46 protein-coding genes are annotated in these 57,153 nt (G+C 71.5%); 30 read left to right on the plus strand and 16 right to left on the minus strand.

From position 1 onward, the window contains the following. From IF655_RS29845 to IF655_RS29860, 4 genes are all read left to right on the plus strand, one after another. On the plus strand, positions 1–435 hold a 435-nt coding region (locus tag IF655_RS29845; protein WP_199588286.1), incomplete at its 5' end, for a flavodoxin-dependent (E)-4-hydroxy-3-methylbut-2-enyl-diphosphate synthase. 362 nt (positions 436–797) lie between these two features. Further along, entirely contained in the window at positions 798–1,646 is an 849-nt protein-coding gene (locus IF655_RS29850) for a GNAT family N-acetyltransferase (RefSeq protein ID WP_199588287.1), read from the plus strand. Positions 1,647–1,726: 80 nt separating this feature from the next. Then, positions 1,727–2,257, plus strand: coding sequence for a GNAT family N-acetyltransferase (locus IF655_RS29855; protein WP_199588288.1), 531 nt, complete (start codon positions 1,727–1,729; stop codon positions 2,255–2,257). A 76-nt stretch (positions 2,258–2,333) separates the two neighbouring features. Continuing rightward, positions 2,334–4,037 carry a proline--tRNA ligase gene (locus IF655_RS29860; protein WP_199588289.1) on the plus strand — a complete coding sequence of 568 codons (1,704 nt, stop codon included), beginning with the start codon at positions 2,334–2,336 and terminating at the stop codon, positions 4,035–4,037. A gap of 74 nt (positions 4,038–4,111) precedes the next feature. Here the strand turns inward: IF655_RS29860 and IF655_RS29865 are convergent, their stop codons facing one another. From IF655_RS29865 to IF655_RS29875, 3 genes are all read right to left on the minus strand, one after another. Further along, positions 4,112–5,029 (minus strand): aminoglycoside phosphotransferase family protein, encoded by a 918-nt coding sequence (locus tag IF655_RS29865; protein WP_199588290.1) that lies wholly within the window; start codon positions 5,027–5,029, stop codon positions 4,112–4,114. Positions 5,030–5,094: 65 nt separating this feature from the next. Next, positions 5,095–5,601 carry a ferritin-like domain-containing protein gene (locus IF655_RS29870; RefSeq protein WP_199588291.1) on the minus strand — a complete coding sequence of 169 codons (507 nt, stop codon included), beginning with the start codon at positions 5,599–5,601 and terminating at the stop codon, positions 5,095–5,097. After that, positions 5,598–6,167, minus strand: coding sequence for a hypothetical protein (locus IF655_RS29875; protein WP_199588292.1), 570 nt, complete (start codon positions 6,165–6,167; stop codon positions 5,598–5,600). Before IF655_RS29875 ends, IF655_RS29870 begins: the two co-directional genes overlap by 4 nt. A gap of 251 nt (positions 6,168–6,418) precedes the next feature. Between IF655_RS29875 and rimP the strand changes: the two genes are divergently transcribed. The 9 genes from rimP to IF655_RS29920 all read left to right on the plus strand — a co-directional run bounded on the left by rimP (position 6,419) and on the right by IF655_RS29920 (position 18,391). After that, positions 6,419–6,928: a ribosome maturation factor RimP gene (rimP, locus tag IF655_RS29880; RefSeq protein ID WP_199588293.1), complete on the plus strand. Its 510-nt coding sequence runs from the start codon at positions 6,419–6,421 to the stop codon at positions 6,926–6,928. Between the two features lie 2 nt (positions 6,929–6,930). Continuing rightward, on the plus strand, positions 6,931–7,917 hold the full coding sequence (gene nusA, locus IF655_RS29885) for a transcription termination factor NusA (RefSeq protein WP_199588294.1): 987 nt from the start codon (positions 6,931–6,933) through the stop codon (positions 7,915–7,917). Positions 7,918–8,030: 113 nt separating this feature from the next. After that, positions 8,031–8,327, plus strand: coding sequence for a YlxR family protein (locus IF655_RS29890; protein ID WP_199588295.1), 297 nt, complete (start codon positions 8,031–8,033; stop codon positions 8,325–8,327). Positions 8,328–8,470: 143 nt separating this feature from the next. Continuing rightward, entirely contained in the window at positions 8,471–11,548 is a 3,078-nt protein-coding gene (gene infB / locus IF655_RS31710) for a translation initiation factor IF-2 (protein ID WP_199588296.1), read from the plus strand. 343 nt (positions 11,549–11,891) lie between these two features. Further along, positions 11,892–12,185, plus strand: coding sequence for a DUF503 domain-containing protein (locus tag IF655_RS29900; protein WP_026248395.1), 294 nt, complete (start codon positions 11,892–11,894; stop codon positions 12,183–12,185). 40 nt (positions 12,186–12,225) lie between these two features. Beyond that, a complete protein-coding gene (rbfA, locus tag IF655_RS29905) occupies positions 12,226–12,678 on the plus strand; it encodes a 30S ribosome-binding factor RbfA (protein ID WP_018544853.1) in 453 nt (150 codons plus the stop codon). Then, positions 12,675–13,580 (plus strand): tRNA pseudouridine(55) synthase TruB, encoded by a 906-nt coding sequence (gene truB / locus IF655_RS29910; RefSeq protein WP_199588297.1) that lies wholly within the window; start codon positions 12,675–12,677, stop codon positions 13,578–13,580. The genes rbfA and truB overlap by 4 nt, the downstream gene beginning before the upstream one ends. Before the next feature lie 268 nt (positions 13,581–13,848). Further along, positions 13,849–17,226 carry a trypsin-like peptidase domain-containing protein gene (locus IF655_RS29915; protein ID WP_199588298.1) on the plus strand — a complete coding sequence of 1,126 codons (3,378 nt, stop codon included), beginning with the start codon at positions 13,849–13,851 and terminating at the stop codon, positions 17,224–17,226. A gap of 217 nt (positions 17,227–17,443) precedes the next feature. Further along, the gene (locus IF655_RS29920; protein WP_199588299.1) at positions 17,444–18,391 is read left to right on the plus strand and encodes a bifunctional riboflavin kinase/FAD synthetase; all 948 of its coding nucleotides are present in this window, start codon (positions 17,444–17,446) and stop codon (positions 18,389–18,391) included. Between the two features lie 66 nt (positions 18,392–18,457). Here IF655_RS29920 and IF655_RS29925 read toward each other — a convergent pair whose 3' ends face one another. The 3 genes from IF655_RS29925 to eccE form a co-directional block, all read right to left on the minus strand. Further along, positions 18,458–21,406, minus strand: a complete 2,949-nt coding sequence (locus tag IF655_RS29925; RefSeq protein WP_199588300.1) for an SCO5717 family growth-regulating ATPase — start codon at positions 21,404–21,406, stop codon at positions 18,458–18,460. 354 nt (positions 21,407–21,760) lie between these two features. Further along, a complete protein-coding gene (locus IF655_RS29930) occupies positions 21,761–22,540 on the minus strand; it encodes a hypothetical protein (protein ID WP_199588301.1) in 780 nt (259 codons plus the stop codon). Then, positions 22,537–23,874 carry a type VII secretion protein EccE gene (eccE, locus tag IF655_RS29935; RefSeq protein ID WP_242488998.1) on the minus strand — a complete coding sequence of 446 codons (1,338 nt, stop codon included), beginning with the start codon at positions 23,872–23,874 and terminating at the stop codon, positions 22,537–22,539. Before eccE ends, IF655_RS29930 begins: the two co-directional genes overlap by 4 nt. A gap of 197 nt (positions 23,875–24,071) precedes the next feature. Between eccE and eccB the strand changes: the two genes are divergently transcribed. Then, positions 24,072–25,595, plus strand: coding sequence for a type VII secretion protein EccB (gene eccB / locus IF655_RS29940; protein WP_199588303.1), 1,524 nt, complete (start codon positions 24,072–24,074; stop codon positions 25,593–25,595). Between the two features lie 14 nt (positions 25,596–25,609). Beyond that, positions 25,610–26,845, plus strand: a complete 1,236-nt coding sequence (gene mycP / locus IF655_RS29945; protein ID WP_199588304.1) for a type VII secretion-associated serine protease mycosin — start codon at positions 25,610–25,612, stop codon at positions 26,843–26,845. Between the two features lie 15 nt (positions 26,846–26,860). On the opposite strand, the gene IF655_RS29950 is transcribed toward mycP, so the two are convergent. The 3 genes from IF655_RS29950 to IF655_RS29960 all read right to left on the minus strand — a co-directional run bounded on the left by IF655_RS29950 (position 26,861) and on the right by IF655_RS29960 (position 30,264). After that, positions 26,861–27,400: a hypothetical protein gene (locus tag IF655_RS29950; protein ID WP_199588305.1), complete on the minus strand. Its 540-nt coding sequence runs from the start codon at positions 27,398–27,400 to the stop codon at positions 26,861–26,863. A 67-nt stretch (positions 27,401–27,467) separates the two neighbouring features. Further along, positions 27,468–28,307, minus strand: coding sequence for a hypothetical protein (locus IF655_RS31375; RefSeq protein ID WP_242488999.1), 840 nt, complete (start codon positions 28,305–28,307; stop codon positions 27,468–27,470). A gap of 1,480 nt (positions 28,308–29,787) precedes the next feature. Beyond that, positions 29,788–30,264 (minus strand): hypothetical protein, encoded by a 477-nt coding sequence (locus tag IF655_RS29960; RefSeq protein WP_199588306.1) that lies wholly within the window; start codon positions 30,262–30,264, stop codon positions 29,788–29,790. Between the two features lie 438 nt (positions 30,265–30,702). Here IF655_RS29960 and IF655_RS29965 point away from each other — a divergent pair, with 438 nt between their 5' ends. The 5 genes from IF655_RS29965 (at position 30,703) to IF655_RS29985 (ending at position 34,989) form a co-directional block, all read left to right on the plus strand. Continuing rightward, positions 30,703–31,167 carry a hypothetical protein gene (locus IF655_RS29965; protein WP_199588307.1) on the plus strand — a complete coding sequence of 155 codons (465 nt, stop codon included), beginning with the start codon at positions 30,703–30,705 and terminating at the stop codon, positions 31,165–31,167. Continuing rightward, the gene (locus IF655_RS29970; RefSeq protein WP_199588308.1) at positions 31,164–32,921 is read left to right on the plus strand and encodes a WXG100 family type VII secretion target; all 1,758 of its coding nucleotides are present in this window, start codon (positions 31,164–31,166) and stop codon (positions 32,919–32,921) included. The genes IF655_RS29965 and IF655_RS29970 overlap by 4 nt, the downstream gene beginning before the upstream one ends. An 87-nt stretch (positions 32,922–33,008) precedes the next feature. Continuing rightward, complete coding sequence (locus IF655_RS29975) at positions 33,009–34,205, plus strand: S8 family serine peptidase (protein ID WP_199588326.1); 1,197 nt, start codon at positions 33,009–33,011, stop codon at positions 34,203–34,205. Between the two features lie 102 nt (positions 34,206–34,307). Further along, a complete protein-coding gene (locus tag IF655_RS29980; RefSeq protein WP_018544870.1) occupies positions 34,308–34,646 on the plus strand; it encodes a WXG100 family type VII secretion target in 339 nt (112 codons plus the stop codon). A gap of 40 nt (positions 34,647–34,686) precedes the next feature. After that, positions 34,687–34,989, plus strand: coding sequence for a WXG100 family type VII secretion target (locus IF655_RS29985; protein WP_199588309.1), 303 nt, complete (start codon positions 34,687–34,689; stop codon positions 34,987–34,989). Between the two features lie 69 nt (positions 34,990–35,058). Here the strand turns inward: IF655_RS29985 and IF655_RS29990 are convergent, their stop codons facing one another. From IF655_RS29990 to eccCa, 4 genes are all read right to left on the minus strand, one after another. Continuing rightward, a complete protein-coding gene (locus tag IF655_RS29990; RefSeq protein WP_199588310.1) occupies positions 35,059–35,604 on the minus strand; it encodes a hypothetical protein in 546 nt (181 codons plus the stop codon). A gap of 129 nt (positions 35,605–35,733) precedes the next feature. Continuing rightward, positions 35,734–38,016, minus strand: a complete 2,283-nt coding sequence (locus IF655_RS29995; RefSeq protein WP_199588311.1) for a DUF6571 family protein — start codon at positions 38,014–38,016, stop codon at positions 35,734–35,736. A gap of 5 nt (positions 38,017–38,021) precedes the next feature. After that, the gene (locus tag IF655_RS30000) at positions 38,022–38,468 is read right to left on the minus strand and encodes a hypothetical protein (protein WP_199588312.1); all 447 of its coding nucleotides are present in this window, start codon (positions 38,466–38,468) and stop codon (positions 38,022–38,024) included. A gap of 71 nt (positions 38,469–38,539) precedes the next feature. Then, positions 38,540–42,508 carry a type VII secretion protein EccCa gene (eccCa, locus tag IF655_RS30005; protein ID WP_199588313.1) on the minus strand — a complete coding sequence of 1,323 codons (3,969 nt, stop codon included), beginning with the start codon at positions 42,506–42,508 and terminating at the stop codon, positions 38,540–38,542. 338 nt (positions 42,509–42,846) lie between these two features. Between eccCa and eccD the strand changes: the two genes are divergently transcribed. Continuing rightward, complete coding sequence (gene eccD / locus IF655_RS30010; protein WP_206776641.1) at positions 42,847–44,349, plus strand: type VII secretion integral membrane protein EccD; 1,503 nt, start codon at positions 42,847–42,849, stop codon at positions 44,347–44,349. A 57-nt stretch (positions 44,350–44,406) separates the two neighbouring features. On the opposite strand, the gene IF655_RS30015 is transcribed toward eccD, so the two are convergent. Beyond that, positions 44,407–44,742 carry a DUF397 domain-containing protein gene (locus tag IF655_RS30015; RefSeq protein ID WP_199588315.1) on the minus strand — a complete coding sequence of 112 codons (336 nt, stop codon included), beginning with the start codon at positions 44,740–44,742 and terminating at the stop codon, positions 44,407–44,409. Between the two features lie 178 nt (positions 44,743–44,920). Between IF655_RS30015 and IF655_RS30020 the strand changes: the two genes are divergently transcribed. The 6 genes from IF655_RS30020 to IF655_RS30045 all read left to right on the plus strand — a co-directional run bounded on the left by IF655_RS30020 (position 44,921) and on the right by IF655_RS30045 (position 52,052). Continuing rightward, complete coding sequence (locus tag IF655_RS30020; RefSeq protein ID WP_199588316.1) at positions 44,921–46,381, plus strand: PQQ-binding-like beta-propeller repeat protein; 1,461 nt, start codon at positions 44,921–44,923, stop codon at positions 46,379–46,381. Positions 46,382–46,617: 236 nt separating this feature from the next. Next, entirely contained in the window at positions 46,618–46,908 is a 291-nt protein-coding gene (gene rpsO / locus IF655_RS30025; protein WP_199588317.1) for a 30S ribosomal protein S15, read from the plus strand. A gap of 296 nt (positions 46,909–47,204) precedes the next feature. Then, positions 47,205–49,424 carry a polyribonucleotide nucleotidyltransferase gene (locus IF655_RS30030; protein ID WP_199588318.1) on the plus strand — a complete coding sequence of 740 codons (2,220 nt, stop codon included), beginning with the start codon at positions 47,205–47,207 and terminating at the stop codon, positions 49,422–49,424. Next, positions 49,421–50,800 carry a pitrilysin family protein gene (locus tag IF655_RS30035; RefSeq protein ID WP_199588319.1) on the plus strand — a complete coding sequence of 460 codons (1,380 nt, stop codon included), beginning with the start codon at positions 49,421–49,423 and terminating at the stop codon, positions 50,798–50,800. Before IF655_RS30030 ends, IF655_RS30035 begins: the two co-directional genes overlap by 4 nt. Before the next feature lie 36 nt (positions 50,801–50,836). After that, positions 50,837–51,589, plus strand: coding sequence for a 4-hydroxy-tetrahydrodipicolinate reductase (dapB, locus tag IF655_RS30040; protein WP_199588320.1), 753 nt, complete (start codon positions 50,837–50,839; stop codon positions 51,587–51,589). Positions 51,590–51,599: 10 nt separating this feature from the next. Continuing rightward, positions 51,600–52,052: a tetratricopeptide repeat protein gene (locus tag IF655_RS30045; protein ID WP_199588321.1), complete on the plus strand. Its 453-nt coding sequence runs from the start codon at positions 51,600–51,602 to the stop codon at positions 52,050–52,052. An 89-nt stretch (positions 52,053–52,141) separates the two neighbouring features. On the opposite strand, the gene IF655_RS30050 is transcribed toward IF655_RS30045, so the two are convergent. Both IF655_RS30050 and IF655_RS30055 read right to left on the minus strand, forming a co-directional pair. Beyond that, entirely contained in the window at positions 52,142–52,696 is a 555-nt protein-coding gene (locus IF655_RS30050; protein WP_199588322.1) for a hypothetical protein, read from the minus strand. An 87-nt stretch (positions 52,697–52,783) separates the two neighbouring features. Next, complete coding sequence (locus IF655_RS30055; protein ID WP_199588323.1) at positions 52,784–53,020, minus strand: hypothetical protein; 237 nt, start codon at positions 53,018–53,020, stop codon at positions 52,784–52,786. A 197-nt stretch (positions 53,021–53,217) separates the two neighbouring features. Here IF655_RS30055 and thyX point away from each other — a divergent pair, with 197 nt between their 5' ends. From thyX to IF655_RS30070, 3 genes are all read left to right on the plus strand, one after another. Next, entirely contained in the window at positions 53,218–53,946 is a 729-nt protein-coding gene (thyX, locus tag IF655_RS30060) for an FAD-dependent thymidylate synthase (protein WP_161179917.1), read from the plus strand. Between the two features lie 225 nt (positions 53,947–54,171). After that, on the plus strand, positions 54,172–55,071 hold the full coding sequence (dapA, locus tag IF655_RS30065) for a 4-hydroxy-tetrahydrodipicolinate synthase (protein ID WP_199588324.1): 900 nt from the start codon (positions 54,172–54,174) through the stop codon (positions 55,069–55,071). Positions 55,072–55,182: 111 nt separating this feature from the next. After that, positions 55,183–56,868, plus strand: a complete 1,686-nt coding sequence (locus tag IF655_RS30070) for a ribonuclease J (RefSeq protein ID WP_199588325.1) — start codon at positions 55,183–55,185, stop codon at positions 56,866–56,868. The last annotated feature ends 285 nt before the right edge of the window (positions 56,869–57,153 follow it).

The following is a 57,153-nucleotide window of genomic DNA, read 5'->3' on the forward strand; positions in this document are numbered from 1 at the left end:
ATCGGCGACACGATCCGCGTCTCCCTGTCCGCGCCGCCCGCCGAGGAGGTCAAGGTCGGTCTCCAGATCCTGGAGTCGCTGAACCTCAAGCAGCGGGGTCTGGAGATCGTCTCCTGCCCGTCCTGCGGTCGCGCCCAGGTGGACGTGTACAAGCTGGCCGAGGAGGTCACCGCTGGCCTGACCGGCATGGAGGTCCCCCTCCGCGTCGCCGTCATGGGCTGCGTCGTGAACGGTCCCGGTGAGGCCCGCGAGGCCGACCTCGGTGTCGCCTCCGGCAACGGCAAGGGCCAGATCTTCGTCAAGGGCGAGGTCATCAAGACCGTCCCGGAATCCAAGATCGTAGAAACCCTCATCGAAGAAGCCATGAAGCTGGCCGAACAGATGGAAGCGGACGGCGTCGCCTCCGGCGAGCCGTCGGTGGCGGTAGCGGGCTGACAAGCCTCGCAAACTGATGGGGCCAGGGGGCAAGGCCGCAGGCCACCCCCTGCCCCAGGGGCGCGGGGAACGGCGCGACCAGCCCCCACGGACCCGCACCCGAATCGCGACGCCAGCCCACCCAAGGGGCACGGGGAACTGCGCGACAAGCCACAGACGACCCGCACCCGCGAACGCACCCGCCCCCGCAAGCTGGATGGCGCGACCAGCCCAGCGCACCATTCCGACGGGGCTCAGCCGCAAAAAAGGGGCGCGGGGAACGGCGCGACCAGCCCACCACCGACCCGCACCCACCACCGCCCAGCCCCGCAGGGAACCCCACGAACTGGACGGCGCCCACCCAACCCCTCAGGATGAGACCCGTGCTGACCCAGACCACCTCCCGGGTCCTCGACCCGAGCGACCTCGACGCCGCGCTCGCCGTTCTCGACCGCGAGCCGGTCGCGAACGCCTTCGTGACCGCCCGCGTCCAGATCGCCGGTCTCGACCCCTGGCGGCTGGGCGGCGAGATGTGGGGCTGGTACGAGGACGGCATCCTGACCTCGCTGTGCTACGCGGGCGCGAACCTCGTGCCCATCTGCGCCACCCCCCGAGCCGTCCGCGCCTTCGCGGACCGCGCCCGCCGGGCCGGCCGCCGCTGCTCCTCCATCGTCGGACCCGCCGGAGCCACCGCCGAACTGTGGCGCCTGCTGGAGCCCCACTGGGGTCCCGCCCGCGAGATCCGCGCCCACCAGCCGCTCATGGTCACCGACCACATGCCCGACGACATCGCGCCCGACCCGTACGTCCGCCGCATCCGCAAGGACGAGGTCGACACGATCATGCCCGCCTGCGTGGCCATGTTCACCGAGGAGGTCGGCGTCTCCCCGATGGCGGGCGACGGCGGACTGCTCTACCAGGCCCGGGTCGCCGAACTGGTCGGCTCCGGCCGCTCCTTCGCCCGCCTCGACGAGCGCGGCAACGTCGTCTTCAAGGCGGAGATCGGCGCCGCCACCCCCCGCGCCTGCCAGATCCAGGGCGTCTGGGTCGCCCCCGAGTACCGCGGGCGCGGTCTCGCCGCCCCCGGCATGGCCGCCGTCCTGCGGTACGCCCTCGCCGACGTCGCCCCCGTGGTCAGCCTGTACGTCAACGACTTCAACACCGCCGCCCGCCGCACGTACCGCCGCGTCGGCTTCCAGGAGGTCGGCGCCTTCATGAGCGTGCTGTTCTGAACCGGCGGTCCCGGGCGGGCGGCTTCCGGCGCCGCCCCCGCTCGCCGCACCCGCCGTACACGCCCCTGTACGCTCCCCGCATGGACCTCGTGATCGGCCCCCTGGACCTCGGCGCCCGTGTCGACGAGGCGCTGGCCGTCCAAGCCGTCGCCTTCGGGCTCGGCCCCGACGAGGTGGCCGTACGCCGCCAGATCGTCCAGCGCCACATGCAGTTCCCCGGCGCCCGCGCCCTCGGCGCGCTCGCGGGCGGGCGGCTGGTCGGGTTCGTGTACGGGATGCCCAACTCCCGTACGCACTGGTGGTCCACGGTCGTCGAGCCGTATCTGCGCGCGCAGGGCACCGACTTCTGGCTGGACGACGCCTTCGTCATCACCGAGCTGCACGTCCACCCCGAGCACCAGAACCGGGGCATCGGCCGCAGGCTGATCACCGCCATCACCGACAGCGCCGTCCAGCCCCGCTCGATCCTCTCCGCGATCGACACCGACAGCCCCGCCCGCGGTCTGTACCACTCCCTCGGCTACACCGACCTCGCCCGCCGCGTCCACTTCCCGAGCGCGCCCCGCCCCTACGCCGTGATGGGCGCCCCGCTGCCGCTGCTGCGCCCATAACGATTTCCACCGGCACCGGCCACCCGGCTAACCTCCTGTGCCATCACCTCATTTTTCCGGCAGGAGTACGAGAACCATGGCGAACGCACCGGTCCAGCGCATGTCCCAGTTGTTGGCGAAGACGCTGCGCGACGACCCGGCCGACGCCGAGGTGCTCAGCCACAAGCTCCTCGTCCGCGCGGGATACGTCCGCCGTACCGCCGCGGGCATCTGGTCCTGGCTGCCCCTCGGCAAGAAGGTCCTCGCCAACGTCGAGCGCATCGTCCGCGAGGAGATGGACGCCATCGGCGCCCAGGAGGTCCTGCTCCCGGCCCTGCTGCCCCGTGAGCCCTACGAGGCCACCGGCCGCTGGGACGAGTACGGCGCCGAGCTGTTCCGCCTCCAGGACCGCAAGGGCGGCGACTACCTCCTCGGCCCCACCCACGAGGAGATCTTCACCCTGCTGGTGAAGGACCAGGCGTCCTCCTACAAGGACCTGCCGGTCATCCTGTACCAGATCCAGAACAAGTACCGCGACGAGGCCCGCCCGCGCGCCGGCATCCTGCGCGGCCGCGAGTTCCTCATGAAGGACTCGTACTCCTTCGACACCGAGGACGAGGGTCTCGCCCAGTCCTACGCGCTGCACCGCGACGCCTACCGCCGGATCTTCGAGCGCCTCGGTCTCGACTACCGCATCTGCGCCGCCACCGCGGGCGCCATGGGCGGCTCCAAGTCCGAGGAGTTCCTGGCCCCCGCCGAGGCGGGCGAGGACACCTTCGCCGACTGCCCGAACTGCGACTTCGCCGCCAACACCGAGGCCGTGTACTACGGTCTGGCCGAGGTCGACGCCAGTGACGTGCCCGCGCTGGAGGAGATCCCCACCCCCGACACCCCGACCATCGAGACGCTGGCCGCCTCCCTCGGCGTGCCCGCCTCCGCCACCCTGAAGAACCTGCTGGTCAAGGTGGACGGCGAGATCGTCGCCGTCGGCGTCCCCGGCGACCGCGAGGTCGACATGGACAAGGTCGAGGCGCACTTCGCCCCGGCCGCCGTCGAGCTGGTCACCGAGGCCGACTTCGCCACCCGCCCCGACCTGGTGCGCGGCTACGTCGGCCCGCAGGGTCTGGGCGAGAAGGTCACCTACATCGCCGACCCGCGCGTGGCCCCCGGCACCTCCTGGATCACCGGCGCCAACAAGGAGCACACGCACGCGAAGAACGTCGTCGCGGGCCGTGACTTCGAGGTCGACGCGTACGTGGACGTGGTCGTGGTGCAGGAGGGCGACCCCTGCCCCAACTGCGGCACCGGTCTGAAGCTGGACCGCGCCATCGAGATCGGCCACATCTTCCAGTTGGGCCGCAAGTACGCCGACGCCCTCAAGCTCGACGTGCTCGGGCAGAACGGCAAGCCCGTCCGCGTCACCATGGGCTCCTACGGCATCGGCGTCTCCCGCGCCGTCGCCGCCCTCGCCGAGCAGACCGCCGACGAGCACGGCCTGGTCTGGCCCAAGGAGGTCGCCCCGGCCGACGTGCACGTCGTCGCCGCGGGCAAGGCACTGCAGACCGAGGTCGCCCTCGACGTCGCCGCGAAGCTGGGCGCCGCGGGCGTGCGCGTCCTGGTGGACGACCGCGCCGGGGTCTCCCCGGGCGTGAAGTTCACCGACGCCGAGCTGATCGGCGTGCCCCAGATCCTGGTCGCCGGGCGCCGCGCCGGTGAGGGCGTCCTGGAGCTGAAGGACCGCAAGACCGGCGAGCGCGAGGAGCTGACGGTCGAGGAGGCCATCGCCCGCCTCACCGCCTGAGCCCCCGTACACCCGGACCCGGTCGCCCTCGGGGGGCGGCCGGGTCCGGCGTCTGTCCATGTCCGCAGACGGCTCTACAGCCAGGTCGCGAACTCCAGCAGCAGCTCCGCGTCCTGCTCCCGGCCCACCCGGCGCGCCCGTACCCCGGACTCCACCGCGCGGAAGAGGGTCCAGCCGCGCAGCCGCTCCTGGTCCACCTCCAGCGACTCCGCGAGCTTCTTGATCCGGCGGCGGGTGACGGACGCGCCCGACGGGGTGGCGATCAGGTCCTCCACCCGGTCGCGGACCAGCCGGGCGAGGTCGAAGGCGCAGTCGCCGACCACCGGGTCCGGACCCACCGCGAGCCACGGCAGCCGGTCCGCGCCGAGCACCTTGCTCTGCCGGAACGTGCCGTGCAGCAGCCGGTCCTCGGGCGGCTCGGCCAGCAGCTCGTCCCGTACCGCGAGCGCCGCGTCCACCAGCGGCGCCGCCGCCGTGTCCGTGCGGGCGCTCGCCGCCATCGCCTCCGCCTGCCGTCCGGTGCGCTCGGCGACCGTCTCGAAGCGGTGCGCCCCCTCGCCGGTGGGCGGCGGCACCCACAGCCGTCGCAGCGTGCCCGCCGCCTCCAGGAGCGCCTTGGCCTCCGGCAGCGAGCGCACCGACATCTCCGGGTGCAGCCGCTCCAGGAGCAGCGCGCCCTCGGCGGTGTCCTCGGCGCTGCTCTCCAGAAGCTGTACGGCGCCCAGACCGCCCCAGTGCGCGAGCGCGGCCCGCTCGCTCTCCGGGCGGGCCCGGCCCGGCGCCAGCTTCAGCACCGCCGGGGTGCCGTCCGCGCGCCGGACCAGCAGCACCAGACTGCTGCGCCCGCCGGGCACCTGGACCCGCTCCACGGTCAGCCCCCGCCGGGCGACGGCCCGTTCGGCGGTCCGGGGCAGCTCCGCGAGCCAGTCGTCGCCGGGCGGCGCCGTCTCCCCGGTCGCCCGCACCAGGCGCCGCGGCGGTTCGAAAGCCATGCGCGAGTGGTTCCCTTCCTCCTGGGTCTGCTCTGCCGGCGCCGCCGTACGGGCCCGCGCGCGGGTCACGCCGACGGGGACGCCGAGCCCGTCGCAGCCGTGCGACCGGTCGTACCGGCCCGTCCGGCCGCGTCACCGGCCCGCTCCGCGAGCCCAGGGAAGGCTACGCTCTCCCCGCTCCAGCGCACCGCGCGGACCGCCGCCTCGCGCAGCGCACCGGCCGCCGAGGCACGCCGCTCGCCCGTCGCCGAGCGCACCAGGTCCGAGTAGACCCCGGCGACCCGCTGCTCCAGATCGGCGGCCAGCTTCACCGCCGAGGCGGAGTCCGCGACCGTGAACGGCAGCGCGTACGCGGCGCTCGCGGCCACCGGCTCGCCGCCCAGGTCCCGCACCGAGCGCGCGAGCGCGTCCCTACGCGCCCGGTGGGCGTCCCAGGCAGCCTTCGCCTCCGCGCGGCGGTCCGCGCCGACCCGGCCGCCGACGACGCCGTAGCCGTACACCGCCGCGTGCTCGGCCGCCAACGCGGCCTGGAGCGCGGTCAGTTCGGCTTTCCTGGTGGTGCTGTCGCTCACTTGTCCCCCTCGGTCAGCACGAACGCGTGGGCGGCACCGGCGGCCGCCACCGACGCCATCAGCCGGGCCAGCTCGCCGGGCACGTCCAGGAGCGCCCTGGTCCGCCGGTCGGCGAGCGTGCGCTCGGCGGCGGCGAGCCAGGCGCGCGCGTCCTTCTCGGTGGCGGGCACCGGGTCGGGGCTCACGCTCGGACCGGCGGAGGCTGCCTTCCCGCCGTGCTTGGCGTCGTCCTCGTCGCCCGTGGCGGAGGGGGAGGCGGAGGCGGACGCGCTGGGCACCGCCTTGCCGTCGAACGCCGCCACGTGCGCGGCCACCGCCGCCCGCAGCGGCGCGATCCGCTCGTCCAGGCCCGGGTGCGCGGCCAGTGCGGCGTCGTAGCGGGCCAGCAGGGCCGTGCTGTCGGCGGCTGCCCGCTTCCGCGCCCGCGCGGACGGCGACGAGGTGCCGCCGTCCGGACCGGTGCCGGAGGTGCAGCCCGCGAGCAGGACGGCGGCCCCGGCGGCGGAGGCGAGCAGGGTTCTTCTGCGCGGCCCCGAACGGGCGCGCGACGGTGGAGGGTAGGACATGGCGGACGTCCTCGGGGGAGCGGGTACGGGGGGAAGACCACAGGCGGGCGCGACGCCCGTGATCACCGTACCCGCGCACCCCGCGCGCCCCCCTCACCGGCACCGCGCTCGGGCTCCGTACGGCCCAGGGGCGGGTCCCCGGACGGCCGGGAGGGGCGAGGGTGGACGGCAACACCCGTCGCGACCGGATACCCTTTGACCAGACACGCGACCCATCCCACAACAGCACACGCGGCCGAGGAGTCACCCGGATGAGCACGACCCAGAGCGAGAGGCTGCGCGAGCTGCTCGAACCGCTCGTCACCTCCCAGGGGCTGGATCTCGAAGAGATCGCTGTGGACTCCGTCGGACGCAAGCGGGTGCTGCGCGTGGTCGTCGACTCGGACACCGGTGCCGACCTGGACCAGATCGCCGATGTGAGCCGTGCGCTCTCGGCGAAGCTCGACGAGACCGACGCGATGGGTGACGCGGCCTACGACCTGGAGGTCGGAACCCCCGGCGCCGAGCGCCTCCTCACCGAACGGCGCCACTACGCGCGCGCCGTGGACCGCCTGGTGAAGTTCCAGCTCACCGAGGGCGGCGAACTGGTCGCGCGCATCCTCGGCGTGGACGACGAGGGTCTGGACCTGGAGGTCCCCGGTGTGAAGGGCCGCAAGGCCACCACCCGGCGGCTCGGTTTCCCGGAGATCGACAAGGCGCGCGTCCAGGTCGAGTTCAACCGCAAGGACAAGAAGGACATGAAGGAAGAGGAGGAGGCGTAGCCGTGGACATCGACATGAGCGCCCTGCGGGGCTTGGTCAGGGAGAAGGAGATCTCCTTCGACCTGCTGGTCGAGGCGATCGAGTCGGCCCTCCTCATCGCGTACCACCGTACCGAGGGAAGTCGCCGCCACGCCCGCGTGGAGCTGAACCGGCAGACCGGTCACGTGACCGTGTGGGCGAAGGAGGACCCGGAGGACCTGGAGGAGGGTCAGGAGCGCCGCGAGTTCGACGACACCCCCTCGGGGTTCGGCCGGATCGCCGCCACCACCGCCAAGCAGGTCATCCTCCAGCGGCTGCGCGACGCCGAGGACGACGCCACGCTCGGGGAGTACGCCGGGCGCGAGGGCGACATCGTCACGGGCGTGGTCCAGCAGGGCCGCGACCCGAAGAACGTGCTCGTGGACATCGGCAAGCTGGAGGCCATCCTGCCGGTGCAGGAGCAGGTCCCCGGCGAGACCTACAACCACGGCATGCGCCTGCGGTCGTACGTCGTCCGGGTGGCCAAGGGTGTGCGCGGTCCCTCCGTGACGCTCTCGCGCACGCACCCCAACCTGGTGAAGAAGCTCTTCGCCCTGGAGGTGCCGGAGATCGCGGACGGCTCGGTGGAGATCGCGGCCATCGCCCGCGAGGCCGGCCACCGCACCAAGATCGCGGTCCGGTCCACCCGTTCGGGTCTGAACGCCAAGGGCGCCTGCATCGGCCCGATGGGCGGCCGGGTGCGCAACGTGATGGGCGAGCTGAACGGCGAGAAGATCGACATCGTCGACTGGTCGGACGACCCGGCCGAGATGGTGGCGAACGCCCTGTCACCCGCCCGGGTGAGCAAGGTCGAGGTCGTGGACCTCGCCGCGCGCTCCGCCCGGGTGACCGTGCCGGACTACCAGCTCTCGCTGGCGATCGGCAAGGAAGGGCAGAACGCCCGCCTCGCGGCGCGGCTCACCGGCTGGCGGATCGACATCCGGCCCGACACCGAGCAGCCTGCCGAGTAGGACCGACAGCAGATCCGGGCGGAGATTCGCCCGGATCGCTCATTTTCGCGCGCGGAAACTGTTCGATCCTTGCCCCAAAGGGGTGAGGTCGGTACGGGGAGGTAGACTTAATCGTGTCTGGCCGGACGCATGCCCGAGCATGCCCTGAACGCACCTGTGTGGGGTGCCGGGAGCGGGCGGCCAAGAACGATCTACTGCGGATCGTGATGATCGAGGACGCCTGCGTCCCCGATCCTCGCGGTACGCTGCCCGGCCGGGGTGCATATGTACACCCGGCCCCGGTCTGTCTCGACCAGGCGGTACGCCGCCGGGCGTTCACGCGGGCACTGCGCGCCCCGGGACCGCTCGACACAAACGCGTTGCGTCGATACGTCGAGCAGACGACAGTTGCCGAGCAGGCAACACCGTAAGTGTGCCGCGTGGAACCCCGCGCGGACTGGTACCTCGCGAGTCGAAAGCAGGTCGAGATTGCGATGAGCACTCGATGAGTACGCGATGAGTACGCCCATGAACTAGCGACGGTCCGGCTTCACCCGGACCTCAAAGGAGCGAAGTGGCTAAGGTCCGGGTATACGAACTCGCCAAGGAGTTCGGTGTAGAGAGCAAGGTCGTCATGGCCAAGCTCCAAGAACTCGGTGAATTCGTCCGTTCGGCGTCTTCGACGATCGAAGCGCCTGTGGTACGCAAGCTGACCGACGCCTTCCAAGGCGGTGGCAACGGCAAGTCCGCCGGTAAGCCCGCCCCGCGCAAGGCATCCCCCAAGCCCGCCGCGCCCTCTCCGGCGCAGGCGGCACGTCCGGCTGCTCCGAAGCCGGGCGCCCCCAAGCCGGCCGCGGCCCAGCCCGCCGCACCGGCAGCCCCCTCGGCCCCGGCGGCGTCCGCGCCCGCTCCGGGCCCGCGTCCGGTTCCGGGCCCCAAGCCCGCGCCGCGTCCGGCCCCGGCCGCCCCGGAGTTCACCGCTCCGGCCGCCCAGGCTCCGCAGGCTCCGGCCGCCCAGACCCCGCAGGCTCCGGCCGAGCGCGGTCCGCGTCCCGGTGGTGCCCGTCCCGGCGCGCCCAAGCCCGGTGGCCGTCCGGCCCCCGGTCAGGGTGGTCAGGGTCAGGCGTCCCGTCCCGGCCAGGGTGCCCCGCGCCCCGGTGGCCAGGCTCCGCGTCCCGGCGCCCGTCCGGCCGGTCCCCGTCCGGGCAACAACCCCTTCACCTCCGGTGGCTCCACCGGCATGGCCCGTCCGCAGGCTCCGCGCCCGCAGGGCGGTCCGCGTCCCGGCGGCGCTCCCGGCGCCGGTCCCCGTCCGCAGGGCCCCGGTGCCCAGGGCGGCGGTCCGCGTCCGCAGGCTCCGGGCGGTTCCCGTCCGTCGCCCGCCGGTATGCCCCGTCCGCAGGGCGGTCCGCGTCCCGGCGGCGCTCCCGGCGCCGGCCCGCGTCCGAACCCCGGCATGATGCCGCAGCGTCCCGCTGCCGGTCCGCGTCCCGGCCCCGGCGGCCGCGGTCCGGCCGGTGCCGGTCGTCCCGGCGGCGGCGGTCGTCCGGGTGGCGGCGGCGGCTTCGCCGGTCGTCCCGGCGGTCCGGGCGGCGGCGGTGCCGGTCGTCCCGGCGGTGGCGGCGGCGGTTTCGCCGGTCGTCCCGGTGGTGGCGGCGGCTTCGGCGGCGGCGGTGGCCGTCCCGGCTTCGGTGGCCGTCCCGGCGGTCCCGGCGGCCGTGGTGGCACGCAGGGCGCCTTCGGTCGTCCCGGTGGTCCCGCGCGTCGCGGTCGCAAGTCGAAGCGGCAGAGGCGCCAGGAGTACGAGGCCATGCAGGCCCCGAGCGTCGGCGGCGTGATGCTGCCGCGCGGCAACGGTCAGGCCATCCGCCTGTCCCGCGGCGCGTCGCTCACCGACTTCGCCGAGAAGATCAACGCCAACCCGGCGTCGCTCGTCGCGGTCATGATGAACCTCGGCGAGATGGTCACGGCCACGCAGTCCGTCTCCGACGAGACGCTGCAGCTCCTCGCCGACGAGATGAACTACACGATTCAGATCGTCAGCCCCGAGGAGGAGGACCGCGAGCTGCTCGAGTCCTTCGACCTGGAGTTCGGCGAGGACGAGGGCACCGAGGAAGACCTGGTCGTCCGTCCGCCGGTCGTGACCGTCATGGGTCACGTCGACCACGGTAAGACCCGCCTGCTCGACGCCATCCGCAAGACGAACGTCATCGCGGGCGAGGCCGGTGGCATCACCCAGCACATCGGTGCCTACCAGGTCGCGACCGAGGTCAACGACGAAGAGCGCAAGATCACCTTCATCGACACCCCGGGTCACGAGGCGTTCACCGCCATGCGTGCCCGTGGTGCGAAGTCGACCGACATCGCGATCCTCGTGGTGGCGGCCAACGACGGTGTCATGCCGCAGACGGTCGAGGCCCTGAACCACGCCAAGGCGGCCGGTGTGCCGATCGTGGTCGCGGTCAACAAGATCGACGTCGAGGGCGCCGACCCGACCAAGGTGCGCGGCCAGCTCACCGAGTACGGTCTGGTGGCCGAGGAGTACGGCGGCGACACCATGTTCGTCGACATCTCCGCCAAGCAGGGTCTGCACATCGACAGCCTGCTGGAAGCGGTCATCCTGACCGCCGACGCCTCGCTCGACCTGCGTGCCAACCCGCACCAGGACGCGCAGGGCATCTCGATCGAGTCCCGCCTCGACCGCGGTCGCGGTGCCGTGGCGACGGTCCTCGTCCAGCGAGGCACGCTGCGGGTCGGCGACACGATGGTCGTGGGCGACGCCTACGGTCGTGTGCGCGCCATGCTCGACGACAACGGCAACAACGTGGCCGAGGCCGGCCCGTCGACGCCGGTCCAGGTCCTGGGCCTGACCAACGTCCCGGGTGCCGGTGACAACTTCATCGTGGTGGACGAGGACCGTACGGCCCGTCAGATCGCGGAGAAGCGTGCCGCCCGCGAGCGCAACGCGGCCTTCGCCAAGCGCACGCGCCGTGTCTCGCTCGAGGACCTGGACAAGGTGCTCAAGGCCGGCGAGGTCCAGCAGCTCAACCTGATCATCAAGGGTGACGCTTCTGGTTCCGTCGAGGCTCTCGAGTCCTCCCTGCTCCAGCTCGACGTCGGCGAAGAGGTCGACATCCGCGTCCTGCACCGCGGTGTCGGTGCGGTCACGGAGTCGGACATCGACCTGGCCATGGGCTCCGACGCCATCGTCATCGGCTTCAACGTCCGCGCGGCCGGCCGCGCGGCGCAGATGGCCGAGCGCGAGGGTGTGGACGTCCGGTACTACTCGGTCATCTACCAGGCGATCGAGGAGATCGAGGCGGCCCTCAAGGGCATGCTCAAGCCGGAGTACGAAGAGGTCGAGCTGGGTACGGCGGAGATCCGCGAGGTCTTCCGCTCGTCCAAGCTGGGCAACATCGCCGGTGTCCTCATCCGCTCGGGCGAGGTCAAGCGCAACACCAAGGCGCGCCTCATCCGCGACGGCAAGGTCATCGCGGAGAACCTCAACATCGAGGGCCTGCGTCGCTTCAAGGACGACGTCACCGAGATCCGCGAGGGTTACGAGGGTGGTATCAACCTCGGCAACTTCAACGACATCAAGGTCGACGACGTCATCGCGACGTACGAGATGCGCGAGAAGCCGCGGGTGTAATCGCGGTTAGGCTGCCGCTGGCCGACGGACTTACGAGTTCCGTCGGCCAGCGCGCCGTTCCTGGGGCTCCGCCCCCAGACCCCCGCTTGCCCACCCGAACCCGCCCGTCTCGGTAGGTTGAAAAGTTGGACTCTCAACCAACCGAGTCGGGCGGGTGGGTGGGCAAACGGGGTCCAGGGGCAGAGCCCCTGGCGGGGTTCGGGGCGGAGCCCCGGACAGGGCCGCAGCTCACGGTGGTGTAAACCCTGTCGAGCCACCGGCTGGTACGCGGTACGGTTCTTGAAGCCCCCGTCCACACGGACCCGGGCCACCGATCCCGTACCGGCGGGTGAACCGGCTGCACATGTACGTGGGGACTCTGTCCTTCGACCTGCTCCTCGGCGACGTCCACTCGCTGAAGGAGAAGCGCTCCGTCGTCCGCCCGATCGTCGCCGAACTCCAGCGGAAATACGCCGTGAGCGCGGCAGAGGTGGACCACACGGATCTCCACCGCCGGGCCCTCATCGGCCTCGCGGCGGTGTCCGGCGACGCGGCGCACCTCACCGACGTACTGGACCGGTGCGAGCGCCTGGTCGCCGCCCGCCCCGAAGTGGAGCTGCTGTCCGTACGACGCAAGTTCCACGGCGACGACGACTGACCACAGAACGTTAGAAGAAGAAAGAACGGGAGACGGACCAGTGGCCGACAACGCTCGGGCGAAAAGGCTGGCGGACCTCATCCGGGAGGTGGTGGCGCAGAAGCTGCAGCGCGGGATCAAGGACCCCCGCCTCGGCTCGCACGTCACCATCACGGACACCCGGGTCACGGGTGACCTGCGGGAGGCGACCGTCTTCTACACGGTCTACGGCGACGACGAGGAGCGTGCGGCAGCGGCCGCCGGTCTGGAGAGCGCCAAGGGCGTCCTGCGCTCCGAGGTCGGCCGCGCGGCCGGCATCAAGTTCACGCCGACCCTGACCTTCGTCGCGGACGCCCTGCCGGACACCGCCCGCAACATCGAGGACCTCCTCGACCGGGCCCGGCAGTCCGACGCCCAGGTGCGCGAGGCGTCCGCGGGCGCCGCGTACGCCGGTGGCGCGGACCCCTACCGCAAGCCGGAGTCCGACGACGAGACGGACGACACCGCCGAATGAGCAGCAAGCCCACCCCGCCCGACGGTCTTGTCATCGTGGACAAGCCGTCGGGCTTCACCTCGCACGACGTGGTCGCCAAGATGCGCGGGATCGCCCGGACCCGCCGCGTCGGCCACGCCGGCACGCTCGACCCCATGGCCACCGGCGTCCTCGTCCTCGGCGTGGAGCGCGCGACCAAGCTCCTCGGGCATCTCGCCCTCACCGAGAAGGAGTACCTGGGCACCATCCGCCTGGGCCAGAACACCGTCACCGACGACGCCGAGGGGGAGATCACCTCTTCCACCGACGCCTCGAAGGTGACCCGGGACGCCGTCGACGCGGGCATCGCCAAGCTGACCGGCGAGATCATGCAGGTCCCGTCCAAGGTCAGCGCCATCAAGATCGACGGCGTACGGTCCTACAAGCGGGCCCGTGAGGGCGAGGAGTTCGAGATCCCGGCGCGCCCGGTGACCGTCTCCTCCTTCGCGGTCCACGACGTGCGCGAAGCGGTCGCCGAGGACGGCACCCCGGTGCTCGACCTGGTCGTCTCCGTGGTCTGCTCCTCCGGCACCTACATCCGCGCCCTCGCCCGCGACCTGGGCGCCGACCTGGGCGTCGGCGGTCACCTCACCGCGCTGCGCCGTACGCGCGTCGGACCGTACAAGCTCGACTCCGCCAAGACGCTCGACCAGCTCCAGAGCGAGCTGTCCGTGATGCCGGTCGCCGATGCCGCCACGGCCGCCTTCCCGAGCTGGAAGGTGGACGCCAAGCGCGCCCGGCTCCTGCTCAACGGCGTGCGCCTGGAGATGCCCGACGAGTACGCGGGCGCCGGTCCCGTCGCCGTGTTCGACCCCGAGGGCACCTTCCTCGCCCTGGTCGAGGCGCACAAGGGCAAGGCGAAGAGCCTCGCCGTCTTCGGCTGACCGAGGACCGCTGGAGAACTCCCGGGTGTGTGCCCGTGGAGCGGCGGCCACGGGGTACGTGCCACACCCGCCGCTCCACGGTCCCCCCTGGGTTCCCCCACCCCTAGGGTCTGTCCAGTCGGACCCCTTCATTCACCCGTCCGGGCAGGCGCTCGGAGTGAATCGGGGGAGCTTAAGGGGGCGCTTTCGCCCTGCGGCCTTCTCCAGTGATCATCGCGCCCCTACCGTCGAGGGAAAGGGCGCGGGCACACGGGCGGGAGGCACGGCGATGGACCACCTCGTCCGGATCGACGACCCCGACGGACGCCCCCGTGGCGTCGGTTTCCTCGCCGACCACCACGGCACCCTCCTCACCAGTCACGAAGCCGTCGACGGCCTCACCCGGCTCGTCCTGAGCGCCCCCGACGGCCGCACCGCCACCGCCGGTGCCGACGCCGTCGTCCCGCTGCCCGCGCTGGGTCTCGCGCTCGTGCGCACCGAGGGTCTGGACGGCGTACGTCCGCTGCCGCTGACCGTGCGGGAACGGACCGACGCGGGCACCTACGTCCGGATCGCCGCGGGCTGCTGGCGCGAGGCACGGGTGCTCACCACCACCCCGGTCACCTACGCCGCCCGCGACGGCCGACGCCGCCTCACCGACGCCCTGGAACTGGCGATCGGCACGGCGGGTCGCGACGCCCTGCGCCCCGGCGGCGGCGCGACCGGCGGTCCCGTCCTCGACGCCCGCACCGGCGCGGTCCTCGGCGTCCTCGGCACCGCCCTGCGCTCCGAGCGCGCCGACCGGGGCTTCGCCCTGCCGGTGCGCTCTGCCGCCGCCGACCGCGCCCTCGCCGCCCTCCTCGCCCGCAACGCGGTCACCGTCCCCGCCTACGGCGCCGACCTCAACCCCGCCGCCGTCCTCGAACTCACCGGCGCCGTCCTGACCGTCGACGGCCCGCCGCTCGCCGAGGACGTGGCACCGGTCGAACGGGTAGCCGTGACAAGGGAGTTGGCGGACTTCACCGAAGGTCCCCACCCGGTGCTCGCGCTCACCGGCGCCCCCGGCAGCGGTCGTACGACCCAGCTCGCCGCCCTCGCCGTACGCCGTCACCGGGGCGAAGCGCCCGCGCCCGCCCTGTGGGTGCGCGGCGCCGATCTGCGCGGCGGTGACGACTCCCTGGCCGACGCGGCGCACCGGGCGCTCCGGCGCGCGGGCGTGGCCGTCTGTGCGGGGGAGCCCGGCGACCTCGATCCCGGCCGGGTGGCCCGTATCGCCGCCGGAGCCGGACGTGCGCTGCTGCTCCTGCTGGACGACCCCGAGGAGATGCCTGCCGCACTGGTCCGGCGGCTGCCCGAGTGGACCCGGAACACGCTGTCCTGGCTGCGCGAGAGCGGGGCGCGGCTGGTGATCGGCTGCCGGGAGGAGTTCTGGGAGGAGTACGCGGAGCACTGGGAGCGGGGCGTCCCGGAGCGCGCGGTGCCTTCGCGGGTGCGGCTCGCCGGGTTCACCCCCGGAGAGGCGCGTCTCGCGCGTGCCCGGCACGGTGTCCCGGAGGGTGCTCTCGACGGGCGCGACGCCCGGCATCCGCTCGCCCTGCGTCTGCTCGCCGAGGTGCGTGCCGCGCTGCCCGGCGCCCCTGCCCACGGACCCGTGGACCGGCACGAGGTGTTCGCCGCCCACCTCGACCTGATGTGCCTGCGCGTCGCCGTCCGCCTCACCGCCGGGGACGGACCCGGCGGCACGGCCGTACGGCGGCTCGCGACCCGGGTCGCCGGGCAGGTGCACGAAGCCGCGCGGCGCGCGCTGGGGAGCGGGACGGGCGCGCTGGACCGGAGGACGTTCGAGGCGCTGTTCCCGCCCGGGTCCGCGCCCGCCCGGCTCGGCGGCGGCTCCGGCTGGTCCTCCGCCGTCCTGGTCGAAGGGCTCCTGGTGCCCACCGGCACCGGCTACCGCTTCGCGCACGGCGAGCTGTCCGACTGGCTCCAGGGCAGCCACCTCGACCTGGAGGCGGCGCTCGACGTGCTGGTGCACCGCCCGCGCGAGTCCGCCCCCGTCGCCGTACCGCACCACCGCGCCGGACCCGTCGTCCAGGCGCTGCTGCTGCTCGGGCGCAGGCGCGGGACCCGGCTGCTCGCCTTCCGGCTGCGGGAGCTGGCCGACGCCCTGGACGCGGACCCGACCTCCTGGTGGGCGGCGCGGCTGCTCTCGCGGACCCTGCTCGACGTGCCCGACGCGGCGCCGTACCGCGAGGTGCTGCGGCATCTCGCCGGGCGGGTCGTCGCCTGGCGGCACGGGCGGCGCCCGGTGCCCGCCGATCTCGCGCCCGCCTTCTGGACCGCGCTGCCGCTGCCCGCCGCCGAGCGGTTCGCGCTGCTGCGGGAGCTGGTCCTCGCGGACGGGGACACGGAGGAGGCGGGCGAGCGGTATCTCGACGGGGTGGCACGACTGCTCGCCGCCGACCCGGTCGCCGTACAGCCCCATCTCACCCCGTGGTTCGAGGACGAACGCCCGCTGCCCGCCACCCCGCACGCCACCGTGGCCACCGCCGCACAGGCGCTGCTGCACACGCACCGCCGCGGCGCCCTGGACGAGCTGACCGAGGCGCTGGCCGACAGCGGTCACCGGCGGGCCGACGAACTCCTCGCCGTCCTCGCCGAGGACGAACCCGCCGCCGCCTGCCGCGCCGCGGACCGCTGGGCGTCCGACGAACGCCCCGCCCGGCGCGCCGCCGCTACCGCCCTCGCCCTGCGCGCCGCCCCGCACGCCCGCACCCCGGACGACCGCACCCTGCTGCGCCGTACCGCCCGCGCGCTGCTCGCCCGTCCCGCCGACCGCGATCTGCACGGCGGCGCCCTCGCCCTCCTGGTCCGCGACCCGCACACCCGCGAGGAGCACCTCACCGAGACGCTGCGCCGCTTCGCCGACGGCGACCTCGGCATCCCCGCCGCCGCGCTGCTGCCCGCCCTGGCCGGCCACCCCGACCCGGTGCTCGCCGCCTTCCGCGCCCGGCTGCGCGGGGGCGGCCCGGACACCGCGCGGACGTTGCGCGCGCTCGCGGACGTCACCGATCCCGCGCTGGTCCACCGGGTCGCCGCCCTGGTCCGGGAGACCGTCGCGCCCGGTCCCGACAGCGCGGATTCCGTGGCGGCGTACGTCGCCCGCCGCCTCAGTCAGGGTCCGACAGCCCGGTCCGAACTGCTGCCCCTGGTGAGCGGACTGCTCGCCACGGGTCCCTTGCCGGTCCGCACCGCCCTCGCGACCGTCCTCGCCACGCCCGGCGGGACGGCAGCCCGGCCACTGCGCCGCGAGCTGCTCGACCTGCTGCTCGCCCACGAGCGGGAACCGGCCGTGCTGCTCGCGGCGGCCCGCGCGGCCGTCCGGCACACGGGCGACGGCGGCGACGGCGGCGGCGATGGCGGTGACGGCGGCGATGCCGAGACCGAGGCGCGCGGGCTGCTGCACCGCACCGGGCTGCTGTGCGGTCGTACCCCCGAGGGCGCCGCCCGCTTCGACGGCTGCCTGGCGGACCTCGCCGAAGAGGTCCCCGGCCTCGCCGCCCGGCTCGCCCGCTGGCTCACCGAGGCGCCGGGCGACTGGGCGGGAATTCCGGGTCCCGGCGCGCGCCGGGCGATCGAGAGCGTGGCGGGGACGCGCGTACCGGTGTGAACGCCGCGCCGTGTCGTGTGCGGGCACCGATCCTCGCGGTCCCGGGCACCGCTACCTCGTGGTCTCGTACGTGCGTCCGCTCACAGCCCCCGGCCGATGCGGGGCGCGGGCGGGCGGCATGGCACCCTTAGACCTGCACAAGAGGTCAATGATGGAGACCGGGATCCGCGCGAGCGGTCCACGGTCGACACGGACACGGGTTCGAGGAGCGGTCACAGTGCAGCGCTGGCGTGGCTTGGAGGACATCCCCCAGGACTGGGGGCGCAGCGTCGTCACCATCGGGTCCTACGACGGCGTCCACCGCGGCCACCAGTTGATCATCGAGCACGCCGTGGACCGGGCCCGGAAGCTGGGCGTCCCGGCCGTCGTGGTCACCTTCGACCCGCACCCCAGCGAGGTCGTCCGCCCGGGCAGCCACCCGCCGCTGCTCGCCCCGCACCACCGCCGGGCCGAGCTGATGGCGGAGCTGGGCGTGGACGCGGTCCTGGTGCTGCCGTTCACCCCCGAGTTCTCGCAGCTCTCCCCGGCCGACTTCGTGGTCAAGGTCCTGGTGGACAAGCTGCACGCCAAGGCGGTCGTGGAGGGACCGAACTTCCGCTTCGGGCACCGCGCGGCCGGCACCGTGGACTTCCTCGCCGAGCAGGGCAAGGTCTACGACTACGACGTGGAGGTCGTCGACCTGCACCTCACCGGCGAGGCGGGCGGCGGCGCGCCGTTCTCCTCCACGCTGACCCGGCGCCTGATCGCCGAGGGCGACCTCGCCGGTGCCCGCGAGATCCTGGGGCGCCCGCACCGGGTGGAGGGCGTGGTCGTGCGCGGCGCGCAGCGCGGGCGCGAGCTGGGCTTCCCCACCGCCAACGTCGAGACCCTGCCGCACACCGCCATCCCGGCCGACGGCGTCTACGCCGGGTATCTGCACTGCCAGGGCGAGGCGATGCCGGCCGCGATCTCGGTCGGCACCAACCCGCAGTTCGACGGCACCGAGCGCACGGTGGAGGCGTACGCCATCGACCGCGTCGGCCTCGACCTGTACGGGCTGCACGTCGCCGTGGACTTCCTGGCGTACGTGCGCGGCCAGGCCAAGTTCGACTCCCTGGAAGCCCTGCTGGAGCAGATGGGGCGGGACGTGGAGCGGTGCCGGGAGATCGTGGCGGCGGACGCGTAACCCTCCGGGACACACGGAACACGAAAGGGCGGCCGGTACTCCGGCCGCCCTTTTCCGTGCCCGTGCCTACTGCTGCGGGGGCTGCTGCTGTCCCGGCTGCGGGTAGCCGTACAGCGGTTGCTGCGGCTGCTGCTGCGGTGGCTGCTGGCCCGGTGCCGCCTGCGGCGGGTACGGCGGCTGGCCCTGCGGCGGGATGTACGGCTGCCCCGGGTGGGGCTGCCCCGGCTGCGGGGGATAGGGCTGCTGACCCGGCTGCTGCGGGTACGGCGGCTGCCCCTGCTGCGGCGGATAGGGCTGGCCCGGATACGGCTGACCCGGATAGGGCTGACCGGTCGGCTGGCCCGGGATGTGCGGGTACTGGCCCGGCAGCGGCGGGGCGGCCACCGGCGGCGGGTTGCCGTCCCGCGTCCACAGCCCGTGCGCCTGCTGGTGCCGTACGAAGTCCTCGGCGACCATCGCCGCGAGGTTGAAGTACGCCTCGCGCACCTTCGGCCGCATCATGTCCAGGTCCACCTCGGCACCGGCCGACAGATGCTCGTCGAAGGGCACCACGACCACGCCCCGGCACCGGGTCTCGAAGTGGGACACGATGTCGTCGACCTTGATCATCTTGCCGGTCTCGCGGACCCCGGAGATCACCGTGATCGAGCGGGCGACGAGGTCGGCGTACCCGTGCGCGGACAGCCAGTCCAGCGTGGTGCTCGCGCTGCTCGCGCCGTCCACGGACGGGGTCGAGATGATGATGAGCTGGTCGGCGAGGTCGAGGACCCCGCGCATCGCGCTGTAGAGCAGACCGGTGCCCGAGTCGGTGAGGATGACCGGGTACTGCTTGCCGAGCACGTCTATCGCGCGGCGGTAGTCCTCGTCGTTGAACGTGGTCGACACGGCCGGGTCCACGTCGTTGGCGATGATCTCCAGACCGGAGGCGGCCTGGGAGGTGAACCGCCGGATGTCCATGTACGAGTTGAGGTGCGGGATCGCCTGCACCAGGTCGCGGATGGTCGCCCCGGTCTCGCGGCGCACCCGGCGGCCGAGCGTGCCCGCGTCCGGGTTGGCGTCGATCGCGAGGATCTTGTCCTGGCGCTCGGAGGCGAGCGTGGAGCCGAGCGCGGTGGTGGTCGTCGTCTTGCCGACACCGCCCTTGAGGCTGATCACCGCGATCCGGTAGCAGGACAGCACCGGGGTGCGGATCAGCTCCAGCTTGCGCTGCCGCTCCGCCTCCTCCTTCTTGCCGCCCAGCTTGAACCGGGACGCGGCGGCGGCGGGGCGCCCACTGCGCGCCTTCTGCCGCTTGTTGTTGAGCAGCCGGTCCGAGGACAGCTCCACGGCCGCCGTGTAACCCAGCGGCGCGGCACCGGGGTTGGTGGGCTGCCGCTGGTCGTGCTGGACGGCCTGCGGCCAGGCGGTGCCGGTGCGCGGGTCGACGGGCGGAGCCTGCGGGGGCTGTGCCTGCGGGTCCTGGGGCTGGGGCTGGGGCTGTGCCTGCGGCTGGGGCTGTCCGGTCGGCGGGAAGGCGTAACCCGACGGCTGCGCAGGGGCGTTGGCGCCGGGCTGCTGGGGCGCGGACTGCGGACCGGGGTGCGGCGGGAAGGCGTAACCGGAGGCGGGGGGCGCCTGGTTGAGCGGGCTCGCCGGGGGAAACGCGTAGCCGCCGGGGGAGTTGGGCGCGGGCGCCGGGCCGGGCTGGGGCGGGAAGGCGTAACCGGTGGGCTGCGCCTGGGGGTTGGGCTGCTGCTCGCTTGCCGGGACCGGGGCGCCCGGGTGGGGCGGGGTGGCCGGGGGCAGCGGGGCGCCGGGCTGGTTCCAGCCCGCGGGCGCGGGCTGCGGCGCCTGCGGCTGGAACGGCGGCTGACCGGGGGCGCCGGGCGCGCCGGTGTCCTGCGCCGCCGGGGGCTGCTGCGGCGCGGGCGGCATCGGACCGGGCTGCTGCGGGATGCCCTGCGGGGGAACACCGTGCGGCGGGGTGCCCTGCGCGGGCCACTGCGCCGCCGGGGCGGGCGCGGCGGGCTGGTACGACGGCGGCAACGGGGGCACGCCCTGCTGCGGGGCGGGCGGGGTCCAGGCGGGGGGAGTGGCGCCCTCGGCCGGGGCGGGCAGGGGCTCGTCGTCGGCGGCGGGCTGCTGCGGCTCGGCGTCCGGGGCGGACTGGGCGGCGGGGTCGGCTTCGGCGTCCCCGGCTTCGTCGGCGTCCGTGTCGGGGGCGGCGCCTTCGGGGGTGTCGTCGCCGTCCGTGTCGTCGCTGTCCGTGCCGTCCGTGGCCGGGGTGTCCTGGCCCTCCGGGGCGGTGTCCGTGTCCGTCTCGGCGTCCGTCGTCGCGGCCGGGGTCTCCTCGGATGCGGCTTCACCGGCGGCGTCGTCAGCGCCCTCGGCGTCGGCAGCGTCGCCCGCCGGAGCCTCCTCCGCGGACGCCTCCGCGCCCTGCTCCGGCTGCTTCTCCGGCGCCGTGTGCTCCTCGATCTCCCGCTTCAGGGCGGCGGCCGAGAACCGCATCGTCGCCCCGCTCTCCAGGTCCCCGTTGTCCGGCTCGGGCGCCGAAGGAACCTGCTCCGGCTGGTGCCGGCCCTGCTGCGGTTCGAACCCGACCGGAAGTCCCGGCACCGGCACGGGAGTTCCGGCCGGGGGAGCGGGCGGGGGAGCGGGCGGTGCGTACGGGGCGCCGGGCCCGGAGGCGGGAGCGGGCGGCGCGAAGGGCGCACCCGGAGTACCCGGCGCGGGCGGCACCGGCGGCGTAGGACCGGCACCAGGCGGCGTAGGACCGGCCACCGGCGGGGCGGACGGGACGAACGGCGGCGGCACCGGACCCGGACCCGTCGGCACACCGGCGCCGTCGGACCCCCCTGAGGAGGCGGCGCCCGTACCCCCGGACCCGCCGGAGGACGCGTTCTGCGTGTACCAGGCGGGCGGGGCGTAGTCGATGGTGAACTCGCCCGTGTTCTCGACGGCCGACTCCGCGTCGGGCTGGTCGTCGTCGGGTGTGGCCCAGCCCCCGCGCATACCGTCCCGATCGCTGCTCACAGTTCCTCCTGAAGTGGTCGGGCTCCCTCGAACGCGTGCGGGGTCCGACCAAGTCGTGTCGTTCAAGTCGTCCGTAGTCGTGCCGGGCAGGCCCGTCGACCGGTCCTCCCCCGGGACGACGCCCCGCCCGCGGGTCCGGCATCGCGCCCGCTCCCAGCCTAATCACCACAGGCCCCGCGCAGGCAGGCCCGCCCACCCTCCGAATCGCGCCCACCGTCCCGCGCGGCCGTCACGACCGCCACGCGTCCGGACTCAACCACCCGGGAAATAAAGGGGCAAACAACCGGGCACGCGACAAAACTCCGGTCATCCTTCGTCGCACGAAAGGCGAACAAAGCAGACAAGAAAGGTCGTTCAGTCCATGCGGCGCGGGTTGCCCAACAATCCGATCTCGGCGTCGGTCGGCTGGGTGAGCACGTACTGCCGGTCGCGATCGGTACACCAGAGGGTGACACCGTCGGGCAGCCCCGGCAGTGACTCCACCTCGGTGCGGGACAGCCCCATCGTGCGCCCCAGCTCCGCCGCCTCGTCCGGCGAGACCCGCTGTATACCGGTGAGCCGCGCCTGCCGCAGCAACCGGGGCGCCACCGGGCTCAGATACGGCAGCAGCGTCACCACCGACTGCCAGGGTCCCGCCACCACGCGCCCGCGCGGCGGCCGCATCCCGCAGTCCCGCACCACCAGGACGGGCGTACCCGCCGAGGCGCCCTGCGGGGGCACCCGCCCGACCTCGTACACCGCGAGACCGTTCTGCCCGCCGCCCATGGCGTGCACCATCTGCATCCAGGACTGCGGCCGACCGGTCTCCACCGCCACCCGCGCACCCGTCGCCGCCGTGCGCAGCGCCAGCACCTGCGCCGTCCACAGACCGCCGATCAGCACCACGTCGTACGGCGTGGGCCGGTTGATGCCCAGCACCGCCGGGCGCCCCTCGGCGTCCACGCCCGCCACCACGCCGTCGTCCCCGATGGGCAGCGCGAGCGCGTCGAGTTGGTCGCCGGGCAGGGTGTGCCAGGCGTGCCGGGGACCGATCAGACCGAGACCCTGGAGCAGCCGCTCACCGGCCCGGCGCAAGCCCCTGCCGCCGGCGTCGTCGGCGTCCGGCGCGGCAGCGGTCGTCCGCGTGATCGTCATCGGGCGCCTCCGAGGGGCAGAGTGGCCAGCATTCCCGGCAGTTGCTCGCGGTCGAGGCGGGCCAGACCGGCACCGGCGTGCCGGGCGGCGCCCTCCAACGAGCGGCGCGCTGCCACCAGTTCGTCGTCACTGCGACCGGTCACCCGCAGATGCCCGGACAACGACACGTCCTGCCGCTCACCGCGCGCCAGCGTGAGGCTGAACGTCGTCGCCAGGGCAGGGGTCGACGTCACCAGGGCGATGAACTGCGGCAGCGACTCGCCCCGCGCGCCGCCCAGTGGGGGCCAGCGCCTGATCCAGTACGTGGTGTGCCGCCGGTTGTCGCAGCGCCAGCTCCGCCCCGACTCCTCCGTACGCCGCTCGCGCCGTTCACCGCGCCCCGCCTCCGCCGTGACCAGCGGGTTGGCGCAGGCCGAGGTGGCCAGCGCGGTGATCAGCTCCTCCTCGTCCAGGATCGTGGCCCGCAGCCCGGCGCCCGCCAGCCTGCTCGCGAGATGGTCGGCCACCCGCGCCACGCACTTCTGCGCGCCGGTCAGACCGCCCCCGCGCGCCGCCACCGCCTCCGCGCACAGCTCGGGATCGAGCTTCAGCGCGACCCAGGTGATGCGCACCGCCGGGGCGCCCGTCTGCTCCTGCAGCGGAAGGTAGTTGGCGACGGCGACCGACTGCTGGGGCAGATGCAGCGCGGGCGCGGGCTGGGTGTGCAGCACCACCTGGGCGGACTCCAGCCGGATGTCGTCCACCTCCAGGGCGTCGCGCACCAGGGAGAGCGGCAGCGGCTGCCGGTTCCGCTCGGCCCGCAGCGCCGTGGCGTCCGCCTCCACCTGGAGCACGGCGGTCAGGAACGTGCCGTCCCCGGCCATGCCGACCGGGCGGCGGTCCCGTCCCCCGTACGAGTAGGTCCGCAGCGCGGGCTCGCACTCGAGCGCGGGCACCAGCGCGGGTTCCGTGCCGGGCGGGATCGGCGTGTTCGCGGCGTGCCGTCTGCGCGCCTTCAACTCCCGCGCGGTGGCGAGCCATTCGGGCAGCGAGCGACCGCGCCGCCGGACGAACGCCAGGGCGATCAGCACCAGCGCGACCACGCCCGCGGGCGCCATGGCCAGCGGGGCGATCACCCAGCCGACCAGCAGGATCGCCGCGGCGATCTCCACCAGCACAAGTCGTTGCAAACGAAACGACCCCGCGCGGCCCGGCCGGTGCCCCAGACCGAACGAGACGGACTGCGACGACGCGCCGGACCCGCCGGACGCCGACCCGGGCGCCGGTGCGGACCCGGACCCGCCGGACCGCGCCGCCGACCGGCCGCGCGGCCGTGTCCGCGTTCCCGAAGCCATCACTCCATCCCCCCGCTTTGCTCACAACTCGCTGGAACCAGGCGCCCGCACAAGGCCCTTGAGGGCCCAGGTACCCTACCCGCTCCGCAGGACCCGACCCGTACCAGGCATAGTAGGGGCCGGGTCCGACAACGGAGGGCGGGGGAGAGCGGTCCCCGGGCGCGCTCCACGTGAGACACGGGGAGAAACGGGCACAGATGGCATCTCGGCGGGACCAACTCAACGCCTACACCTTCGCGAAGCGCCGTATGCTCGCGTCCTTCGTCCGGTCGGCGCCGGACGCCTCCGACGAGGGGGCGCCGAGCCCGCTGCGCGCGGTGCTGCCCGGCGCGATCGCCGCGGCGGTCGTGGTCGCGGCGTTCGGCGCCTGGGGCATGTTCAAGCCGACCGCGCCGCAGGGCTGGGACGCCCCCGGCCAGAAGGTGATCATCGCCAGCAAGTCCACGACCCGGTACGTGGTGCTCAAGACCAAGGGCAAGACCCAGCTCCACCCGGTGCTCAACATGGCGTCCGCCAAGCTCGTGCTCAACACCCAGAGCGATGTCGACGTGGTCACCGTGGACGAGTCGATCCTCGACAACGGCAAGATCCCGCACGGCGTCACCATCGGCATCCCCTACGCCCCGGACCGGCTGCCCTCCGGCAAGGAGGCGGGCGGCGCCAAGCGCTGGGTGGTGTGCGAACGCCCCAGCGGCAGCGGCGACTCCATCCAGAAGGCCGCCTTCGTCCTCGCCCCGCGCGACCAGCACCGCACCGAGGGCTCCCAGCAACTGACCGGCGGCCAGCTCCTCTACGTCGTCACCCCCGACAAGACCCGCTACGTGGTCGACGCGCACGGCTGGGCGTACCGCGTGGACGCCTCCGACGCCCTGCTGCTGCGCACCCTGGTCGGCCCGGACCGCGTACCCGAGCGCGTCACCAAGGAGTGGATCGAGACCCTGCACCAGGGCTCCCCGATCCGCTTCCCGAAGATCGAGGGCACCCCCGCCGCACCGGCCCACGCGGGCGGGCAGCTCGACGCCCACGCCGACCGCGTCGGCATGGTGCTCAGGGCGCCCGTCAACGGCGAGGAGCGGTACTACGTGGTGCTGCCCGGCCGCGTCGCCCCCGTCTCCGACTTCGTCGCCTCCCTCCTGCTCGGCAGCGAGGACCTCGTCAAGCTCGGTCAGGTGGGTCACCCGCAGGAGGTCAGCCCCGGCGCGGTGGAGGAGGGCAGCCCCTTCGCCACCGAGTACAAGTGGCCCGTCCACGAACCCAAGGCGGTCAACGAGGCGTCCACCGCCTCCGGCAGCCGCAACACCGTCTGCAACGTGCTGCGGCACGTCTCCGGCGGCGGCGAGACCACGCTGAGCACCTGGGCGGGCAGCGACTTCCCCGCCGTCCTCGCCACCGGCTCCTCCAGCGCCTACGTCACCGCGGGCTCCGGCCAGCTCTACCGCCAGTACCAGGGGCGCGAGACCTCCGTCGGACCGGTCTTCCTGGTCACCGACACCGGTCTGCGCTACGCCCTGCAGTCCAACGACGACAGCGCGGGCGACGACGCCGGGATCGGTGTCTCCGCCGGGCAGCGCAAGCAGCTCCAGCAGGAGGCCAAGCTGGCGCAGACCCACCTCGGGTACGCCGCCGTGAAGCCCGCGCCCGTGCCCGCCGCCTGGTCCGAGTTCCTGCCGACGGGACCCCGGCTCTCGACGGCGGGCGCGCGCCAGCCGCAGGGCTCGTGAGGGGCGGACCGACGATGCGTAGGGAACTCCTGCCGCTGGGCCGTACCGGTCTTGCCGCCGCTCTCGCCGTGGGCGGCGGTCTGCTGACGGCGCCCGCGGCTGCCGCCGACTCCGGCACCGGCCAGTGCACCTTCAGCAAGACCAACCACGTCTACTCCGGCACCCCTTGGTCCCTCCAGCGGGTCATCCTGGACGACGTGTGGAGCCGCTCCAAGGGCAAGGGCGTGCGCGTGGCCGTCATCGACACCGGTGTCGACACGGAGAACCCGCAGCTCACGCACGCGGTGGACGCCTCCCTCGGCGCCAACTACCTGCCCGCCAAGGACGACAAGGGCCAGCGCATCGAGCGGGGCAGGAAGGACGGCACCACCGACACCGTCGGCCACGGCACCCGCGTCGCGGGCATCATCGCCGCCCGCCCGATGAAGGGCACCGGATTCGTCGGTCTCGCCCCCGAGGCCACGATCATCCCGATCAAGCAGAACGACGCGGAGGGCAACGGCACGGCGGCGACGCTCGCCGAGGCGATCCGGCACGCGACCGCCGCCAAGGCGCAGGTCATCAACATCTCCCAGGACACCGTGAAACCGGTGCCCCAGGACGCCGACCTGCTCGCCGCCGTCAACGACGCCCTCGCCCACAGAATCGTCGTCGTCGCCTCGGCGGGCAACGACGGGCTCGGCGGCAACGTCAAGAAGACCTACCCCGCCTCCTTCCCCGGCGTCCTCGCCGTCGCCGCCTCCGACCGCAACAACGAACGCGCCGCGTTCTCCCAGTCCGGCGACTTCGTCGGCGTCGCCGCCCCCGGCGTCGACATGATCTCCACCGTCCCCAAGGGCGGCCACTGCTCCGACAACGGCACGAGCTTCTCGGCGCCGTACGTCGCGGGCGTCGCCGCCCTGATCAAGTCCCGCCACCCCGGCTGGACCTCCCGCGAGGTCGTCGCCCAGATCGAGCAGACCGCCGAACGCTCCATCCCCGGCCACGACCGCCTCGTCGGCTGGGGCGTGGTCGACCCCGTCCGCGCGGTCACCGACGACGACCACCCCATCGAGACCCCCCGCCCCGACCCCGTCCTCACCCACGCCGAACCCCCCACCCCCGCCAGACTCACCCTCGGCGAAACCCCCCAGCAACGAAACGCCCGCCTGGCCACGTACGTGGCGATCGGCGCGGGGGTGCTGGTCGCGGGACTGACGGGGACGGGGGTGGCGGTACGGGATGCTCGGCGGCGGCGGGGGAGGTTGTAGGGGGCCGAGGGCGGCTCACCCGTGCCGGGGATGGCAGGGGTTCTTTTCCTCTATGGACTTGGTGTATCCCCGGACGAGTTGCCCCATGGCCGCTTCGTCCGGGCGCCCCGGCTTCAGCACATCGATCAGCGTGCTGACGTCCTCTTTCTGTACGCCCTTCCCCCTGCACCTGACCAGGGACGCGCCCCCCTGAGCGGCGTAGACGACAGAGCCCCCGTCCGCCGACTTCTGCTGCCAGATGGTCAGCCGATGCCCCAGGATGTTCCGAGCCGTGTCACCCGCGACGATCCATTCCTGACTGACCTCCATCACGGTCTTCTCATCGACCTTCACCTGACAGAGCGTCCACCCCTTCTCCGAACCCCCATCCTTCAGAACAGAGATCCGGGTCCCGTCCGAGGGAAGAAGCCGGGAGAGCGCCCGCGACGGCACCGACACACCACACAGGGCCTTGGGAACGGTGAACTCCCGCTTCGCACCCTCCGAGGAACACCCCGTCCCCACCATCGCCAACAAGAGCGCACCGACGCCCCACGCGTATGACGACGACCTCACGCTTGCCCCTCTCCGGTGCCCGCAAGGGCCTGTCCTGGCTGATTCGCGTCTTGGACCGCGCGACGTCTCAGTGCGCGCTGCTTTCCGACTTCCACTGCGCGCCGTCCGAATGGCTGAGACCGGCGCGTGTGCGTGCGGTTCTGCGCAGATCTTCGGCAGTGTCGGAGTCGATGGTGTGGTTGTTCGCCAAGGCGTGGTTGACGGCGGCCTCCGCCGAGTCCAGGGCAGCCGTCCTGCCTTCCCCGTACTTCACGCCTGCCTGAGCCTCGGCCTCGTTCGAGGTGTCCTGTTCGATGCTCTTCATGATGGACTCCTGAATGTCCTCCGAAGCCCATTCGAGAGGGGCACCCGCGATCGGAACGCGTTCGCCGACCTTCTCGATGCCCATGCCGAGAATGCGGTTCACCCATTTCTGCTTGTCGGCGGCTGCCTCGTTGAACTCCTTGTCCGAGGCGGTGTGGTACTCGTAGACCGCGTGGGCGCGCGCATCGCTCATGACGCCCGCGATCGCCGACCCCGGGGCCACCGCGTCCCCTACCCGACCGTCCAACGACGCGGTCGAATGGGTGGGGTCGTTGATGACGTGATCCACGACATTGCTGGTGTAGGCCTGCTGCGCGCTGGTGATGGACGCATAGGCGCCGGGGTCCTGGCCCACCTCGCCGAGGAACCGGGCGGCGTGATCGGGATTGAGGCCGGCGGCGGCTCCGAACGTCGGGAACAGAGTGCTGTTCGGTTCCTCCCGGTACATGGCCTGCTGGAAATCCCCCATGTATTCCGCAGTGATGTCCCCCAGACTCCCCCGCATCGCGTACAACGGCCCCGACTCCGCGTCCTCCAGATCCCCGTTCTCGTTGTGCCGGATCAGTTCCGGGTGTTCGCCGAACTTGTCGACGATCTCGCTCACCAGGTGCGCGCGTGCCTCGGTGTGGCGGATGGCGTCGCCGGTGGGGTCGCCGTCGTAGGGGCGGCCGGTGGTGGCGGATTCGAGGGGCGTGGCCGAGGGCGGTGGGGCCGAAGCCGAGGGCGGCCTTGGTCTTGTCCTCGTCCGCGAGGACGTTGGTCGCGTTGGTGTCGACCGTCCACTCGAAGTCCTTGTCGGTGAACAGATCGAGGTAGGACGAGAAGCCGGGGTCGCCGCCCGCCTTCACGGTGCCGTCCTCGTTGTAGGCGGTCGGAGGTGAGGTGAAGAACTTCTCCGACGCCTCGGGGCTGTGACCCAGCGCCTCCAGCACGCTGTTGAGCGGATCGTTGCCGCTGCCGAGCTTCCCGGAGGGGTTGAAGCCGTAGCTGTCGGGGTTCCCGGCAGGCTTGTCGGAGAGGAAGAAGTACGGGTCCTTCTTGTGAAGTTGGGTGATGTGCTCCGCGATGGGGTCGAGGAACCGCGCGTCGTAGTCGCCGTAGCGGAGCAGCCCGCCGAGGACCTGGTAGCCGTACGGCTTGTTCCACTGCCCCCGCTCCCAGCCGATCTGCCGGGTGCCGAGGCGCCGGAACTCCTGCCCCCAACTGTCGGGCAGGTGATACCGGTGGTCGGGGTCGGTCGCGTTGGCGAGGTTGTAGCCCATCACCCGCTGCAGATCGCGTACTTCGTCCAGCCGTGTCCTGGACGCGTCCGCGCTGGTGCCGTCGATGGACATCGAGGCGTAGAACTGCAGCGCCTTCTCGGGTCCGCCGAGCCCCTTGTAGAACTCCGTCGAGAACTCCCCGTCCTTCTCACCGGCGTTGAACCGCAGCAGCCCGTTCAGCTCACGCAGCTCCGCGTCGGACATCTTGTCGCCCTTGCGGGCGAGTTCGACCGCGCGCTCGGCCTCGGCGTCGTTCAGGGACTCGTAGTTGGTGTGCCCCGCGTCGTGCCGGTCGTTGCCGTGGATCTTGCCCAGCGCACGGGCGACCGAGGCGTCGATCTCCTCCGCGTGGGCGACGATCCGGTTGATCTTGCTCTCCAGCGCCTGCCGGGAGTCGAGCTGCTCCTGCGTCCGCTCGTCGCTGTCCCCGCGCACGTGCGGGAAGAAGCAGCGGACCTTCCCGCCCCCGATGTCCTCGACCCGCACCCCGAGACGCGCGGCCTCGACGTCAACAGCCGTGCGGAGCTGCTTCTGCAGCGCCGCCAGCTCCCGGTGCCCGTCGTCCAGCACCTGGTGCACGCTGTGCGCCTCGGCGTGGAGATCCGCGACCTCCTTGGCCGTCTTGCCGACGAACTCCCGTGTCACGGTGGCGTTCACGCCCGCCCACCGGGCGGCGTCGGACTTCGCCCACATCCCGGTCCGCGCGCTGTCGGCGGCCTTCTTCAGACCGTCCGCCGTCGACTTCCAGTCCGCCACGGCGGAGGCGAGCCTGCCGAGGTCCACCTCGGCGAGATCGGTGAAGGTGAGAGCCACGGAAGTCCCCTACTTGAAGTACTCGTCGAGCTGGGACACCGGCACGGCGCCCCCGTCACCGCCGCGCAGCACCGTCCCGATTTTGGCGTCGTCCTCCGCGTGCAGCTTCTTCGTGAAGTCCAGGTGGTCCGAGATGTGCGCACACGCCTGGAGCACCGACTTCACCTGCGAACTCCACACGTCCACCGTCGTGTCGAGGGCGCCGCCGAGCTGGAAGCCGTGCGACTTCAGCGAGGCCGCCGCCTGCGCGGTGGAGCCGTTCCCGCCCTTGTCCGCCCCGGCGCCCGCGATGTCCGCGCAGCCCTTGACCTCGTCGTAGAGGAGGTGGGCGTCATGACCGACGGCGCCGAGGTCGTCCTGGTGCACCACCAGATCCCCGCCGCCTCCGCCGCCACCGCCGTCCGGCGCGACCTGATTCAGCCGCGTGTGTGACGAAGTCCCCTTCGCCGCCTCTGCCTTGAGCTGTTCCCACTCGTCCCACGCCATGGAGCGGACCTCCATTCCCCTGTGGCCGCGCCGGCCGTCCGGCGCCCCCGTGTCGGTCTGCCGTCAACGTAGCAACCAGGTCCTGGTGAAATCTCCGTCCCGAACAGTTCGGCAAGCGGACAGCCCTTTCACCGGGGTGACATTTTGTGGATGCAAAGTTCCCGCCGGTCCCGACCCGGGCGGCCGGACGGTCCGTTCCGTACGTGAATGTTCTGTGCCCTCGGCGCGCAAGTTCCGCCCGTTCGGCCGGAGTTGCCGGTTCTGCGGGGCGCCCGGGACCCACGGGTCCGGGACATGGTTGCAACTGAACCGTCGCAGAGTTCAGTTGGCCGCGATTTACACAGTGACTACAGTGGTCCGTGACGGTACGGGGGTACGACTGCGTACGACCCCATCGTCAAAAGTTGTACAAACGGGGTACGGGGAAGGGGTCGTCCGGTGGCTGGCGGTAGCGGCTCGCATGTCAGGCGCGGCATCGACGCGTTGTCGAAGTTCAAGACGAAGGTGGACGACGCGCTGCGCACCTTCGAGGACGCCCCGGGCGGGCCGTCCAAGGTCGCGGAACACAGGCTCGACAGAAGCTCGTTCGGCGGCGCGAACGCGCCGTTCCACGAGGCGACCGACCTGCACGGCCAGTACGAGCGCGTCCACGAGCGGCTCACCTATCTGTCGAAGTCCCTGGGACTCCAGATCGAGGCGCTGACCCTCGCGACCCGCGCCTCCGACGGGGCGTACGACGGCGCCGAGGCCGAGGTGGAGCGACGGTTCTGGGAGATCAAGTCGCACCTCGACCAGGAGCACAAGAAGGCGACGGAGTCGCATCACAAGAAGGCGGAGTCGCACGACAAGAAGCCGGAGCCGCTGCGTGAGACCAGCGAGACGGCCGTGAAGGACTACCAGTGAGCGACAACTGGCGGCAGCAGCCGCAGTACAAGGCCGACGTCGAGCAGGCGGACGTCCAGGTCGGCGTGGTCGAGGTGCTGCACGCCGTCGACAACATCTTCAAGGGCACACCGATGGGGTCTCCACTGTCCCTCGGTCGTACCGACTTCGAGAACCACGACCTCAACGCCATGATCGACCTGGTCGAGCACGCCAAGCCGGAGCACTTGGAGCAGGCGAGCAAGACTCTGTGGGACGCCCGCACGGCCATCCACGACGCCGCCACCGACCTCCAGACCAACCTCGGGCAGGTCGACTGGGAGGGCGAGGGCGCGGACGCCTTCCACAAGTGGACCAAGGACCTCATCAACTGGACCAAGGACCTCGCGACCTACGCCGACGTCGCCGCGACCCAGATCGACGCGGCGGCCACCGGCCTGGCCTCCGTCCGCAAGTCCATGCCCCCGCGCGACACCCGCCCCTCCGCCGACCAGAAGCGCCCCGACGCCCTCCCCAAGGCCAAGCAGGTCGACACCAACCCGGACTACACGGCCGCGCTCAAGGTCGAGAAGAACCGGCAGGAGGCGATCAACCAGATGAACCGGTTGGCGTCCTTCTACTCGGTGTCGGCGACGACGCTGAAGGCTGCGCCGGAGCCGGCGCCGCTTCGGGGGATGCCGGATGTGGGGGTGCCGCAGCCGCCGGCCTTCCGAGACGGGGCTCATCGGCAGTACTCCGACACGTCGACGCCAACCGCCGCGGCGCACCCCCGTATTGCTGAAAGTCACGGTGGCGCGACGGCCCCTCAGCACGCAGAAGCGAGCGGGACCGGAGCGGTTCACCGAGACGTCCATGAGCCGAGCGTGCAGCCTGTCCACGATGTCGGTACGGAGATCAACACGGTGGGCACCCTGCCGCCGCCGGTGGCGCCCGCCGCCCCGTCCGTGCAACCGACCGGTCCCGGCATGCCCAATGCGGGCGGTATGCAGGTGCCTCCGCTGATGCCCGGGCCGGTGGCGCCGCCGATCACCCCGACGACGGGGCGCTCCGGGAATTACGGTCCGCTCAACCGGCTGCCGGCGTCCGGTGCGGGGCGCGGCGGCCCTGCGAGCACCGCCTCCGGTCGAGTGCCGCAGGGTGCTACGCCCCAGACCGGGCGCGCCACTGGCGTCGGCCGGACATCGGAAGGACCCCTGGGGCAGGCCGGTCGCGCGACTGGGCGTGCCGTGTCGCCCGGTCAGCAGCCCGTGCGAGGCGCCACTCAGCAGCCTGGCCGAGCCCCTGTGGGGCGCGGTGTCACCGGCGGTACGCCGCGGATGACGAACGCACCTGGCGGACGTTCCCCGGTGACGGGGCCCACCGGCGCGGCGCGCAACGGCGTGGTGGGCGGCAAGCCCGTCACGGGGCGGACGCCGGGCACGACGTCCGGTCCCCGTGTGCCACGCGGCATGGTCGTGGGCGCTGAAGAGTCGGGGTCGTCCGCTCCGTCGAAGGGGGCCATCGGTCAGCGCGGAGTTGTCGGGGCTTCCCCGGCCAAGGCCGAACCCGGCACCCGGCAGAGCGTGTCGCGCTCGGCGGGCAATTCCGAGGGTGTGATCGGCGCCTCCCGCAACAACAATCCCTCGGCAGGTAGCGGTTCCGAGGCTGGCCGCAAGGGGCTGGGCCGTGGCGCCGTGGGGAACACCGAGGCCGGTCGCAGTGGTGGTCCTGCCGAGAAGGAGAGGTCGCGCACCTCACGGCAGCGGCGGCGGGACGCCTCCAAGAAGAGCGACTGAATACGAGCGAGGACATACACAGGCATGAAGCCGGACTTCCGTCGACGCGGTACCGCAACCGCCCTCAGGGCGAAGCGCCTTGCCGCCATGTGCTCGGCCCTGGGCGCCTTGGTGATCGCGTCGGGCGGGCTGGCGCCCGCAGCCGCTGCGTCGGACATCCAGTCGAAGCAGTGGTACCTGAAGGCGATGGGTGCCGACGAGATATGGAAGTACAGCACGGGCAAGGGGGTGAAGGTCGCTGTCATCGATTCGGGCGTGAATCCGGCGACGCCCTCCCTCAAGGGGCAAGTGCTGGTCAAAGATGTACCGAAGAGTGTGGCCTATCACGCAACCCGGGACTATGACGGCCATGGCACCGGTATGGCTGAGATCATCGCGGGCACCGGCGCTGGCGGCGGCGTGAAGGGACTCGCACCGGGAGCGAAGATCGTTCCTTATCGCATCTACGGGGCGTCGCTGAAAGACCCGAAAGAGGCAGAGAAGAGTCCCAACTCCACTGCGGCGATCCGAGCCGCCGCCGACAGCGATGCCAAGATCATCAACATGTCGTTTGGTTCTCCCTATTACAACACCGACGAGGAAGCTGCCATCAAGTACGCAGCATCCAAGGGCAAGTTGATGTTCGCTTCCATCGGTAACAGCGGTGCCAAGTCCAACAAGAAGGAATATCCGGTCGTCGATCCCCACGTCGTCGGGGTGGCCGCCATAGACGAGTCCGGCACTGTCGCCAAGTTCTCCACTCACGGCAACTATGTAGATCTGGCGGCGCCGGGTATCGATGTGCCCGGCTGGTGCGACAACACCTTCACCGAGTACTGCGCCACCGACGGCACCAGCCCCGCGTCCGCCATCGCCTCCGCCTCCGCCGCCCTGATCTGGTCCGCCCACCCCGACTGGACCGCCAACCAGGTCCTCCGCTCCCTCATCGACACCGCCGCCCGAACCTGGCCGAAGGACAAGCCGGGCACGTACCTCGGCTACGGAGTGGTCCGCCCCCGCCGCGTCCTGATCAACAAGAACATCGACCCGGGCCCGGCGAACGTAGACCCTCTCGCGAAGGAGAACGGAACGGCGGACGGCGACGGTGAGGACGCCAAGTCCAGCCCGACCCGGTCGGCGAAGCCCTCCGCGGGAGAGAAGGCCGGTGGACAGACCTCCGCCGCCGCCAGGACCCAGGACTCCGGCGACGGCACCCGCACCTGGGTGACCATCGGCGCCGCAGCAGCCGTACTACTCATCGCAGGAGCCGGTTTCGCCGTGCTGCGCGCACGCCGCAACGCCTAGACCGGACCCCGCGTACGCGCGGCCGCTCACCGAGCGGTCGGCAGTCCGCCTGCCGGGGGCAGACGCCCCCACGCAAGGCCAGTTCACACAGAAGGGCATGAAATGGCGCAGCGCCAGAAGGTAAGTGACAAGGACCTCATCGTCCTCGAAAAGGAGCTCCTGCACCGTTTCGAGAGCGTCAAGGGCCAGCTCAAGGAACTCCAGGCCCTGATCGACAGCCTGGAGGGCAACTGGAAGGGCATCGGTGCCGGTGCCTTCAACAAGAAGCAGACCGAGATCAACGAGCGCATGGTGCACATCGGCGGCATCCTCGCGAAGTTCATCGAGGCGATGAGCCAGACCCGTCGCATCAAGGACGGCACCGAGGACGAGGTCCGCGCCCAGGTGCAGGGCATCGACGTGGACCTCGGCGGCTCGCACTCCGCGCTGTCGAACTACTGATCCCCGCCCGCCCACCCCTTCTCGCGAAAACGGAGCAATCATGAGCGTCAACAACAGCGGCGAGCTGGAAGTCACTTACCAGAGCCTCGACGAGACCGCCACGCAGTTGGCCAACCACGCCAAGCGCCTCGAGGAGAGCCTGGAGGCCATCAAGCAGAAGGTCGCCGGTGTGGCCAGCATGTGGGAGGGCGAGGCGCACACCGTCTACGCCGAGCGCCAGGCCGACTGGGACAAGCAGGCCAAGGGCATCCACGAGGCCCTGATGGCCATCAGCCGCGTCGTCCACTCCGCAGGCGGCGACTACCTCGGCGGCGACAAGAAGGCCGCCAGCTACTACATGTAACCCCCGGCACAGCCAAAGGGTGGGCACGCACGGGAGGTGCCCACCCTTTGCCGTACCCGCGTGTGGGACTCAGGACCCCGTACGGCCTTCGTCCAGCCCCGCCCCCGAGGCACACCCCGCCTCCCGCGCCACCGCCCGCGACATCGAGCCGAGGATCGCCATACGGTCGTCGTCGCGGTGCTCACCCCGCATCTGATTGGCCGCAGAGTACATTTCCGCCCTCACGTATTTCGCGTCCCCGACTTCCGATTGCCTGGGCTCGGCCTTGGTGGCGCACCGGAAGAACAGAAGGGCTCCGTAAGGGCCGGCCTTCGCGTAGACACCCAGGCCGTACAGGTTCTTCCCGGTGCCTTCGGGATACCGGTCAGCCGCCGAGAATCGAATCTCCAGCAGTGGATCCCCACTGGTGTTCTGAGATTTGTACACCCAGCACACGCCTTGTCGAGAGTACGTGTCGTGCAGATGGCCGACCGCGTATCGCACCGAGAACTTCTCCGGTTCACCGGCCTTGTTCGTCCCCGCGGCATCGTCGAACTGCGCCACGCCGGACAGACGACGCAGTGCGGCCTGCGCCTTCGGGTCGAGTGTCGCGTCACAGACCTTGGCAGCGGTCACGTGCGCGTCTTTGGCGTTGGCATTCCCCGGGTCTTCGCTGCACCCGCCAACGAGCAACGCCGTGACTGCGACGGCGAGGATCGGCCTGTATGTGCTCGACAATGAAATTTGCTGCACTTCCGTCCCCGATCAGTCCTTGTACGGGGGGCGACCCCGGTAGTCGTTTTCCTCCGAGCCGATTCCCGTGTAGCTGTTCTTGATTCCCTCGATCCACTGCTCGTTGTCGGCAGTGTCCCGGGCCTTCGGGTAGTGCGCGAAGTATGAGTGATAGGTATTTCCGAGGTCGTTGGCACCCTGCCTGTAGAACTCGCTGCTGGCCATCTGCGACGGCACCAGCGGATCATCCTCCGCGTCGTCCGTGGACTTGTCGATCTGATGGCCAAGGAGCGTGTTGGCCGCGTCGGTGACCGTGTCGGCGGCCAGCGGAGCGATGACGAGAGCGGCGGCGGTCGACCCGGGAAGCGGGACGGCGGCGACGCCGCCGGCGACGACCGCTCCCACCGCCAGCTTCTTCCAGTCGGCGGACCGGCCCAGCGCCTTGTTGGCCTCCTCGGAGTTCTCGCCGTACGTCGTCGCGACCTGCTGTGCGCGGGAGTGGTCCAGAATGCCGCGTGCCTCGGCGCCCACCGACATGATGTCCCGGGCGTGGTTCATGTGGGCTTCGGTGGTCGGAGGGTGGGCGTCCAGCATGCTCAGGGTGTAGAGGTGCTGGGCCACCGTCACCGCCTTGTGGGAGTGCTCGTCCTGTCCGAGAACGCTCAGGAAATCGATGGCGCCCTGGTTGCCGAACTGAGCCCGTCCGGCGTACCGGGCGGGGAAGTCACCGGCGTCCTTGGCGTGATCGCCGATGCCGGAGAGTTCGTAGTCGAGATCGTCGATGTAGGCGCCCGCCATCTTGCCCAGGCTGTCGGCGAGTTCGGGCTGGTCGTGCAGCATCTTCGGACCGTCCTTGCCTCCGTAGAGGTAGGCGACCTGCTCCATGACACCGGCCGTGGCCGCGGTGCGTCCGTCACCCGCTGTGACGTCCTTCGCGGTGGCGTCGGCGGAGTATCCGGTGGTGGCCGCTTCCAGCGCCCGTCCCAGCGAGTTACGGCCCGCGACGTAGTCGTGGTTGCCCTCGAGCGTCGAGTCGGACAGCCAGACCCGTTCCTTCGTCAGGTATTTCAGATGACCGTTGACCTCGGAGTCCTTGTCGACGGAGTCGCCGGTTCCGTCGGGCTGCGCGAAGAACTGCGTCGACGCGTCCGGGTTGTGGCCCAGAGCCTCCAGGAAGCCGGTCATGGGGTCGCGGCCGCGGTCGTTCTTGTAGCCCCAGTAGTTCAGGTCCCCCTGGTTCAGGTTGTTGATCCAGGGGCTCATGGGCTGCCCGTTGACCTGCTTGTCGTAGGCGAGGAGCTTGTCGCCGTAGTCGTTGAGGAACTGGTCGTCGTAGTCGCCGAAGCGCATCAGGTTGCTCATGACGGCGTAGCCGAGCGGATCGTTCGCGTCGTCGGTGCCGAGCTGGTGGGGGCCCAGCCCGATCATCTGCTTCTCCCAGCCCTGCATCCTGTCGCTGTCGGAGAGAGTGGCCCGGCCGATGACGGTTCCGAGGTTCTTCTGGAGTCGCTTCGCCTGTGCGGCGCGTTCCGGGTCGTACGTGCCCTGGTACGGATCGGCGATCCCTGCCCAGAACGTCAGTACCTTCTTGGGACCCACCTGGGTGGCGAACTCCTCCGCGAACAGGGGATCGTTCTTGTACTTGGCCAGAGCCGAGTTCAGTGAGGCGAGTTCGGTGTTGGTCACGTCGTGCGGGTTCTTCTTGAGGATCTTGGCCAGACGGTCGGCGTCCGCGACAGCCTTGGCCGCCGCGTCCCGGTCGCCGTAAGCGGCGCTGGAGAACCCGTACTTCGCCTGATTCACGATCAGCGTGAGGGCCTTGGCCGCAGTGCTGTCGCTCTCGGTGGCCTTGCTGAGGATGCGCTGGATCTCGTCACGGAGGGCGTCGACGTCCTTCTGGTCGACGGCGCCGGTGTTGCCACTGGGGTCGGCTGCCCAGTCGGGGCGCGTGTTGCCGCTGACGGTGAACGTGCCGTGACCGGTGTCGACGACGGTCAGGTTCTTCGCCGCTCCCCGCGCGATGGCCTCGTTCAACTGGGTTCGGTAATCGATCAGTTCGCCGCGGGTGTCTTTGAGGATCTTCGCCACGGTGTTCGCCTGCGTGTGGGCGTCGGCGAACTCCTTCGCCGTCTTGTCGATGAACTCACGGCTCACCTGGGCGTTCACGCCCGCCCAGTTCGCCTTGTCGGCCTTGGCCTTGAGGTTGTCGCGGGCGTCCGCCCGCAAGGTGTCGAGCTTCTTGGTCATCTCCTCCCAGTCGGTGATGGCTTCACCGAGCTGGGAGAAGTTGCCGTCACGCAGCGCGTTGAGGTCCATCCCCGTCAGCCGCCCTTCCGCTCGTCGAAGCCGTGGTCCAGCTCGGAGATGCTGCTGAGGGTGCCGGCAATGTAGGACTCGTCGGCCGCGTGCTGGTTCTTGGTGAAGCGCAGATGGTTGGAGATGTGGGCGCAGGCGTCGAGGAGCGTCTGCACCTGGTCGACCCAGTGCTGGGCGACATGATCGAGGGCGGATCCGATGGCGAAGCCCTCGTCCGTGAGTCCTCCGGCCGCTTTCAGCGAGGACATGCGCGCGTGGTCGCTGTAGTGCCCGAAGTCCTCGAACAGGCCGTGGGCCGCCTTGCCGATGGCGGTCAGGTCCGTGTCGTGCACGGTGAGATCACCGCGCGGAACCGGTCCGCCCCCGTCGGGGGGCACATGGTCGATCCGCGTGTGCGCCGACCGGCTCTTCGCGGCGTCCGCCTTCAGTTGCTCCCACTCGTCCCACGCCATCCGTCGTCACTCCCCGTTGTCTCCCGCCACGTCCTCCGGATGCGGCCCCCGTCAAGCCGTGATCGGCAGCCCTAGTACTCCACCTCCACCACCCCCGTCTGCACCAACGGCTTCCCCCGCTTGCGTGACACGAAGACGCCGCGTCCCGCGGGCATCGGGCGGGGGCGGACGCCGCCGAGGACGTCGCCCTCGCCGGGGTCGCCCGCGAGGATGAGGCCCTGGGCGCCGAGTTCCTTCATGCGCTGGAGGAAGGGCTCGTAGGAGGCGCGGCTGGCGCCCGCGGAGGAGCGGGCGATGATGAAGCGGACGCCGACGTCGCGGGCGAAGGGGAGCATCTCGGTGAGTCCCGCGAGGGGGTTGCCGCTGGAGGTGGAGACGAGGTCGTAGTCGTCGATGACGACGAAGACCTGCGGACCCCGCCACCAGCTCCGTTCGCGGAGCTGCTGCGCGGTGACGTCGGCGGTCGGGGTGCGGCGCTGCATGAGGTCGGCGAGAGCCGTCATGTGGTGGTCCATCTGGCTGGACATGGGGATGTACTCGGCCAGATGGGTCGCCGGGGTGACGTCCAGCAGGGAGCGCCGGTTGTCCACGACGAAGAACTTCGCCTCGTCGCCGCCGTACCGCAGGGTGAGCTGCTTGATCAGCAGCCGGAGCAGGTTGGACTTGCCGGACTCGCTCTCGCCGAAGATCAGGAAGAACGGGTCCTGTTCGAAGTCGAGGAAGACCGGCTCCAGGTTGTCCTCGTCGAGCGCGAAGGCGATCCCCTGCTTCGGGAAGCGGTCGCCCGAGGGCAGCTCCGAAGCTTCCAACTGGCGCGGCAGCAGGCGTACTTCGGGCGCGCCGGGACCCTGCCAGTGGCGGGAGACCTCGGTGGTCAGCGCGGCCGTGGCGTCCGCCAGGTCGGTGTCGGAGGTCAGCCCGTCGATGCGCGGCACGGCCGCCATGAAGTGCAGCTTCTGCGGGGAGAGACCGCGCCCCGGCACCCCGGCGGGCACGTTCGCCGCGACCTTGCGGTCGATCTCGGAGTCCATGACGTCACCGAGCCGCAGTTCGAGCCGGTTCATCAGGTGGTCCTTGAGGTTCGCCCGGACCTCCATGGAGCGCGACGCGGTGATGACGACGTGGATGCCGTAGCCCAGACCGCGCGCGGCGATGTCCAGGACGGCAGGCTCCAGACCCTCGTAGTCGGTACGGAAGTTGCCCCAGCCGTCGATGACGAGGAAGACGTCGCCCCAGGGCTGGTCGGTGACCGAGATGTCGCCGCGCGCCCGGCGGGCGCGGAACTCCGCGATCGAGGGGATGCCCGCCGAGCGGAAGTACTCCTCGCGGCGGGTGAGCACGCCGTACACCTCGGAGACCGTGCGCCGCACCCGCTCCGGGTCCAGGCGCGAGGCGATCCCGCCGACGTGCGGCAGCCCGGCCACGGCCGCGAGACCGCCGCCGCCGAAGTCGAGTCCGTAGAACTGCACTTCCCGCGGGGTGTGGGTGAGCGCGAAGGAGCAGATCAGACTGCGCAGCATGGTGGACTTGCCGGACTGCGGGCCACCGAGGATCTGCATGTGCCCCGCCGCGCCGGAGAAGTCCAGCAGGAGCCGGTCGCGCCGCTGCTCGTACGGCTTGTCGACCAGACCGGCGGGGACGATCAGACGCCCCGCGCCCTCGTAGTCGGGCTGGGTGAGACCGCGCCCCGGCACCGGGGCGAGACCCGGCAGCAGCGCGTCGAGCGCGGGCGGGCTCTCCAGCGGCGGCAGCCACACCTGGTGCGCGGCGGGACCCTGCGCCTCCAGGCGGCGCACGACGACGTCGAGCACGGTGTCCGCGAGCGCGTCGTCCACGTCCTTGACGGACTCGGTGCGCTGCGCGGGCACGGCGACGTAGTGCACGGGCACCTCGGCCGCCGTGAACAGCACCGGGCGCCGGTCCACCGGCAGCGGACCGCCCGCCAGCGCGGCAGCGCCCTGCGGCCCGGAGCGGTACACCCCGGAGACGTACGCCGCCTTGAAGCGCACCATCTCGTCCGTGCCGTACTTCAGGAAGCCGGAACCGGGCACGTTCGGCAGCTCGTAGGCGTCCGGGACACCGAGCGCCGCGCGGGACTCGGCGGCGGAGAAGGTCCGCAGACCGATCCGGTACGACAGATACGTCTCCAGACCGCGCAGCCGCCCCTCCTCCAGGCGCTGCGAGGCGAGCAGCAGATGCACGCCGAGCGAGCGGCCGATACGGCCGATCTGCACGAACATCTCGATGAAGTCCGGCTTGGCGGTGAGGAGTTCGCTGAACTCGTCGATCACCAGGACCAGCGAGGGGATCGGCTGCAGGGGCGCACCGGCGGCGCGCGCCTTCTCGTAGTCGTGGATGTTGGCGTAGTTGCCCGCGTCGCGCAGCATCTCCTGGCGGCGGTTCAGCTCGCCGCGGATGGAGTCGCCCATGCGGTCGACCAGGGTGAGGTCGTCGGCCAGGTTGGTGATGACGGCGGCGACGTGCGGCATCTGCGACATGCCCGCGAAGGTCGCGCCGCCCTTGAAGTCGGCCAGGACGAAGTTCAGGGTCTCCGAGGAGTGGGTGACGGCGAGGCCGAGCACCAGCGTGCGCAGCAGCTCCGACTTGCCGGAACCGGTCGCGCCGACACACAGACCGTGCGGTCCCATGCCCTCCTGCGCCGCCTCCTTGAGGTCCAGCATGACCGGGCGGCCGTCCTCGCCGAGACCGATCGGCACCCGCAGCCGCTCGGCAAGCGCGCGCGGCCGCCAGGTCCGCTTGGTGTCCACGGAGGCGGCGTCACCGAGCCCGAGCAGATCGGTGAACTCCAGGTTGGCGAGCAGCGGTTCGTCGTCGTCACCGCCGGAAGCCATCCGCAGCGGCGCGAGCTGGCGGGCCAGCGCCTCGGCGGACTCGGGGGAGAGGGCGTCCGGAGTGCCCTCGTAGACGATCCCGTGGCCGGACTCCAGACGCAGCGAGCCGGGACGTACGACGACCGACAGATCGCCCGCCATCCCGGTGGGCTCGCCCGGCGCCACCTCGACCAGCGTGACGCCCTGGAGTCCGTCGGCCGTGGCGAGCACGGAGTCGGGCAGCAGGGAGAGGTCGTCCAGGACGATCACGATGTGCGGCTCGTCCAGGATCGGCGCCGCGTCCGGGTGGAAGCGGGGACGCCCGGTGAGCCGGGTCGCCAGCAGGTCCTCCAGCTCGCGCACGTCCGAGCCGATCAGACGGCGGCTGCCCGCGCCGTCCACCGCGCCCGGCGCCTGCGCGTGCGGCAGCCACTTCGCCCAGTCCCAGCGCGGCAGCGCCTCGCGCCCTGCCGCCACCGCGACGACCAGGTCCTCGGGGGAGTGCAGCGAGGCCAGCGAGCCCACCAGGGCGCGGACGCAGGCGCGGACGGACTCCGTCTCGCCGCTGAGCACGACGTGCGAGAAGGCGCGCAGCGAGACGGCCATCGGCAGCTCGCCGAGCGTGCCGTGCGCCGCGACGAAGCGCTGCATGGCACCGGCGGTCAGCGGTTCCAGTTGCTCGACCGGACCGGTCTCGGGGGCGATCAGCGGGGTGGCCAGCGGCTGCGGACCGAGCCCGATGCGCACGTGCGCGAAGTCCTCGTCGCCCGCCCGGCGTTCCCACACCCGGCTGCCCTCGGCGACCAGCGCCCAGAGCTGCTCGGGGGAGGGGTGCAGGTAGTACTGCGCGTCCCGTTGCGCCTTCGCGGTGCGTACGGCGTCCTTGCGGGTCTGCGAGAGATAGCTGAGGTAGTCACGGCGCATGTCGGCCAACTGGCCCTGGGAGCCGCGGCGGAAGCGGACCACCATCGCGACCGACATGGCGATCGTCGAGGCGATCATGATCATTCCCATGATCTTCATGAACGGCTGGCCGTTGGTGAAGAAGAAGACCACCGAGCCGCCCATGCCGAGCGTGGGCAGCAACTGCATCAGGACGCTCTCCTGATGCCCGCGCGGCAGTTCCGGCGGCGGCTGGACAGCGATCTCCTCCGCCGGCACTTCGGACGGAAGCGCCCGAGGCGGGCGTTTGACGACAATCTGGCTCACTGCTCACCAATTCCCTTGCCCGACCCCGGCTTTCCGCCCGCCGCCCCGTATCCGGCGGACGCGGGCCGCCGCGCGATCCTACTGAGTTCACGGCGCGCGGGTGAGCGGTAGGGTGCCGGATGTTCGCGTGAGCACACGCCGACGCGACCGGAGAAACCGGGGCAACTCGCCTCATCCCCGCGCGGGAGGGGTCCGGAATCCGGCCGCACGGCGGGTCGGTCGCCGCACCCGCGGCGAACGCGGGAGCGAACGGCACAGGACCTTCACCACACGGACGCGCCACCGTCACGCGGCGGAACGCGTCGCCACCATCACCGAGGGGGAGCAGACAGGTGAGCATGACGGCCGCCACCACCGGCGGACCCGGTACCGCAGCACCGGCCGGAGCCGGTACGGGACTCGGCTTCTGCCGGGTCACCATCGTCGCCCCGGACAGCCGCATCGACGTGGCACTCCCCGACGACGTGCCCGTCGCCGACCTCTGTCCGGAGATCCTCCGGCTCGCCCGGCAGAGCCCCGAGACGGGAGCCCCGGTCGGCTACCACCTCGTCCGCACCGACGGCACCGTGCTGGACAGCTCCCGCTCCTTCGCCGTCCAGCGCATCCTCGACGGCGAACTCCTCACCCTGCGCCCCTTCGCCGAGTCCCTGCCCCCGGCCGTCTTCGACGACGTCGCCGAGGCGGTCGCCGCCGCCGTCACCAAGCAGCACCGGCTCTGGAGCGGCGACCTCACCCGGATCGCGGGTCTGATCGGCGGCGGCGTCCTGCCCGCCCTGCTCGCCTTCGTGGCCTGGACCGCCGACCCGCGCCACGACATGAACGGCCTGGCCGGCATCCTCGCCGTCGTCACCGGCGTCCTGCTCGTCGTCCTGTCCGCCGTCCGCGCCCGCGTCTACGACGACCGCGCCTCCTCCGTCGCCCTCGGTCTCGGCGCGCTGCCCGGCATCGGCGTCGCGGGCAGCGGACTGCTGCCGCTCGGCGGCGGCGAGGGCATCGGCAGACTCCAGTTCCTGCTGGCGTGCGCCGCCGTGCTCGTCGCCTCGCTCGTCCTCGCGCTCGTCTCCCCGCACCGGGACGGCCCGTTCGTCGCCTTCGTGTTCGCCTCGGGCGTGGCCCTCGTGGCCGTCTTCGTCGCCACCCTGGCCGACTGGGCGCCCACCGAGACGGCAGCCCTGTGCGCCACCGTCGCCGTCGGCGCCCTGGCGTTCCTGCCCGGTCTGTCCATGCGCATCGCCCGGCTCCCGATCGGCTTCGAGGCGCCCGACTCCGCGCCCCGCGCCACCGCCTACGGCACCGAGACCGCCGCCCCCGAGCCCGTCGACACCGAGCGCGTCGAGGCACAGGCACGGCGCGGTCACGAGATCCTCGTCGGACTGGTCGGCGGCTGCGCCGTCCTCGCCGTCGGCGCCGGAGCGGTCCTCGGCTTCTCCGACGACGTGTGGGCCCAACTGCTCGCCCTCGCCGCCGGTGTCGCCCTGCTGATGCGCGCCCAGCTCTTCCGCTACACCGCGCAGGTCGCCTCCGTCCTCGCGGCGGGCCTCGGCACCCTGGTCCTGCTCGGTCTCGGACTCGCGCTCAACCCGCCGGAGTCGGTGATGCGCGCGGCGCTCGCGGGCGACCGCGCCGACCTCGACCTCCGCACCGTCTGGCTGGTCGCGGTCATCGGGCTGGCCGCCGCGCTCTTCACCGGACTCGGTCTGGTCCTCTCGCGCGGCGCCCTGACCCCGTTCTGGGGACGGTTCCTGGAGATCTGCGAGGGCTTCGTCCTGCTGACGCTGATCCCGCTCACCCTCGCCGTGTTCGACGTGTACGCGACCGTGCGGGCGATGACCAGCAAATGAGCCGACGGGGGACCGGAGCGCCAACTCCGGTCCCCCGTCGGGTCGTACGCGACGCGCTCAGCCCTCCTGGGCCTGAGCCTCCTCGGCCCGGAACCGCTCCTGCGCCTCCAGACCGCCGTTGTGCTCCATCGGGCGCAGGTCGAACTCCCCGTCCCGCGCGCCCAGTACGAAGGCACGCCACTCGGCCTCGGTGTACCGCAGCACGGTGTCCGGGTCCAGGGAGGAACGCATCGCCACCGCGCCCTCGGGCATGTACGCGATCTCCACCCGCTCCTCGTGCTCCTCGGTACCCGGCGCGCTGTGCCACTCGAGCCCCGAGATGTCGACCGCGTACAACTCGTCCCGCTCCCGTTCCTTGCGCGCTTTGAGTTCCAGGTCCTCGGCGTCGGTCATCGCGGCCGTCGTCCTTCCATCCGTACCGGCGAGCTGTGAACTCACCCTACTGGCCGGGGTTCTGGGAGGTCATGGATTCACGGGGGGGACCACACGCGGGGGGTTGGACAGAACCCACCCGCGCAGCCGCCCCCCGAATCCACGGACACCCCCGCCCCACCACCCCGAAAGGCCACCCATGACCTCGCCCCCGCCCTCCGCCTACACCGCCTCCACCCTCGCCGTCGACCACCAGCGCCGACGCCGCCGCACCCGGCTGCTGCTCGGCGGCGTGGCCGCGGTCGTGGTCGCGTGTCTGGCTCTGTGGGCCTGGTCCGGGACGGGAGGCTCGCACGACGACGACCGCCCCCCCGCCGCCGCCCCGCAGGCACCCGACGCCGTGAGCCGTACGGTCGAGACGCCGCCCCGGTCGGTCGAGGGCAGGGCGGCGGTGCGGTACCGCGAGGAGATCCGCCAGGTCGGCGCCACCGCCGACGCCCCCGGGGCGTGGGCGACGGACAAGACCTTCGCCAAGGGATTCGTCAACACGATCAGGGGCTTCACCCTCACCAAGGAGAACGCGACCGACGCGAAGGGCGACCGCCCCGCCTGGACCCTGACCTTCCCCGGCCCGCTGTGCGCCACCACCCGGCACGTCAGCGCGGCGGGCTGGACGGCGGTCGCCTACGCGGGCGAGCACGTCGACCCCGGGCAGAGTCTCGGCGCCCCCTGCGACCGGCTCGCCGTCGTCGACCTCGACACCGGCAGGAAGCGCTGGGAGACCCGGCTCGGCACCGCCGACGCCCCGGCCGGGAACGTCAACGTGACGATGACCGACGGCGCGGTGGTCGTCGCGGGCGACCAGGGCTCCGCCGCGTACGACACCACCCACGGCAAGCGCCTGTGGACCCGCTCCGACCGCGGCACCTGCACCGACACCGGCTTCGCGGGCGGCTCCGCCCTGCTCGCGCTCGCCCGCTGCGGCGACTCCGCCGCCCCCCGCTTCCACGTCGAACGCGTCGACGCCCGTACCGGCCGCACCACCTGGACCTACCGCGTCGGCGAGGGCATCAAGACCGTCTACCTCGCCTCCGCCGACCCCGCCGTGATCGCCGTCGCCGCCGGGGACGTCGAGGTCAGCCATCTGATCGCGCTCGACGAGCACGGCCGGGCGCGCGGCACGATCCGGCTGGCCGACACCCACACGCCCACCGGTTGCGACCGCCCCTTCAGCGCCGTGGTCGAGAGCTGCCGCTCGGTCGTCGTCGGCGCCCGCGCGCTCTACGTCCCCGTGGACGACGACATCGTCGCCTTCGACCTCGCCACCGGGAAGAGCGGGCGCCGCTTCGCCTCGTCCACCGGCGCCATGACCCCGCTGAAAATGAGCGGAGACCGCCTCATCGCCTACCGTGAGGGCAGCGGCTTCACCCCCTCCGCCGTGGTCTCCCTCGACCCCGGCACCGGCAAGGAACGCCCGCTGCTGCTCTTCGGCGCGAACCCCGACGACCTCTCCGGGACGGACGACCCCACGCGGGACGACGTCCTCTACGAACACGGCCGCCTCTTCTTCGGCGCGACCAGCGTCTACGGACCGACCGACAAGGGCCACCGGGGCGAGCTGTCCAACGTGGCGGTCGGCGTCGAGAGCGTCGCCCGCTGACCCGGAGGGCGCACCCGCTGACCCGGAGGGCGCACCCGGACACCCCGGCCGGAGCCGCCGCGACCCCCTGGTACCCTGAGTGACGGCCGTTCGTGTCAGCGCCCCCGCAGCAGATGCCTCACCGCACCCGCTCCGGAGCCCGCGCCGGACGGACCACCGCCTTCCGAGTCACGGAAGCACCCCCGAGACGCAGACCGGGGGCACTCGAAGGCACACCGAACACCTGAGGAGTACGCGTGTCGCTCGACGCCACCACGAAGAAGCAGATCATCGCCGAGTTCGGCCAGAAGGAGGGCGACACCGGCTCCCCCGAGGTCCAGGTCGCGCTGCTGTCCCGTCGGATCTCCGACCTGACCGAGCACCTGAAGGCCCACAAGCACGACCACCACTCCCGCCGCGGTCTGCTGATCCTGGTCGGCCAGCGTCGCCGCCTGCTGCAGTACCTGGCCAAGAAGGACATCCAGCGCTTCCGTGCCCTGGTCGACCGCCTCGGCATCCGCCGCGGTGCGGCCGGCGGCGCCAAGTAAGACGCCACGAAGGGAGCGGTTCCCGACAAGGATCGGGAGCCGCTCCCTTTGCTGTACGTGCGGAAACGTGCGGAGTGTCACCGACCCTTTGTAGGGTGTTGGCACACAACGCATCACGTACGACACAGAACGAGGGAGACGCGCACCTCGCCGCCGCCGGTCCTCGGTAGTGGCCCCCGGGGGGAAGACGCCCCGGGTGCTTCGATCGAAGACCGGCCCGCACCAGAAGGAGCGCTTCTCCCACCACCGTCCCCCGCCACACGGGCGAGCGGGACGAAGACGAGGAGAAAACGCTAGTGGAGAACGAGACCCACTACGCCGAGGCCGTCATCGACAACGGCTCGTTCGGCACCCGCACCATCCGCTTCGAGACGGGCCGCCTGGCCAAGCAGGCCGCCGGTTCCGCCGTGGCGTACCTGGACGACGACACCATGGTGCTGTCGGCGACCAGCGCCTCCAAGACCCCCAAGGACCAGCTCGACTTCTTCCCCCTCACGGTGGACGTCGAGGAGCGGATGTACGCCGCCGGCAAGATCCCCGGCAGCTTCTTCCGCCGTGAGGGCCGCCCCTCCGAGGACGCGATCCTCACCTGCCGCCTGATCGACCGCCCGCTGCGCCCGTCCTTCAAGAAGGGCCTGCGCAACGAGATCCAGATCGTCGCCACGATCATGGCGCTCAACCCCGACCACCTGTACGACGTCGTGGCGATCAACGCCGCGTCCGCGTCGACGCAGCTCGCCGGTCTGCCCTTCTCCGGTCCGATCGGTGGCGTCCGCGTCGCGCTGATCCGCGGCCAGTGGGTCGCGTTCCCGACGCACACCGAGCTCGAGGACGCCGTCTTCGACATGGTGGTCGCCGGGCGCGTCCTGGAGGACGGCGACGTCGCGATCATGATGGTCGAGGCCGAGGCCACCGACCAGACGATCAAGCTGGTCGAGGGCGGCGCCGAGGCGCCGACCGAGGAGGTCGTGGCCGCCGGTCTCGAGGCCGCCAAGCCCTTCATCAAGGTCCTGTGCCGCGCCCAGTCCGACCTCGCCTCCAAGGCCGCCAAGCCCGAGGGCGAGTTCCCGGTCTTCCTGGACTACCAGGACGACGTGTACGAGGCGCTCAAGAAGGCCGTCCAGCCGGAGCTCGCCCAGGCGCTCACCATCGCGGGCAAGCAGGAGCGCGAGGCCGAGCTGGACCGCGTCAAGGGTCTGGCCGCCGAGAAGCTCCTGCCGGAGTTCGAGGGCCGCGAGAAGGAGATCTCCGCCGCTTACCGCTCGCTGACCAAGCAGTTGGTCCGCGAGCGCGTGATCAAGGAGAAGAAGCGCATCGACGGCCGCGGCGTCACGGACATCCGTACGCTCGCCGCCGAGGTCGAGGCCATCCCGCGCGTGCACGGTTCGGCGCTGTTCGAGCGTGGCGAGACCCAGATCCTGGGCATCACCACCCTGAACATGCTCCGCATGGAGCAGCAGCTCGACACCCTCTCCCCGGTGACGCGCAAGCGCTACATGCACAACTACAACTTCCCGCCGTACTCCGTCGGCGAGACCGGCCGCGTCGGCTCCCCCAAGCGCCGCGAGATCGGCCACGGCGCCCTCGCCGAGCGCGCCCTCGTGCCGGTGCTGCCGACGCGCGAGGAGTTCCCCTACGCGATCCGCCAGGTGTCCGAGGCCCTCGGCTCCAACGGTTCGACGTCCATGGGCTCGGTCTGCGCCTCCACCATGTCGATGCTGAACGCCGGTGTGCCGCTCAAGGCTCCCGTCGCCGGTATCGCCATGGGTCTGATCTCCGAGCAGGCGGACGGCGAGACGCACTACGTCACCCTCACCGACATCCTCGGTGCGGAGGACGCCTTCGGCGACATGGACTTCAAGGTCGCCGGTACGAAGGACTTCGTCACCGCCCTCCAGCTCGACACCAAGCTGGACGGCATCCCGGCCTCCGTCCTGGCCGCCGCCCTCAAGCAGGCGCGCGACGCCCGTCTGCACATCCTCGACGTGATGACCGAGGCCATCGACCGGCCGGACGCCATGTCCCCGAACGCGCCGCGGATCATCACCGTCAAGATCCCGGTCGACAAGATCGGTGAGGTCATCGGCCCCAAGGGCAAGATGATCAACCAGATCCAGGAGGACACCGGCGCCGAGATCACGATCGAGGACGACGGCACCATCTACATCGGTGCCGCCGACGGCCCGGCCGCCGAGGCCGCCCGCGCCACGATCAACAGCATCGCCAACCCGACGATGCCGGAGGTCGGCGAGCGCTACCTGGGTACGGTCGTGAAGACGACCACCTTCGGCGCCTTCGTCTCCCTGATGCCCGGCAAGGACGGTCTGCTGCACATCTCGCAGATCCGCAAGCTCGCCGGCGGCAAGCGCGTGGAGAACGTCGAGGACGTCCTCGGTGTGGGCCAGAAGGTCCAGGTCGAGATCGCCGAGATCGACTCGCGCGGCAAGCTCTCCCTCGTCCCCGTGATCGAGGGCGAGGACGGCTCGGACGACAAGAAGGACGACGCCGACCAGTGACGTCCCGTAGCTTCAAGGCGACGGCCCGCACCTCCTCGGAGGCGCGGGCCGTCGCCCGTACCCAAACTCTCATCAAGGGCAGAGACGGCATCGGCACCGTCCGCAGGACCACCCTCCCGGGCGGTCTGCGCATCGTCACCGAGACGCTGCCCTCCGTGCGCTCGGCGACCTTCGGCATCTGGGCGAACGTCGGCTCCCGCGACGAGACCCCCGCGCTGAACGGCGCGACGCACTACCTGGAGCACCTGCTCTTCAAGGGCACCGACCGCAGGTCCGCCCTCGACATCTCCTCCGCGCTCGACGCGGTCGGCGGCGAGATGAACGCGTTCACCGCCAAGGAGTACACGTGCTACTACGCGCGCGTGCTCGACACCGACCTGCCGCTCGCCATCGACGTGGTGTGCGACATGCTGACCGGCTCGCTGATCCGCGAGGAGGACGTCGACGTCGAACGCGGCGCCATCCTCGAAGAGATCGCGATGACCGAGGACGACCCGGGCGACTGCGTGCACGACCTGTTCGCGCACACCATGTTCGGCGACAACGCCCTCGGCCGCCCCGTCCTCGGCACCGTGGACACGGTCAACGCCCTCACGGCCGACCGCATCCGCCGCTTCTACAAGAAGCACTACGACCCGACCCACCTCGTGGTCGCCGCCGCGGGCAACATCGACCACGCCAAGGTCGTCCGCCAGGTCCGCACCGCCTTCGAGCGGGCGGGCGCCCTGACCAGGACGGACGCCCAGCCCGCCGCCCCGCGCGCGGGGCGCCGCGCCATCCGCGCCGCCGGACGCGTCGAGCTGCTCGGCCGCAAGACCGAGCAGGCGCACGTCGTCCTCGGCATGCCGGGTCTCGCCCGCACCGACGACCGCCGCTGGGCCATGGGCGTACTGAACACCGCCCTCGGCGGCGGCATGTCCTCCCGGCTGTTCCAGGAGGTCCGCGAAAAGCGCGGTCTGTGCTACAGCGTCTACTCGTACACCTCCGGCTTCGCCGACTGCGGTCTCTTCGGCGTCTACGCGGGCTGCCGGCCGAGCCAGGTGTCCGACGTGCTCAAGATCTGCCGCGACGAGCTGGACCACGTGGCCGAGCACGGTCTCACCGACGACGAGATCGCCCGCGCCATCGGCCAGCTCAAGGGCTCCACCGTCCTCGGTCTCGAGGACACCGGCGCGCTGATGAACCGCATCGGCAAGAGCGAGCTGTGCTGGGGCGAGCAGATGTCGGTCGACGAGATGCTGACCCGGATAGCCCTGGTGACCCCGGACGAGGTCCGGTCGGTCGCCCGCGAGATCCTGGGACAGCGCCCGTCGCTGTCGGTCATCGGTCCGCTCAAGGACAAGCAGGCCGCGCGGCTGCACGACGCGGTCGCCTGATCCCTCGGTCCCCAACTGGCTGTAAGGAAACGGAAGATGAGCAAGCTGCGCGTGGCGGTCCTCGGTGCGAACGGTCGCATCGGGTCCGAGGCGGTACGAGCCGTCGAGGCGGCCGAGGACATGGAGCTGGTCGCCGCCCTCGGCCGGGGCGACAAGCTGGAGACCCTGGTCGACACCGGCGCCCAGGTCGCCGTCGAGCTGACCACCCCCGCCTCGGTCATGGGCAACCTCGACTTCTGCGTGCGCCACGGCATCGACGCGGTCGTCGGCACCACCGGCTGGACCGAGGACCGCCTCGCCCAGCTCAAGGGCTGGCTGGAGCTGTCCCCGGAGACCGGTGTGCTCATCGCCCCGAACTTCTCCATCGGCGCCGTCCTCACCATGAAGTTCGCGCAGCTCGCCGCGCCGTACTTCGAGTCCGTCGAGGTCGTCGAGCTGCACCACCCCCACAAGGTGGACGCCCCCTCCGGCACCGCCACGCGCACCGCCCAGCTCATCGCCGAGGCGCGCCGAGCGGCGGGTACGGCTCCGGCGCCCGACGCCACGGTCACCGCCCTGGACGGTGCCCGCGGCGCCGACGTCGACGGCGTCCCCGTGCACGCGGTCCGGCTGCGCGGTCTCCTCGCGCACCAGGAGGTGCTGCTCGGCGCCGAGGGCGAGACCCTCACCGTCCGCCACGACTCCCTGCACCACAGCAGCTTCATGCCGGGCATCCTGCTCGGCGTGCGCCGCGTGGTGTCCACCCCGGGCCTGACCTTCGGCCTGGAGAACTTCCTCGACCTCGGCTGAGAGCCCCGTCATGCGCGCGAAGATCACCTACCTCGTCACGGCCGCCGTCCTGGTCTTCTACTTCGTCCTGGTCGGCAGCCGGGGCGTCATGCTCATCGAGTCCGGCACGCTCCTGACCGTCACCTTCGGCGTGGCGGTGCTGATCCTGCCGGTCATCGGCGTGTGGTTCCTGTGGAAGAACACCCAGTTCGTCCGCCGGGCCAACGCCCTCGCCGCCGAGCTGGAGGCCGAGGGCGGGCTGCCCGTCGACGAGCTGAAGCGCACCCCGGGCGGCCGGATCGACCGCGACTCGGCCGACGAGGTCTTCGCCCGCCGCCGGGCCGAGACCGAGGCAGCCCCGGACGACTGGCGGAGCTGGTTCCGGCTCGCCGTTGCCTACCACGACGCCCGTGACACCCCGCGCGCCCGCAAGGCGATGCAACGCGCCATCGCCCTGCACGACGGCAGACCCGTCCCGGTCTGAGCCCGGTCGGACAAGCAGAAGGGGCCGCCCCGCGACGACGCGGGACGGCCCCTTTCTCCGTTGTTCCGCTTTTTCCTTGTTCCGCGCGGTCAGTGCGGCCGGTACTCCGCCGCCCACGCCTCCACCGCGTCCGCCGCCCGGTCGAACCCGGCGGGACGGTTCAGGAAGTCCAGGTCGTGCGTGGTGAGCAGCGGAGCGGTGTCGTCGGGCGCCCGGTCCGCGCGCACCAGCGTCAGCGCCTGCCCCTGCACCGTGCGCGGCAGCCCCAGCCAGCGCACCGGCTGCTGCGCGGTCCGCACCGAGACCACCCGCTGCCAGGGCACCGTGCGCGTCATCAGGAACGTCACCTGGCGCAGCCCGCGCTCGCTCACCCACACCCCCATCCGCAGCACCCGCAGCGCGGCGAGGATGATCGCGAAAGCCAGCCCGAAGATCGACCCGGCGGAAGCCGCCGAACCGGTCAGCGCGATGAGCACCGCGGCGAACAGCACGAAGGACGACAGCAGCAGCCCCACCGCCACCCCGCCCACCCGCCAGGGCCCGGGGCGGTACGGCCGCCGCCAGCGGTCCCGGTCGTCGTACGGCAGCGAGCTCTCGGGCGCCGCCTCGGTGGTGCGGTCGGCCGTCAGGAAAGGGAGGGGCACGGCTGTTCCTCACTCGGTCGCGTGGGCTGTGCCCGGTGAGGCTATCCGCCGGTGATCGCACTCACCAGCCATGGACCGCCGTACGAGTCAGTGTCCCTGCGCCGCCTGGGACTGCGGACTCTGGGGAGCGGCGGGCGTGGAGAGCGCCGGCATCCCGAGCATCAGCGCGCCGACCAGCCCCGCGACGAGCGTGAGCCCCAGCAGCCAGCGCCCGGCTATCTCGCCGGTGGACGCCCGCATACGGGGCGGGGGAGCGACATTGCCGCGGAACCTGTCGGCTTCGGCGAGGAAGGCGAAGGGCACGGGCTCACGGCGTCGGAACATGGGGGGCGTGTCTCCTCTCGGGGCTTTCGGGGCGTATGGGGATGCGACTCATTCATACAGACGAGCGATTGGCCCAAAAGGTGCCCATGTCAGGAAAACCCGCTGGATGCGATCTTTGAGGTGAGGTGGTGGTTGTCCTGAGAGGTGCGCGTGCCCCGTATGGTGGGCGCAAACCCGGAAGTGATGGAAGGACCCGCGTGACCACCCCCCAGCCGCTCACCCTCCGCAGCGACGTCACCGTCGAACTGGTGAAATCCAGCGCGTCGGACGCCGACGTCCTCTTCGCCGCCCGCGTCTCCACGCTCGGCGAGCAGTCCCTGGACGAGCTGGGGAAGGACCCGGAGCGCTCCAAGGGGCTGATCAACTACCTGATGCGCGACCGGCACGGCAGCCCGTTCGAGCACAACTCGCTGACCTTCTTCATCAGCGCCCCGATCTTCGTCTTCCGCGAGTTCATGCGGCACCGCGTCGGCTGGTCCTACAACGAGGAATCGGGCCGCTACCGGGAGCTGGAGCCGGTCTTCTACGTCCCCGACACCTCCCGCAAGCTCGTGCAGGAGGGCCGTCCGGGCAAGTACGTCTTCGTCGAGGGCAGCCCCGCCCAGCACGAGACGGTGCGCGACACCCTGACGGAGTCCTACGAGCAGGCGTACGCCGCCTACCAGAAGCTGCTCGCCGAGGGCGTCGCCCGCGAGGTCGCCCGCGCGGCTCTCCCCGTCGGCCTCTACTCCTCGATGTACGCCACCTGCAACGCGCGCTCCCTGATGCACTTCCTCGGTCTGCGCACCCAGCACGAGCTGGCCAAGGTGCCCTCCTTCCCGCAGCGCGAGATCGAGATGGTCGGCGAACAGATGGAGGCCAAGTGGGCGGAACTCATGCCGCTCACCCACGCCGCCTTCAACGCCAACGGCCGGGTCGCCCCTTAGGTGCCCCGGAAAAACGAAGCCCCGTTCCCCTCGACGGAACGGATGTACGGAGCAACCTTGCGAAGTGTCCGTATTGCGGCATTTAGCGAAGTTCATCTAGCCTGATCAAACGGACCCGGCACTGCTTGAACCCCCGAGCAGGCAGTGCCGGGCTCCACTTTTGTCCTGACTTACCCGGCACCCCACGGGGCGACCATGGATCGAGTACCGAGTAGCGTGTCACCCATGGCTCCGACCTCGACTCCGCAGACCCCCTTCGGGCGGGTCCTCACCGCCATGGTCACGCCCTTCACGGCGGACGGCGCACTCGACCTCGACGGCGCGCAGCGGCTCGCCGCCCACCTGGTGGACGCAGGCAACGACGGCCTGATCGTCAACGGCACCACCGGCGAGTCCCCCACCACCAGCGACGCGGAGAAAGCGGACCTCGTCCGGGCCGTCACCGAAGCGGTCGGCGACCGCGCCCACGTCGTCGCCGGAGTCGGCACCAACGACACCCACCACAGCACCGAACTGGCCCGCCAGGCCGAAGCCGCGGGCGCCCACGGCCTCCTGGTCGTCACGCCGTACTACAACAAGCCCCCGCAGGAGGGCCTGTACCGGCACTTCACCACCGTCGCGGACGCCACCGGCCTGCCGGTCATGCTCTACGACATCCCCGGCCGCTCCGGCGTCCCGATCAGCACCGAGACGCTGGTCCGCCTCGCCGCGCACCCCCGGATCGTGGCCAACAAGGACGCCAAGGGCGACCTCGGCCGCGCGAGCTGGGCCATCGCCCGCACCGGACTCGCCTGGTACTCCGGCGACGACATGCTCAACCTGCCCCTGCTGTCCGTCGGCGCCGTCGGCTTCGTCTCCGTCGTCGGCCACCTGGTCGCCCCGGACCTGCGCGCCCTCGTCGACGCCTACACCTCGGGCGACGTCGTCAAGGCGACCGAGATCCACCAGAAGCTGCTCCCGGTCTACACCGGTGTCTTCCGTACCCAGGGCGTCATGACCACCAAGGCCGCCCTCGCCCTCCAGGGTCTGCCCGCGGGTCCGCTGCGCGCGCCGATGATCGAGTGCACGGCGGAAGAGACCGCCCAGCTCAAGCTCGATCTCGCCGCCGGCGGGGTACAGCTCTGACAACAGACTTCCGCACCACCCGAGCTTCACAACTGAATCGACAACTGCACGCACGAACGTCACCCGCGCCACGTGCCACCGGTACGTGGCGCGGGTGGTCAGGAGAGTCTTTTGAGTCATCCGCACCCTGAACTCGCCCCCCCGCCGCCGCTCGCCAAGGGCGGCCTGCGGGTCACTCCGCTCGGCGGTCTCGGTGAGATCGGCCGGAACATGACGGTCTTCGAGTACGACGGCCGTCTGCTGATCGTCGACTGCGGCGTCCTCTTCCCCGAGGAGGAGCAGCCCGGCGTCGACCTGATCCTGCCGGACTTCTCGTCCATCCGGGACCGCCTCGACGACATCGAGGGCATCGTCCTCACGCACGGCCACGAGGACCACATCGGCGCCGTGCCCTACCTGCTCCGCGAGAAGCCGGACATCCCGCTGATCGGCTCCAAGCTCACCCTCGCGCTGATCGAGGCCAAGCTCCAGGAGCACCGCATCCGCCCCTACACCCTTGAGGTGGAGGCGGGCGACCGTGAGCAGGTCGGTCCGTTCAACCTCGAGTTCGTCGCGGTGAACCACTCCATCCCCGACGCCCTCGCGGTCGCCATCCGCACCCCGGCCGGCATGGTCGTGCACACCGGTGACTTCAAGATGGACCAGCTCCCGCTGGACGGCCGTCTCACCGACCTGCACGCCTTCGCGCGGCTGAGCGAGGAGGGCATCGACCTCCTCCTCGCGGACTCCACGAACGCCGAGGTCCCCGGCTTCGTCCCGCCCGAGCGCGACATCTCCAACGTGCTGGACAACGTCTTCGCGGGCGCGCACAGCCGCATCATCGTGGCGAGCTTCGCCAGCCATGTGCACCGCATCCAGCAGATCCTGGACACCGCCCAGAAGTACGGCCGCAAGGTCGCCTTCGTCGGCCGCTCCATGGTCCGCAACATGGGCATCGCGCGGGACCTCGGCTATCTGAAGGTCCCGCCGGGCCTGATCGTCGACGTCAAGCAGCTCGACGACCTGCCGCCCGACAAGGTCGTCCTGGTCTGCACGGGCTCCCAGGGCGAGCCGATGGCGGCGCTGTCCCGCATGGCCAACCGCGACCACCAGATCCGGATCGTCGAGGGCGACACGGTCATCCTGGCCTCGTCCCTCATCCCGGGCAACGAGAACGCGGTCTACCGCGTGATCAACGGCCTGACCCGCTGGGGCGCCAACGTCGTCCACAAGGGCAACGCCAAGGTGCACGTCTCCGGCCACGCGTCCGCGGGCGAGCTGCTGTACTTCTACAACATCTGCAGGCCGAAGAACCTCATGCCGGTCCACGGCGAATGGCGCCACCTGCGCGCCAACGCCGAGCTGGGCGCCGCGACGGGCGTCCCGCACGACCGCATCGTGATCGCCGAGGACGGCGTCGCGGTCGACCTGATCGGCGGCAAGGCCAAGATCGCGGGCAAGGTGCAGGCCGGTTACGTCTACGTCGACGGTCTCTCCGTCGGCGAGGTCGGCGAGCCCGCCCTGAAGGACCGCAAGATCCTCGGCGACGAGGGCATCATCTCGGTCTACGTGGTCATGGACTCGACCACGGGCAAGATCACCGGTGGCCCGCACATCCAGGCCCGTGGTTCCGGCATCGACGACTCGGCCTTCTCCGAGATCCTCCCGAAGATCACCGAGACGCTGGAGCGGTCCGCCCAGGACGGCGTCGTGGAGCCCCACCAGCTCCAGCAGCTCATCCGTCGCGTGCTCGGCAAGTGGGTGTCGGACACCTACCGCCGTCGCCCGATGATCCTCCCGGTCGTCGTCGAGGTCTGACCTCCGACGCTCCGACCTGCACAGAGGCCCCCGAACTCCGGTCCGGGGGCCTCTGGCACACCCCCGCTGGAAAAAATCTTGACAGCCTGGGTTGACACTGCCTGGCCGCATCCGTAGAGTTCTTGGTCTGCCCCGGAGCCGTAACGGTTCTGTGGTGGCACCTCCGCCGCGCAAGCGGCACTCCAACCACCAGCACGATCTCCCGTTCGGGATTGCTTTCGGCGTGTCCGAATTCAATTCGAATGGGGCTCGGCAGCCCGATTAGGAACTGCCGGGGTTGATCCG

This window comes from Streptomyces sp. DSM 110735 (assembly GCF_016482685.1).
Taxonomy (GTDB): Bacteria; Actinomycetota; Actinomycetes; order Streptomycetales; family Streptomycetaceae; genus Streptomyces.

What these genes read in the sequence shown, in the direction of transcription:
- IF655_RS29855 (WP_199588288.1), top strand. Translation starts at nt 1,727, where the DNA reads ATGGACCTCGTGATCGGCCCCCTGGACCTCGGCGCCCGTGTCGACGAG.
- IF655_RS30055 (WP_199588323.1), bottom strand. Translation starts at nt 53,020, where the DNA reads ATGTTCCGACGCCGTGAGCCCGTGCCCTTCGCCTTCCTCGCCGAAGCC.
- IF655_RS30020 (WP_199588316.1), top strand. Translation starts at nt 44,921, where the DNA reads ATGACCTCGCCCCCGCCCTCCGCCTACACCGCCTCCACCCTCGCCGTC.
- IF655_RS29860 (WP_199588289.1), top strand. Translation starts at nt 2,334, where the DNA reads ATGGCGAACGCACCGGTCCAGCGCATGTCCCAGTTGTTGGCGAAGACG.
- dapA (WP_199588324.1), top strand. Translation starts at nt 54,172, where the DNA reads ATGGCTCCGACCTCGACTCCGCAGACCCCCTTCGGGCGGGTCCTCACC.
- IF655_RS29930 (WP_199588301.1), bottom strand. Translation starts at nt 22,540, where the DNA reads ATGACGATCACGCGGACGACCGCTGCCGCGCCGGACGCCGACGACGCC.
- IF655_RS29915 (WP_199588298.1), top strand. Translation starts at nt 13,849, where the DNA reads ATGGACCACCTCGTCCGGATCGACGACCCCGACGGACGCCCCCGTGGC.
- IF655_RS29985 (WP_199588309.1), top strand. Translation starts at nt 34,687, where the DNA reads ATGAGCGTCAACAACAGCGGCGAGCTGGAAGTCACTTACCAGAGCCTC.
- IF655_RS30000 (WP_199588312.1), bottom strand. Translation starts at nt 38,468, where the DNA reads ATGGCGTGGGACGAGTGGGAGCAACTGAAGGCGGACGCCGCGAAGAGC.
- IF655_RS29995 (WP_199588311.1), bottom strand. Translation starts at nt 38,016, where the DNA reads ATGGACCTCAACGCGCTGCGTGACGGCAACTTCTCCCAGCTCGGTGAA.
- rimP (WP_199588293.1), top strand. Translation starts at nt 6,419, where the DNA reads ATGAGCACGACCCAGAGCGAGAGGCTGCGCGAGCTGCTCGAACCGCTC.
- IF655_RS29960 (WP_199588306.1), bottom strand. Translation starts at nt 30,264, where the DNA reads ATGGCGTGGGACGAGTGGGAACAGCTCAAGGCAGAGGCGGCGAAGGGG.
- mycP (WP_199588304.1), top strand. Translation starts at nt 25,610, where the DNA reads ATGCGTAGGGAACTCCTGCCGCTGGGCCGTACCGGTCTTGCCGCCGCT.
- truB (WP_199588297.1), top strand. Translation starts at nt 12,675, where the DNA reads ATGAGCAGCAAGCCCACCCCGCCCGACGGTCTTGTCATCGTGGACAAG.
- IF655_RS29975 (WP_199588326.1), top strand. Translation starts at nt 33,009, where the DNA reads ATGTGCTCGGCCCTGGGCGCCTTGGTGATCGCGTCGGGCGGGCTGGCG.
- IF655_RS29875 (WP_199588292.1), bottom strand. Translation starts at nt 6,167, where the DNA reads ATGTCCTACCCTCCACCGTCGCGCGCCCGTTCGGGGCCGCGCAGAAGA.
- IF655_RS30045 (WP_199588321.1), top strand. Translation starts at nt 51,600, where the DNA reads ATGCGCGCGAAGATCACCTACCTCGTCACGGCCGCCGTCCTGGTCTTC.
- eccD (WP_206776641.1), top strand. Translation starts at nt 42,847, where the DNA reads ATGACGGCCGCCACCACCGGCGGACCCGGTACCGCAGCACCGGCCGGA.
- IF655_RS30015 (WP_199588315.1), bottom strand. Translation starts at nt 44,742, where the DNA reads ATGACCGACGCCGAGGACCTGGAACTCAAAGCGCGCAAGGAACGGGAG.
- eccB (WP_199588303.1), top strand. Translation starts at nt 24,072, where the DNA reads ATGGCATCTCGGCGGGACCAACTCAACGCCTACACCTTCGCGAAGCGC.
- IF655_RS29900 (WP_026248395.1), top strand. Translation starts at nt 11,892, where the DNA reads ATGTACGTGGGGACTCTGTCCTTCGACCTGCTCCTCGGCGACGTCCAC.
- eccE (WP_242488998.1), bottom strand. Translation starts at nt 23,874, where the DNA reads ATGGCTTCGGGAACGCGGACACGGCCGCGCGGCCGGTCGGCGGCGCGG.
- IF655_RS29980 (WP_018544870.1), top strand. Translation starts at nt 34,308, where the DNA reads ATGGCGCAGCGCCAGAAGGTAAGTGACAAGGACCTCATCGTCCTCGAA.
- dapB (WP_199588320.1), top strand. Translation starts at nt 50,837, where the DNA reads ATGAGCAAGCTGCGCGTGGCGGTCCTCGGTGCGAACGGTCGCATCGGG.
- IF655_RS29865 (WP_199588290.1), bottom strand. Translation starts at nt 5,029, where the DNA reads ATGGCTTTCGAACCGCCGCGGCGCCTGGTGCGGGCGACCGGGGAGACG.